54 protein-coding genes and 3 tRNA genes are annotated in these 57,671 nt (G+C 51.6%); 26 read left to right on the top strand and 31 right to left on the bottom strand.

Annotation, left to right across the window (positions count from 1 at the left end; translation table 11 throughout):
• Position 1: 1 nt before the first annotated feature.
• Positions 2-319, bottom strand: coding sequence for a DUF1992 domain-containing protein (locus tag PsAD26_RS03375; RefSeq protein ID WP_063309261.1), 318 nt, complete (start codon positions 317-319; stop codon positions 2-4).
• 115 nt (positions 320-434) lie between these two features.
• Between PsAD26_RS03375 and PsAD26_RS03370 the strand changes: the two genes are divergently transcribed.
• From PsAD26_RS03370 to PsAD26_RS03360, 3 genes are all read left to right on the top strand, one after another.
• Positions 435-887 (top strand): MarR family transcriptional regulator, encoded by a 453-nt coding sequence (locus tag PsAD26_RS03370; RefSeq protein ID WP_063309260.1) that lies wholly within the window; start codon positions 435-437, stop codon positions 885-887.
• 57 nt (positions 888-944) lie between these two features.
• The gene (hisC, locus tag PsAD26_RS03365; RefSeq protein WP_063309259.1) at positions 945-2,000 is read left to right on the top strand and encodes a histidinol-phosphate transaminase; all 1,056 of its coding nucleotides are present in this window, start codon (positions 945-947) and stop codon (positions 1,998-2,000) included.
• Between the two features lie 131 nt (positions 2,001-2,131).
• Positions 2,132-2,614: a helix-turn-helix domain-containing protein gene (locus tag PsAD26_RS03360; RefSeq protein WP_063309383.1), complete on the top strand. Its 483-nt coding sequence runs from the start codon at positions 2,132-2,134 to the stop codon at positions 2,612-2,614.
• Between the two features lie 6 nt (positions 2,615-2,620).
• Here PsAD26_RS03360 and PsAD26_RS03355 read toward each other — a convergent pair whose 3' ends face one another.
• Positions 2,621-3,310: a TetR family transcriptional regulator gene (locus tag PsAD26_RS03355; RefSeq protein WP_063309258.1), complete on the bottom strand. Its 690-nt coding sequence runs from the start codon at positions 3,308-3,310 to the stop codon at positions 2,621-2,623.
• 118 nt (positions 3,311-3,428) lie between these two features.
• Here PsAD26_RS03355 and PsAD26_RS03350 point away from each other — a divergent pair, with 118 nt between their 5' ends.
• Complete coding sequence (locus PsAD26_RS03350; RefSeq protein ID WP_063309257.1) at positions 3,429-4,343, top strand: oxidoreductase; 915 nt, start codon at positions 3,429-3,431, stop codon at positions 4,341-4,343.
• A gap of 97 nt (positions 4,344-4,440) precedes the next feature.
• Here the strand turns inward: PsAD26_RS03350 and PsAD26_RS30125 are convergent, their stop codons facing one another.
• From PsAD26_RS30125 to PsAD26_RS03335, 3 genes are all read right to left on the bottom strand, one after another.
• Entirely contained in the window at positions 4,441-4,806 is a 366-nt protein-coding gene (locus tag PsAD26_RS30125) for a hypothetical protein (protein WP_244278140.1), read from the bottom strand.
• Positions 4,807-5,243: 437 nt separating this feature from the next.
• Entirely contained in the window at positions 5,244-6,377 is a 1,134-nt protein-coding gene (queG, locus tag PsAD26_RS03340; RefSeq protein WP_063309255.1) for a tRNA epoxyqueuosine(34) reductase QueG, read from the bottom strand.
• Between the two features lie 20 nt (positions 6,378-6,397).
• Positions 6,398-7,090, bottom strand: a complete 693-nt coding sequence (locus PsAD26_RS03335) for a glutathione S-transferase family protein (RefSeq protein WP_063299459.1) — start codon at positions 7,088-7,090, stop codon at positions 6,398-6,400.
• A gap of 149 nt (positions 7,091-7,239) precedes the next feature.
• Here PsAD26_RS03335 and PsAD26_RS03330 point away from each other — a divergent pair, with 149 nt between their 5' ends.
• Complete coding sequence (locus PsAD26_RS03330) at positions 7,240-8,049, top strand: undecaprenyl-diphosphate phosphatase (protein ID WP_063309254.1); 810 nt, start codon at positions 7,240-7,242, stop codon at positions 8,047-8,049.
• Positions 8,050-8,097: 48 nt separating this feature from the next.
• Here PsAD26_RS03330 and PsAD26_RS03325 read toward each other — a convergent pair whose 3' ends face one another.
• Both PsAD26_RS03325 and PsAD26_RS03320 read right to left on the bottom strand, forming a co-directional pair.
• On the bottom strand, positions 8,098-9,285 hold the full coding sequence (locus tag PsAD26_RS03325; protein ID WP_063309253.1) for a hypothetical protein: 1,188 nt from the start codon (positions 9,283-9,285) through the stop codon (positions 8,098-8,100).
• Positions 9,286-9,536: 251 nt separating this feature from the next.
• Positions 9,537-10,523 (bottom strand): complex I NDUFA9 subunit family protein, encoded by a 987-nt coding sequence (locus PsAD26_RS03320; protein ID WP_084403557.1) that lies wholly within the window; start codon positions 10,521-10,523, stop codon positions 9,537-9,539.
• Positions 10,524-10,753: 230 nt separating this feature from the next.
• Here PsAD26_RS03320 and PsAD26_RS03315 point away from each other — a divergent pair.
• The 8 genes from PsAD26_RS03315 to ptsN all read left to right on the top strand — a co-directional run bounded on the left by PsAD26_RS03315 (position 10,754) and on the right by ptsN (position 16,833).
• Positions 10,754-10,840 (top strand) — tRNA-Leu (locus tag PsAD26_RS03315).
• 112 nt (positions 10,841-10,952) lie between these two features.
• Positions 10,953-11,573, top strand: a complete 621-nt coding sequence (locus tag PsAD26_RS03310; RefSeq protein ID WP_063309252.1) for a ribonuclease D — start codon at positions 10,953-10,955, stop codon at positions 11,571-11,573.
• A gap of 252 nt (positions 11,574-11,825) precedes the next feature.
• Positions 11,826-12,488 carry an LPS export ABC transporter periplasmic protein LptC gene (gene lptC, locus PsAD26_RS03305; protein WP_208985481.1) on the top strand — a complete coding sequence of 221 codons (663 nt, stop codon included), beginning with the start codon at positions 11,826-11,828 and terminating at the stop codon, positions 12,486-12,488.
• Positions 12,489-12,544: 56 nt separating this feature from the next.
• Positions 12,545-13,054, top strand: a complete 510-nt coding sequence (gene lptA, locus PsAD26_RS03300; RefSeq protein WP_208860021.1) for a lipopolysaccharide transport periplasmic protein LptA — start codon at positions 12,545-12,547, stop codon at positions 13,052-13,054.
• A gap of 70 nt (positions 13,055-13,124) precedes the next feature.
• Positions 13,125-13,868, top strand: coding sequence for an LPS export ABC transporter ATP-binding protein (lptB, locus tag PsAD26_RS03295; RefSeq protein WP_244271713.1), 744 nt, complete (start codon positions 13,125-13,127; stop codon positions 13,866-13,868).
• Positions 13,869-13,942: 74 nt separating this feature from the next.
• Positions 13,943-15,481, top strand: a complete 1,539-nt coding sequence (rpoN, locus tag PsAD26_RS03290; RefSeq protein WP_063309250.1) for an RNA polymerase factor sigma-54 — start codon at positions 13,943-13,945, stop codon at positions 15,479-15,481.
• A gap of 218 nt (positions 15,482-15,699) precedes the next feature.
• Positions 15,700-16,290 (top strand): ribosome-associated translation inhibitor RaiA, encoded by a 591-nt coding sequence (gene raiA / locus PsAD26_RS03285; protein ID WP_084403556.1) that lies wholly within the window; start codon positions 15,700-15,702, stop codon positions 16,288-16,290.
• A gap of 75 nt (positions 16,291-16,365) precedes the next feature.
• Complete coding sequence (ptsN, locus tag PsAD26_RS03280) at positions 16,366-16,833, top strand: PTS IIA-like nitrogen regulatory protein PtsN (protein ID WP_057462732.1); 468 nt, start codon at positions 16,366-16,368, stop codon at positions 16,831-16,833.
• A gap of 151 nt (positions 16,834-16,984) precedes the next feature.
• Here ptsN and PsAD26_RS03275 read toward each other — a convergent pair whose 3' ends face one another.
• Positions 16,985-17,245: a DUF1150 domain-containing protein gene (locus tag PsAD26_RS03275; RefSeq protein ID WP_008548441.1), complete on the bottom strand. Its 261-nt coding sequence runs from the start codon at positions 17,243-17,245 to the stop codon at positions 16,985-16,987.
• Positions 17,246-17,406: 161 nt separating this feature from the next.
• Complete coding sequence (locus PsAD26_RS03270; RefSeq protein ID WP_063294901.1) at positions 17,407-17,835, bottom strand: Hsp20 family protein; 429 nt, start codon at positions 17,833-17,835, stop codon at positions 17,407-17,409.
• A 353-nt stretch (positions 17,836-18,188) separates the two neighbouring features.
• Here PsAD26_RS03270 and PsAD26_RS03265 point away from each other — a divergent pair, with 353 nt between their 5' ends.
• The gene (locus tag PsAD26_RS03265; RefSeq protein ID WP_063309248.1) at positions 18,189-18,755 is read left to right on the top strand and encodes an MAPEG family protein; all 567 of its coding nucleotides are present in this window, start codon (positions 18,189-18,191) and stop codon (positions 18,753-18,755) included.
• 105 nt (positions 18,756-18,860) lie between these two features.
• Here the strand turns inward: PsAD26_RS03265 and hutX are convergent, their stop codons facing one another.
• The 8 genes from hutX to PsAD26_RS03220 form a co-directional block, all read right to left on the bottom strand.
• The gene (hutX, locus tag PsAD26_RS03260) at positions 18,861-19,355 is read right to left on the bottom strand and encodes a heme utilization cystosolic carrier protein HutX (RefSeq protein WP_063309247.1); all 495 of its coding nucleotides are present in this window, start codon (positions 19,353-19,355) and stop codon (positions 18,861-18,863) included.
• A complete protein-coding gene (gene hutW, locus PsAD26_RS03255) occupies positions 19,352-20,722 on the bottom strand; it encodes a heme anaerobic degradation radical SAM methyltransferase ChuW/HutW (protein WP_063309246.1) in 1,371 nt (456 codons plus the stop codon). Before hutW ends, hutX begins: the two co-directional genes overlap by 4 nt.
• Positions 20,723-20,920: 198 nt before the next feature.
• The gene (locus PsAD26_RS03250) at positions 20,921-22,024 is read right to left on the bottom strand and encodes a sn-glycerol-3-phosphate import ATP-binding protein UgpC (protein WP_063294897.1); all 1,104 of its coding nucleotides are present in this window, start codon (positions 22,022-22,024) and stop codon (positions 20,921-20,923) included.
• A 2-nt stretch (positions 22,025-22,026) separates the two neighbouring features.
• Complete coding sequence (gene ugpE / locus PsAD26_RS03245) at positions 22,027-22,869, bottom strand: sn-glycerol-3-phosphate ABC transporter permease UgpE (RefSeq protein ID WP_057462726.1); 843 nt, start codon at positions 22,867-22,869, stop codon at positions 22,027-22,029.
• Positions 22,870-22,879: 10 nt separating this feature from the next.
• A complete protein-coding gene (locus PsAD26_RS03240; RefSeq protein WP_057462725.1) occupies positions 22,880-23,761 on the bottom strand; it encodes an ABC transporter permease subunit in 882 nt (293 codons plus the stop codon).
• Positions 23,762-23,938: 177 nt separating this feature from the next.
• Positions 23,939-25,246, bottom strand: a complete 1,308-nt coding sequence (locus PsAD26_RS03235) for an extracellular solute-binding protein (protein WP_063304304.1) — start codon at positions 25,244-25,246, stop codon at positions 23,939-23,941.
• Between the two features lie 684 nt (positions 25,247-25,930).
• Entirely contained in the window at positions 25,931-26,419 is a 489-nt protein-coding gene (locus PsAD26_RS03225) for a fasciclin domain-containing protein (RefSeq protein WP_063309244.1), read from the bottom strand.
• A gap of 121 nt (positions 26,420-26,540) precedes the next feature.
• Positions 26,541-27,956 carry a deoxyribodipyrimidine photo-lyase gene (locus PsAD26_RS03220; RefSeq protein WP_063309243.1) on the bottom strand — a complete coding sequence of 472 codons (1,416 nt, stop codon included), beginning with the start codon at positions 27,954-27,956 and terminating at the stop codon, positions 26,541-26,543.
• Between the two features lie 143 nt (positions 27,957-28,099).
• Here PsAD26_RS03220 and PsAD26_RS03215 point away from each other — a divergent pair, with 143 nt between their 5' ends.
• Positions 28,100-28,627: a hypothetical protein gene (locus tag PsAD26_RS03215; protein WP_063309242.1), complete on the top strand. Its 528-nt coding sequence runs from the start codon at positions 28,100-28,102 to the stop codon at positions 28,625-28,627.
• A gap of 57 nt (positions 28,628-28,684) precedes the next feature.
• Here PsAD26_RS03215 and PsAD26_RS03210 read toward each other — a convergent pair.
• The 3 genes from PsAD26_RS03210 to PsAD26_RS03200 all read right to left on the bottom strand — a co-directional run bounded on the left by PsAD26_RS03210 (position 28,685) and on the right by PsAD26_RS03200 (position 29,450).
• Positions 28,685-28,760: transfer RNA gene (locus tag PsAD26_RS03210), tRNA-Ala, on the bottom strand.
• Positions 28,761-28,864: 104 nt separating this feature from the next.
• A tRNA-Ala gene (locus PsAD26_RS03205) sits at positions 28,865-28,940 on the bottom strand.
• A 132-nt stretch (positions 28,941-29,072) separates the two neighbouring features.
• A complete protein-coding gene (locus PsAD26_RS03200; protein ID WP_063299470.1) occupies positions 29,073-29,450 on the bottom strand; it encodes a TIGR02300 family protein in 378 nt (125 codons plus the stop codon).
• A 205-nt stretch (positions 29,451-29,655) separates the two neighbouring features.
• On the opposite strand from PsAD26_RS03200, the gene aroA reads away from it, so the two are divergent.
• The 3 genes from aroA to rpsA all read left to right on the top strand — a co-directional run bounded on the left by aroA (position 29,656) and on the right by rpsA (position 33,536).
• The gene (gene aroA, locus PsAD26_RS03195) at positions 29,656-31,011 is read left to right on the top strand and encodes a 3-phosphoshikimate 1-carboxyvinyltransferase (protein ID WP_063309381.1); all 1,356 of its coding nucleotides are present in this window, start codon (positions 29,656-29,658) and stop codon (positions 31,009-31,011) included.
• Positions 31,008-31,643 carry a (d)CMP kinase gene (gene cmk / locus PsAD26_RS03190; protein ID WP_063309241.1) on the top strand — a complete coding sequence of 212 codons (636 nt, stop codon included), beginning with the start codon at positions 31,008-31,010 and terminating at the stop codon, positions 31,641-31,643. The genes aroA and cmk overlap by 4 nt, the downstream gene beginning before the upstream one ends.
• 195 nt (positions 31,644-31,838) lie before the next feature.
• Entirely contained in the window at positions 31,839-33,536 is a 1,698-nt protein-coding gene (gene rpsA, locus PsAD26_RS03185; RefSeq protein ID WP_063286510.1) for a 30S ribosomal protein S1, read from the top strand.
• Positions 33,537-33,697: 161 nt separating this feature from the next.
• Here rpsA and PsAD26_RS03180 read toward each other — a convergent pair whose 3' ends face one another.
• Complete coding sequence (locus PsAD26_RS03180; protein WP_208985479.1) at positions 33,698-34,900, bottom strand: GNAT family N-acetyltransferase; 1,203 nt, start codon at positions 34,898-34,900, stop codon at positions 33,698-33,700.
• Between the two features lie 383 nt (positions 34,901-35,283).
• Here PsAD26_RS03180 and PsAD26_RS03175 point away from each other — a divergent pair, with 383 nt between their 5' ends.
• The 6 genes from PsAD26_RS03175 to PsAD26_RS03150 all read left to right on the top strand — a co-directional run bounded on the left by PsAD26_RS03175 (position 35,284) and on the right by PsAD26_RS03150 (position 40,065).
• A complete protein-coding gene (locus PsAD26_RS03175; protein WP_063309239.1) occupies positions 35,284-35,988 on the top strand; it encodes an SDR family oxidoreductase in 705 nt (234 codons plus the stop codon).
• Positions 35,989-36,856: 868 nt separating this feature from the next.
• Positions 36,857-37,168 (top strand): chorismate mutase, encoded by a 312-nt coding sequence (locus PsAD26_RS03170; RefSeq protein WP_063286507.1) that lies wholly within the window; start codon positions 36,857-36,859, stop codon positions 37,166-37,168.
• 222 nt (positions 37,169-37,390) lie between these two features.
• Entirely contained in the window at positions 37,391-38,398 is a 1,008-nt protein-coding gene (gene sppA, locus PsAD26_RS03165) for a signal peptide peptidase SppA (protein WP_057462716.1), read from the top strand.
• A complete protein-coding gene (locus tag PsAD26_RS03160; protein ID WP_057462715.1) occupies positions 38,391-38,693 on the top strand; it encodes an integration host factor subunit beta in 303 nt (100 codons plus the stop codon). Before sppA ends, PsAD26_RS03160 begins: the two co-directional genes overlap by 8 nt.
• A gap of 135 nt (positions 38,694-38,828) precedes the next feature.
• Entirely contained in the window at positions 38,829-39,059 is a 231-nt protein-coding gene (locus PsAD26_RS03155; RefSeq protein WP_063309238.1) for a LapA family protein, read from the top strand.
• A 43-nt stretch (positions 39,060-39,102) separates the two neighbouring features.
• Complete coding sequence (locus tag PsAD26_RS03150) at positions 39,103-40,065, top strand: ornithine cyclodeaminase family protein (protein ID WP_063309237.1); 963 nt, start codon at positions 39,103-39,105, stop codon at positions 40,063-40,065.
• Between the two features lie 9 nt (positions 40,066-40,074).
• On the opposite strand, the gene PsAD26_RS03145 is transcribed toward PsAD26_RS03150, so the two are convergent.
• From PsAD26_RS03145 to PsAD26_RS03115, 7 genes are all read right to left on the bottom strand, one after another.
• Positions 40,075-40,713: a trimeric intracellular cation channel family protein gene (locus PsAD26_RS03145; protein ID WP_063309236.1), complete on the bottom strand. Its 639-nt coding sequence runs from the start codon at positions 40,711-40,713 to the stop codon at positions 40,075-40,077.
• A 272-nt stretch (positions 40,714-40,985) separates the two neighbouring features.
• The gene (grpE, locus tag PsAD26_RS03140; protein ID WP_084403555.1) at positions 40,986-41,630 is read right to left on the bottom strand and encodes a nucleotide exchange factor GrpE; all 645 of its coding nucleotides are present in this window, start codon (positions 41,628-41,630) and stop codon (positions 40,986-40,988) included.
• Between the two features lie 197 nt (positions 41,631-41,827).
• Entirely contained in the window at positions 41,828-42,148 is a 321-nt protein-coding gene (gene trxA, locus PsAD26_RS03135; protein ID WP_063286502.1) for a thioredoxin, read from the bottom strand.
• Positions 42,149-42,260: 112 nt separating this feature from the next.
• Positions 42,261-45,731 carry a double-strand break repair helicase AddA gene (gene addA / locus PsAD26_RS03130; RefSeq protein ID WP_063309234.1) on the bottom strand — a complete coding sequence of 1,157 codons (3,471 nt, stop codon included), beginning with the start codon at positions 45,729-45,731 and terminating at the stop codon, positions 42,261-42,263.
• A complete protein-coding gene (gene addB / locus PsAD26_RS03125; RefSeq protein WP_063309233.1) occupies positions 45,731-48,853 on the bottom strand; it encodes a double-strand break repair protein AddB in 3,123 nt (1,040 codons plus the stop codon). Before addB ends, addA begins: the two co-directional genes overlap by 1 nt.
• A 97-nt stretch (positions 48,854-48,950) precedes the next feature.
• The gene (locus PsAD26_RS03120) at positions 48,951-49,640 is read right to left on the bottom strand and encodes a hypothetical protein (RefSeq protein ID WP_063306106.1); all 690 of its coding nucleotides are present in this window, start codon (positions 49,638-49,640) and stop codon (positions 48,951-48,953) included.
• A 156-nt stretch (positions 49,641-49,796) separates the two neighbouring features.
• Entirely contained in the window at positions 49,797-50,237 is a 441-nt protein-coding gene (locus PsAD26_RS03115) for a winged helix-turn-helix transcriptional regulator (RefSeq protein WP_208981637.1), read from the bottom strand.
• Between the two features lie 136 nt (positions 50,238-50,373).
• Here PsAD26_RS03115 and PsAD26_RS03110 point away from each other — a divergent pair, with 136 nt between their 5' ends.
• On the top strand, positions 50,374-50,751 hold the full coding sequence (locus PsAD26_RS03110) for a VOC family protein (protein WP_063294230.1): 378 nt from the start codon (positions 50,374-50,376) through the stop codon (positions 50,749-50,751).
• A 159-nt stretch (positions 50,752-50,910) separates the two neighbouring features.
• Positions 50,911-52,179 (top strand): glycosyltransferase, encoded by a 1,269-nt coding sequence (locus PsAD26_RS03105; RefSeq protein WP_206599987.1) that lies wholly within the window; start codon positions 50,911-50,913, stop codon positions 52,177-52,179.
• 175 nt (positions 52,180-52,354) lie between these two features.
• Here the strand turns inward: PsAD26_RS03105 and PsAD26_RS03100 are convergent, their stop codons facing one another.
• The 3 genes from PsAD26_RS03100 to PsAD26_RS03090 all read right to left on the bottom strand — a co-directional run bounded on the left by PsAD26_RS03100 (position 52,355) and on the right by PsAD26_RS03090 (position 57,400).
• On the bottom strand, positions 52,355-53,089 hold the full coding sequence (locus PsAD26_RS03100; RefSeq protein ID WP_063309380.1) for a nucleotidyltransferase family protein: 735 nt from the start codon (positions 53,087-53,089) through the stop codon (positions 52,355-52,357).
• Positions 53,090-53,120: 31 nt separating this feature from the next.
• Positions 53,121-54,632 (bottom strand): tRNA (adenosine(37)-N6)-threonylcarbamoyltransferase complex ATPase subunit type 1 TsaE, encoded by a 1,512-nt coding sequence (tsaE, locus tag PsAD26_RS03095; protein WP_063309231.1) that lies wholly within the window; start codon positions 54,630-54,632, stop codon positions 53,121-53,123.
• Between the two features lie 251 nt (positions 54,633-54,883).
• A complete protein-coding gene (locus PsAD26_RS03090; RefSeq protein WP_208985477.1) occupies positions 54,884-57,400 on the bottom strand; it encodes a PAS domain-containing sensor histidine kinase in 2,517 nt (838 codons plus the stop codon).
• Positions 57,401-57,671: the final 271 nt, after the last annotated feature.

Below are 57,671 nucleotides of genomic sequence, written 5' to 3'. Positions count from 1 at the left end.
CTCACGTGAAGAACTTTCTTCGAGCTTCTTGTTCAATAGCATGGCGGAGTTGCAGGTCCGCCAGTTTTGCCATTGCGGCTTTCCAGTCTGACGTACCTTCTGCTTTTTGAACAACAAGCCGCTGAGCATCTATCTCTTTCTTCAATTCAATCTCGCGCGGCACAGCCCCGGCATCAGCCATGATCCTCATGCCTGCAGCTGTATCAAGAGAACCGGGCGCACGTGCTGGCAGTGGTTTGCCCTCTCCCTCAAGATTGTCCAGTTGCCCTTCTGCTTGTGCTTTCAGTATCTGACGCTCTGCGAGATTTTTAAAACTCATGATCTGTACTCATTTTCCTTTGAGATCACCTGAAAATCTGTAGGCTAGGAATAAGACAGGATGCAAAATTTGTCAATTTTATTGACAATATAGGAAATTAAGTTAAATAATTCAAATGCTTAAAAAACCAGAAACCAAGCCTGAAATGCTCTATGCTGGCATACAGATGACCCGCCCGTTGCTCCGTACCATCAGCAATCGGGTTGAGGCGGATCTAGAAGGAACCGATCTTACTGTTGGTCAGCGTGCTGTGCTGGAAGCTGCGCTTGCTTTGGAGCAGGCAACAGCGCCGCAACTGACTGATTTTCTACAGCTGAAGCGCCAGTTTGTGGCCAAGGTCCTCAAAGAATTGCTCGACAAGGGGCAAGTGGAACAAGTGAGTAATCCGCGACACAAGCGGTCCGTGTTCTATTGTTTGACACCATCAGGCAAAGCGCTGATTAAAAAAGTTCGCAAGGCCGAGATGAAACGGATAGAAGAGTTCGCGAAGGTATTTTCCGAGGAAGAGGTGGAAACCTATTATCGCATGCAATGCGTGTTGAATGACGCGTTGTCCAAGCGCTCTTAGGCTCTACCGGTTTAAAGATGCACTCCTGATTGCGATGTGCTGAGATTGGATTGAGATATGAGCAGGTTCTGGAGCCCGATTGTCCAAAAACTGGAGCCCTATACACCGGGTGAACAGCCGAAGCATCAGACCTTTATCAAACTGAATACCAATGAGAACCCATGGGGTCCCTCTCCGCGTGCATTGGAAGCGATTGCTGCTGCCACAGGCGATGCGCTGCGGTTGTATCCTGACCCGTCAGCCTCTGATCTCAGAGCAGGCATTGCATCCTCTCTTCAGCTGACCTCTGATCATATCTTTGCAGGTAATGGCAGTGATGAGGTGCTGGCGCATGCGTTCCATGCCTTCTTCAGTGGGAAAGAACCGATTCTCTTCCCGGAGATCACCTACGCCTTCTACCCAACCTATTGTAAGCTTTACTCGATTGAGTATCGTCTGGCTTCTCTCGACAGTGACTTCTGTATCAATCCGAGTGACTTTTCCGATGCTTGTGGTGGTGTCGTCATCGCAAATCCGAATGCGCCAACCGGGCTCGCTATGCCACTTGAGAATATCGAGGCAATCCTCAAGGCAAATCCGGATGTCGTGGTTCTTGTCGATGAGGCTTACATCGATTTTGGCGGGCAAAGTGCAGTTCAGCTGGTGCCGGACTATGACAACCTTCTGGTGGTGCAGACCTTTTCGAAGTCACGCAGCCTTGCTGGAATGCGTGTCGGGTTTGCGGTAGGGCAGCCGCACTTGATTGAGGGATTGCACAGGGTCAAGGACAGCTTCAACTCCTACCCGCTCGACAGGCTTTCGCTTGCAGGCGCGCTTGCTGCCTGGGAGGACACGGAATGGTTTGAGAAGACCCGAGACCAGATTGTTGCTGATAGAGAGAAGCTTACCGAGAACCTCCAGACACTCGGCTTTACGGTGTTGCCATCTTCAACGAACTTCATTTTCGCCTCTCATGCCCATGTGCCGGCGGAGCGGATACATGCAGACTTGAGAGAGCACGGCATTCTGGTTCGGTACTTTAAGAAAGAACGGATCAACGATTGGCTGCGTATTTCTATTGGAACCACTGAAGAATGCACCGCATTGGTGAAGGTGCTTCGGACAACGCTCTGAATAAATTTTGTTGTTTTACAGGGCATTAGGTTGTGGTGACCTGCTCGTGTCGTGGTCATGTCGGCTGTTTGTCGTGGTGTTTTATTTAAGAAGCTTCCAGATTGCTCCTAGTTGAAGAACAGGATTTTTCCGTGATTGTCAGAAAATTACGCATTGAAAAAGGGCTCTCTCAGGAACAGCTCGCACACATGGCAGGTATCAGCACTCGGACGCTGCAGCGCATTGAACGTGGCGCGAATGCAAGCCCCGAAACCCTGAAATGCATTGCTTTTGCTCTGGACACGGATTTTGGTGATCTCAGGAAGGAACAGGACATGCCCTCAGCATCCAATGGAATTTTACCCGAGCTTTCCGGCAAGGAGCAGGAAGCCATGGAGTATGTGCGGGATATACGAAGCTTTTACATGAACCTCATCCAGTACGCCGTTGTGATCACAGCTTTGGCGGTACTAAATCTGCTCACTTCTCCGGGTTATCTCTGGTTTCTGTGGGTGGCTTTTGGGTTTGGCATCGGCCTCGTTGCTCATGGTTTGAGTGTGTTTGAGGTTATCAATCCATTTGGAGGTGATTGGGAGAAGCACCAGATCAAGAAACGGTTGAGGCAGCGGCAGTAGCCGCTGTTATTCCAACATAGGCTCCCAGTTCTGCTCTTTCGCCAGAATACCGAGCAGGCACAGTTCAATTGCACTGGCCAGCGTATCCTCAAAGTTTGTCTTCAAATGAGCCAGTTCAGGATGTTCTAGCGCTGCCAGTGCATGTTTGCGTTCTGCCTTCATCGGCCAAAGCCCTGCAACAATTGTGAAAACGTACTGAACCGCAGCAAGAGCCCCTGCCTCACTGATGTGCGGTAGGGCAGCGCCCAGTATCTTTGCCATCTGGTGGTGGCGCTGCAGGAACTGTAGTTTGGCTTCGACAATGCGCTGCGTTGAGAGGTTGTGCTCCAGAATTGGGGAAAGCTGACTGACCAACAAGCACAGGCGCGGATGCGCGAAGCAAACCTTGGCCCAGAGCTTAGCAATGCTTGTCAGGTCTTGCTTGCTTTTCGGCTCACTCAGAGACTTCTTGAAGTCAGCGATCATAAGATCTGCCTCCTCCTGAAGCAATGCGACCAGAATTTGCTCTCGGCTTTCATAATATCGATAGAGGCTGGATTTTGCGAGACCAACCTCTCGTGCCACAGCGGAAAGGCTCGTGTTTTCAACACCTTCTCTATCCATCAGAATACGCGTTGACGTCAGGATCGTCTTCTCTCGTTCAGCAAAATGTTCTGCTGTACGTGCACGCTGATAAGCTTTTGATTTTTCTTTCATATTCTTAATCACTCTTCCGCATGACACATAAACGACCGCTGGTCGTTTATTGACTCTCGCAAACTCTCCAAATAAACTACCGCTGTTCTGTTATTTTGACAATCTCAGGAGAGATACTTTGCAACAACAGCCAAATAATAAAAACAGTCAAGACCTCGCAGGCAAAACGGCTGTGGTTACGGGCGGCAACATCGGCCTTGGCTTTCAATCCACATTGGAACTGGCAAGGCGCGGTGCGCATGTAGTGATTGCTTGTAGGTCCATCGAAAAGGGTGAGACTGCGATCGCACGTGTCCGCCAGAAGGTCAGCTCAGCTTCTCTGGAGGTGCTCCCTCTTGATCTGACAGACCGGAAGAGCATTCACCGGTTTGCAAAGGCTTTCACTACAAAGCATCAGCAGTTGGATATTCTGCTGAACAACGCAGGTGTCGTAAACCTAGAGCAACGAATGCACACCAAAGAAGGTTGGGAAATGCATATGGCAACCAACCATCTGGGTCACTTTTTACTGACCGGATTATTGTTTGAAACACTTGTTGCGACGCCTAATGCTCGTGTCGCAACCGTTTCCAGCGGCGGTTACAGAGCAGCAAAACTGGATCTTGAAGATTTGCATTCAGAAAAGCGACCTTATTCTCGCTTGGGGTTCTACGGTAATAGTAAGCTCGCAAATCTACTCTTCATGTTTGCATTGCAACGGCGTTTTGAAGCGGCAGGCTCTTCAGCCAAATCAGTATCTGCGCACCCTGGCCTGACAGCAACGGAACGTCAGCAGTCCATCGGGATGGGAGGGTGGCTGTCTCGGTTTATGGCACGGCCGGTTGAGTTTGGATGTCGCCCACAATTAGCCGCGGCAACGGCTCCAGATATTGCGGAATGCGCCTTTCTGGGACCACGCTTCGGGTTATGGGGCAACCCGAGTCCTGTGAAGCTTTCTGGCCCAGCGGTGGATGCAGAGCTTCAGGAAAAACTCTGGGCACTCTCTGAGAAGCTCACTGAGTTTCAGTATGTGAAGGCAGGCAACACTGCCTGATTGACAAGGCGCCTCAAAAAGAGGTGCCCTGACATCACTCTGCTTCATTGGAGTACAAAGCGCTGATTAACACACATGAGATGAAGAGGTTGGATAATTAAAACTTGTAGCCAAGTGCTTCGATATCTGGTTTGTAAGCCTGTTCTATAATTCCAGCCAATTTGGGAGAAAACCAATCATGATAAGGCTGAGGTTTAGAGACAAACCCATTTAAACAGTGTGCCACTTCTCTGGGTAATGCCTTGATATCTTCCAAGAAACTCTCAAATCGCAGAACATGGGTCTTTACGCACTGATCAGACTTTACCCAATCTAACTGCTGGCGCGGCAAAGTCCCCTTTTCTTTCAGTCTTTGATACCTAATCCTTTCTTTCACATTGTAGTCAAATGAACAAAGGTAGCGCTGGCGCAGTATATTCAGATCCCCCAATAATGACGTATCGCGTTTCACCTCTTTACCCAACAGTCGATCCTTTACCCTACGACGCACTGCCGTCCGCACGAACTTATGCATTGAAACAGCCTGATCCCATGGATTGCGGACAACGCAAAATGCTTCATAGTCCTGTATCTCTCTTTCAAGAAAATTTTTATGGACCTGGAGTTTTCTGAGAGAGATATGCGTCGAACACCCAAAGTGCTCTACGCCTCCGAGCAAACCTTGGTTTTCTTTAAAGCGTTCTGTAATATAGCGACCTCCTGTTTTGGGTATATGTATAAAGAGGAGCTTGTGTTTATTCAGAAATATACAGGGCATCCACACCTACCAACCAATCTATTTAGGTGCAGAATAAATAAATTGACCTCGTGGCACAGCCTTCAAATTTCCCTTAAACTTTCAAAGGGACAATTAGTGCTGATTGTACGTACCTCTAGTGATTTGAGCTAAGTGCCACGACCTTACGAGGTGCCCTGTTCGCATTCAGCTTTGACCACATCACTTTGCTCATCCACCAACAATACTGACTTGTGCTTCTCGAAATCGGTGGTGGAGACAAGTTGGGCTAGGGCCCAGACTGCGGTGGCGCGGACGGTTTCGTCTTCGTCTCGCAGGTGGTTCAGTACATGGGGGATGAGCTTCTCTTCTGCGCTGTTGCCTGCTGCGATGAGGCAGTTGCGGATGAAGCGGTTGCGGCCAATCCGTTTTACCGGAGAACCGGAAAAGAACTTGCGGAAGGTTGGATCGTCCATTTGCAGCAGTTCTGCAAGGGCAGGTTCCATCAGGTCTTCGCGGGCTTGCAATTTGGCTTCGCTGGCAGACTGAGCAAACTTATTCCACGGGCAAACAGAGAGGCAGTCATCACAGCCATAGATGCGGTTGCCTATTGGCTTGCGGAATTCCAGTGGGATCGGACCATGGTGCTCGATGGTCAGATAAGAGATGCACCGGTTGGCATCCACTTGATACGGCGCTGGAAAGGCCTCAGTCGGGCAAACTGTGAGGCAGCGTTTGCAGTTGCCACAATGGTCGACTTCAGGCTCATCCAGCGGCAGATCCAAGGTTGAGAAGATCGCCCCAAGGAAGAACCAGGATCCAAGCTCTCTGGACACCAGATTGGAGTGTTTGCCTTGCCAGCCGAGCCCAGCGGAATGAGCCAGAGGTTTTTCCATTACCGGAGCTGTGTCCACAAACACCTTTACATCCCCACCTCCTTTGGAAACCAACAGGCTGGCCAGCTCTTTCATTTTGCCTTTGACAAGGTCGTGATAATCGCGGTTGCGGGCATAGACTGAAATGTGCGCTTTATCTGGCTTGTCGCGCATTTCCATCGGGTCGATGTCTGGCCCATAATTCATCGCCAGCATGACAACAGAGCGGGCTTCCGGCCACAACTCTAACGGACTTGAACGCCGGACTTCGGTTTCCGGCATCCATTCCATTGTGGCGTGATAACCCTGCTCAATGAAGTGATGCAGACGCTCTGGCGCAAGTGGGATTGCATCCGCTGTGGTGATGCGGATGTCATCGAACCCGACTGCACGTGCGCGTTTGATCAGGTCCGCCTTGACGCGTGCAGCTTGTTTCTCCGTCAACTGAGTGTCTGAATGAGGCTTTAGAAGTCCAGATCCGCGTAGGTCTTTGCCGCTGGCATGCCGAGCATTTTGTCCGCCAAAATTGGGCGGAAGCTCGGACGAGATTTCATCCGCGCGTACCAGCTCTTCACGTTTTCGTCCTCGGACCATGGAACTTCACCAAGATAGTCTGCACAGGAGAGAAGACTTGCTGCGGCCAGATCAGCGAATGTGAGCCGATCACCAGCCAGCCACTTACGTGTCGCAGCAAGGTATCCGATGTAGCGCAAGTGGTTCAGCATATTGACCCGTGCAATCCGAAGAATGCTTGAGTCTGGCTGTCCGCCACCCTGGCTATCCGGCATCTCCTGTTTGTAAATGCGTTCTTGCACGATGTAGCCAATAACCTCACCGAGGAATTTTTGCAAAAACCAAGAGACGAGACGACGCGTTTCTGCACGTGCTTCAGGGTGATCCGGCAACAGGCGGCTGTTAGGAATCGCATAGCCGCGAGTTTCGTCCAAGTATTCCATGATAACCATGGGCCCGCACACAGCAGGGCCATCATTTTCCTTCAGAACGGGAAGCGTTCCTGCTGGGTTCATCATGAGGAAGTCGTGACGACGTGCCCAAGGGTACTCCGTCTGACATTCAAACGGAATTCCATATTCTCCGAGCGCTAAGCGTGCGAAGCGCGATTCAGGAGAGAAAGGATGATGATAGAGCTTGAGCATTGTTCTGATTTATGAGCAAACCTGTAACCAAAAGGTTGCTATAGAAACGTAATTTGTCTCAAAAGAGTCTTGAGACGGTAAACCATACGAAAACACGGGGACAACCTCACCAATGACATCTGGGGAAAATTCGTGGAGACCATCGTTTAATGACAACTGAAAGTATCGTCGGCGCATTGCTGCTCGGCATCATTGAAGGCCTGACTGAATTCATCCCAGTTTCCTCCACAGGGCATCTGCTGCTGATCGGGCATTTTATCGGGTTTAAAAGTGAAGGTCGCGCCTTTGAGGTGATGATCCAGCTTGGAGCTATTGCAGCTATCCTGACCGTCTATTTCACACGGCTCACAAGAATTGCAGTTGCACTGCCAACAAGTGCAAAAGCTCGGCATTTCACACTAGGCGTTCTGCTTGCTTTTCTGCCTGCTGCAGCGATTGGCGCGCTGGCCTACGATTTCATCAAAGCGGTTTTGTTTGAAACTCCCGCTCTGGTCTGCGTAACGCTGATTTTCGGTGGCATCATCATGCTGCTGGTTGATAAAATGCCTTTGCAAGCACGCTATACCAACGTGGAAGACTACCCACTTTCGCTTTACATCAAGATTGGCTTTGCACAGTGCATGGCTATGATCCCCGGCGTATCTCGTAGTGGCACTACTATTGTCGCTTCCTTGCTGATGGGCACGGACAAGCGGTCTGCAGCGGAGTTTTCATTCTTCCTCGCAATGCCAACCATGGTTGGTGCGTTTGTTTTTGACTTTCTGAAGAACAAGGATGCCTTGGGGCAGGATGACTGGACCCTGATTATCATCGGGCTCGTCTCTTCCTTCATTGCCGGTTTCTTCGTTGTGCGCAGCTTGTTGGATTATGTTTCCAGGCACGGCTTCGCGTTGTTCGGCTGGTGGCGCATCATTGTAGGCGGGCTTGGACTGTTGGGTCTCATCCTCACTCAGAGCTAACCGCAGCTACAAATCATCTTCAAAGCGTCGCAAACATGCGGCGCTTTTTTATTTCAGGTCAGAAGCCGGGGTATGTTTGAAGCTGTACCCATTGTTCAACCATTCCTGAAACCTGTTCTGGGTGTCGGGATCGCTGAGCTCGTAATGAGTAACCAGTCCAGATTTTGGAATGTCCTGATCTTTACGCAGCAGGGCCATGTCCAGTGTTTGACAGTTGGTGTGATAAAGCTCGACGGATCCTTTGTCTGTCTTTTGAAGATAGGCGGTATGAGAGATGTGGCCCGTTTTATCATCAACAAAATTGAGAACGCCGGACTCTTCAACTTTGGTGTGGTCGAACTCTTTTTCGACTGTTGCGGGAGATACGCCCATCAACTCAGGATATCCTTCCGGGTAGCCATTTACCTTGTTCTCCCCCATCAGGCTCGATCGCAAAAACTCTGGCAGGTTGCCCTCTATGACACCAACTTTCATTGCCGCGTTGTAGCAAACCTGCGGGCGCCAGCTTTCTTTCTTTTTGTCATAGTCAGCAGTGATGCTACCCTGAAGCTTTTCATCACCCATACGTTTGCTTTCAGGCTTGCTTGCTTCCGCTGAATCCAGCCAGTCCATCTCTTTACGGAGCTTTTGAAGGGCTTTGTTGCCTGACTTCAACGCCTTGTTGACATCATCAATGTTGCGGGCCTGAACGCATGCTTCTGCGTGGGAGAGCTCCTTGTTTACATCCTCACAAGCTGATGTGAACTTGCTAAGCTTTTTGGCATTGGCCTTACTGAAATAAGCACGCTTCACAAACTCGGCATTACGGTTTGCATGCTCGTTGTATTCTTCTCGTAGACCGCCAACTTCATCTGATAGTTCAGAAAGCGTTCTTTCTGCATCATGAATAAGTTCTGAGTGTTCCGAAACGCACGTTTGCAAGAAAGAGATGGAAGAGATAACAGCTTTCTCATTCTTGTCATGGATCGCAGCCAGAGCCGCTTTGAGAGTTGATTGAGTTGCTTTATCACATTTTTTGAAAGGTGAGCTCAATGCCTTGTAATTTCTCAGAATATCACTTTTGGCGTTCAGTTCAGAAATAGAATGCTCTAGCTGAGAAAAGTCTGCAGGCAAGGCGGCTTCAGCTGATGCTTCGCCTGCCTCTGCGCCTTCTGCACCACCTGCATCGATACGCAGGAGTTTAAACATATCCTCTGTCCATTGATGCTCTTCTGGGGTCAAGTCGGTCAGCGGCATGGTTTCATTCCAGTTTTGAAGGCTCTACTGCTAAGGAAACTACGTATTATCGAACAATATGCGCTAGTCTGATGAAGGTGGGACGGCTTTTAGAGCTGGTGGTGAACATATGCTTATGCAGCATCCGTGAGCTTAGATTAAAATTGAATAAGCCACTCCATTGAGGTTTCTACTGAGCACTTCACAGTCGTTTCAGGCATTAAAAAACCCCGCTGGAAGCGGGGCTTTGTGTCTTGGCATATACTTGATTACTATGACTTCGAGGGCCTTTTCGCGTCGTACTGTCCATGCGGGCGGAACTTATCAAGATACGTCGGCAGAATTGCTTCCATGGAATGCGGCTCGATGCCGAGTCCCTCAAACGTGCGCTTTTCCGACTGCGCTTCCTTGCTCACCACATTATCACTCTTCAGCAGATTAACCTGATCGACTGTCAACATTGGCTTTGGCAGCATCTGCATGAACTTTGCCTGAATACGGGCGATCAGGAACGGCAAAGTAACCAGCATGCGTTTGCGGTGGATCACTTGCATCATTAACTGCAAACATTCTTTGAAGGTCGCAACCTGAGGTCCGCCCAGCTCGTAAATCTTGCCAGCTTCAGCCTTGCTTTCGATGGCATTTGCAATAGCGAGCGCAACATCACCCACGTAAACAGGCTGGAACTTAGTGTGACCGCCGCCGATCAGAGGCAACATTGGAAAGAGCTGCGCCATGCTGCCGAAGCGGTTGAAGAAGTCATCTTCTGGACCGAAAACGATGGAAGGACGAAAGATGACTGCATCTGGCATTGCATCCAAAACGGCTTTTTCACCAGCTGCTTTTGTTCTTGCATAAACAGCCGGGCTGTTTTCGTCTGCACCAATTGCAGAAATATGTATCAGTTTCTCAATGCCCTGCTCTTTACAGACCTCAGCTACAGTTGCCGGGCCTTTTGCCTGGACACTGTCAAACTTCTGAGCGCCACTCTCATAGAGTATACCCACAAGGTTGATGACTGCGCAGGCACCTTCTACAGCGCGCTCGACAGATTTTTTGTTTCGCACACTCGCAGCAACAGGCATGATCTGCCCCACAGCCCCCAGCGGCTGCAAATGCTCTGCCAGATCAGGATGACGCACAGCGGCGCGGACGCTGTATCCGCGCTCTGCTAATATCCTGATGACGTGACGACCAATAAATCCTGACCCGCCAAAAACGGTTATAAGTTTCCCGTTAAGCGCTTGCGCCATTTTCATCCACCTTTGCCAAAATTTTGCAGGTACGCGTATTAGCGCGCATAACCCTCAAAAAAGCTATAATTCATGGGATGTTAATACGCTCAAGGATTTGGGATGTGAAGGCACTCTGTGGAGAAATTAAAACTCTTTGCAAATGTGCGATTGACAATCTTAGCCCGGATCACTAGAACCCAGCCTCACAGAGCGGCGCTGCCAAGCAGCAACCCTCTGAAAGAAAAAGATGATATGCCCAGATGGCGGAATTGGTAGACGCGCTAGCTTCAGGTGCTAGTGCCCGAAAGGGCGTGGAGGTTCGAGTCCTCTTCTGGGCACCATCTTTTCTTCACAAAGCTCTCCCTAAAAATTACAGAGTAACTTGACCGTTTGGTGTAGAAGAGACAAAACACGTCTCATGTACCAAATCGCGCTTATTCTTCGAGAGCAACAATGACAATCAGATATCACAAGAACGATCTTCCAGACCTTTCCAACTATGCTTCAGCTGAGGCCGTTGCAGTAGACTCTGAAACTCTAGGTCTGAATCCGCACCGGGATCGGTTGTGCGTTGTGCAGCTTTCCTCCGGCGACGGCTCTGCTGACGTGGTGCAGATTGAACGCGGCCAGTTGGTTGCTCCTAATTTGCAAGCGCTGTTTGAAGACGAAAGCAAGCCAAAGATTTTTCACTTTGCCCGCTTTGATGTTGCCATATTGAAAGAGTATCTGGACATTTCCGTTTCTCCGGTCTGGTGCACAAAAATCGCTTCCAAGCTCGTGCGCACTTACACAGATCGCCACGGACTGAAAGATCTTTGCCGCGAGTTGATAGGTGTTGACCTTTCCAAGCAGCAGCAGAGCTCTGATTGGGCTGCTGAAAAGCTGACCGATGCACAGTTGGCCTATGCTGCATCAGATGTTTTGCACCTTCATAAGCTTAAAGAACGCCTTGAATTTATGCTGGAACGTGAAGAGCGCACTGAGATTGCACAGAAGTGCTTTGAATTTCTGCCAACACGCGCGCAGCTTGACCTTGCAGGATGGCCTGAGAACGATATTTTCGCACATTCTTAAGCGAAACTCGAGTTTTCTACCAGTATTTGCGGTTTAATGGGCTTCAGCATTTGTAATTTGTTGAAGCCCCCCCATTTAGGCAGCTAGTGTGTACTTACCGCTTCCTTTCGGGTTCTTACCTGAAAATTTGCGTATCAACGGAAGCGGTTTGTGCCTGTAAGATACTGGTTACTCCTTGAGAGTGAGACCGGAAAATGGCAACCGGACAGCGGTCCCCATCTGTATCGCGTCCAGAATGTTCCAGGACTATGAATGACAACAATGGAAAACATGCCCAAAGAGTTTGCGAGTGAAGCGCAAACACGGCTTGAAAAAGCGCGCAAATCAGCGCGTCGACATTCCATTCTCGTTCGCATTCTCCGATTTGCTCTTCCTGCTGGCGGATTACTGATCGCCGCTGGTGTGATTGGCATGATCGTTTTCCAGAACATTCTTGCTGGCTTGAGCATCGGAGACATCAGTCTGACAACCGAAGGACTGGTCATGTCCAACCCACATCTGTCGGGAAATGATGGTGATCGTTCATACAACGTTCAGGCGGATCGGGCTATTCAGCGTATCACAAACCCGCAAGTGATTGATTTAGAGAATATTGTGGCCGAAATCACAATAGCTCCCGGGGAAACTGTTAGTATCACCTCTCGAAATGGGACGTTTGATACAGAGATGGAAACCCTGAATCTCACTAATGGGACTACGGTTGCGTACAGCAAAGGTTATTCCGCAGAATTTGAGTATCTCGATATCGATATGAAGACAGGTACAATCCAGACCAACGATACAGTTGATGTCATGTCAGATGGTGGCTATATCGATGCTGGATCTATGGAATTTGATCAGAAAAACAATGTTTTGAATTTTCGCCGGGGCGTCAAAATGAAGCTTCTGCCCTGGGCACTGGAGAACGGTCAATGATTAACCGGATGAGAATATTCTCTCTATCTTGTCTTATGGCATTCGGGCTGGCTGGAATGGCCCACGCACAAACGTTCTCCGATTCATTTGCCGGATTTGGTTCTAACAATAAAGAACCTATTGAGATTGAAGCGACTAACCTTCAGGTTCGTGACAAAGACAAAAGCGCTATCTTCAGTGGCAACGTTGTTGTTACCCAAGGTGAAACCAAGCTGGAAACCCAGCGGTTGATCGTGTTTTATGCAGGCTCCATGGCCAATGGCACAGCGGATGGCCAAGCCGTCCAACAGTCCATTTCCCGTCTTGAAGCAAAAGGTAAGGTTCTGATTTCCTCTAAGGATCAGGTCGCAACCGGTGACGATGCCAGTTTTGATATGGACAAACAGGTTGTTGTGATGACCGGCAAGCGCGTTGTTCTCAGCCAGGGACCGAACGTGATTGTTGGCAAGCGCCTTGTGATCAACCTGGAGACAGGCAAAGCAAATCTGGATTCCAGCGAAACTGGCGGTAACACTGGTCGTGTGCGGATGCTTTTGCAGCCGAACAGCCTTGAAAATAAGAACTAAAGCAAAATAGGCCACGCTCTTGAGTGCACACCCAATTGATCCTCAGATCCCAACGCACCAGCCAGAAGGCATCAAGTACGCTGACCCATCAGAGGCGGTGCTGGAAGTTGATGGCATCGGCAAGAGTTACGGACGTCGTCAGGTTGTCAAACATGTCAGCTTGAATGTACGCCGTGGCGAAGCTGTGGGGCTGCTGGGTCCAAACGGAGCTGGTAAAACAACCTGCTTTTACATGATCACCGGTCTTATTCGTCCGGACCATGGTTCAATTCGTCTCGACAACTTCGATATGACACAGCTGCCAATGTATCGCCGCGCGCGTTTGGGTGTTGGCTATCTGCCGCAGGAAGCCTCGATTTTCCGTGGGCTTTCTGTTGAAGACAACATTCGTGCTGTGCTGGAAGTGGTGGAGCCGAACAAGAAGCGCCGTGAAGAAGATCTCGACTCGCTCCTGACCGAGTTTGGTGTCACGCACCTGCGTAAATCGCCAAGTATCGCACTCAGTGGTGGTGAGCGCCGCCGTGTGGAGATTGCTCGGGCTTTGGCAACTCGCCCGTCCTTTATGCTGCTTGATGAGCCGTTTGCGGGTATTGACCCGATCGCGGTGGGCGACATTCAGCAGCTCGTACGTCATTTGACCCAGCGTGGAATCGGCGTGCTGATTACAGACCACAACGTTCGCGAAACGCTTGGACTGATTGACCGCGCTTATATTATCGCGGCAGGTGAAGTTCTAACCGAAGGCAAGCCACATCAGATCGTTGCCGATCCAGATGTAAGGCGTTTGTATCTCGGGGAACAGTTCACTCTTTGATTTCCAACCTATGCCGAATTGCGTAGAAGAGTGTTGCAGGCTAGCTTGCAGCACTTGGAGGACGAAACAACTCTATGGCAATCGGTCCAAAATTAGAATTCAGGCAAAGCCAACAGCTTGTCATGACGCCGCAATTGATGCAGGCGATCAAGCTGTTGCAGCTGTCGAATGTGGACCTGATTGCCCATGTTAATAGTGAGTTGGAAAGCAATCCTTTTCTAGAGCGAGACGATAGCCCTGATGGTGCTGGACCAGCTGTAGAAACTTCTCACTCTGAAAATACTCCAGAAGCTGACAGTAGTCCTGCAGAGATGCAGGAAGGGGATTGGCTCAATAACGAGTTGGAGACAACTCCGGAAGCAATTTCGAGCAATCTGGATTCTGAACTCTCCAATGTTTTTCCTGATGATAATGGCGAGCACCAATCGGTTGATCCAGTTCAGCAGAAGGCGGATAACTGGCAGGCACCAAGCCACAGCACCTCATCAGGAGCCTCAGACTACAACCTTGAAGCGTTTGTCGCCGCAGAAATCTCCTTGAGTGAACACCTTCAAGAACAACTCGGTTTTGTGCTTACAAATCCTGCCGATGTTCTGGTCGCTCATCAACTCATCGATTGTATTGATGAAAATGGCTATCTGCGCATTGATGGCGCCGAGATGTCTGAACGCCTCGGAGTTTCAGGGCAAGACCTGGAGCGGGTTATTCTTACTTTGCAGGGGCTTGATCCGGTTGGTGTGTTTGCACGTGATTTGTCTGAGTGCCTAAAACTGCAACTCAAAGAGAAAGACCGCTACGACCCTGCCATGCAGGCGCTGGTCGAGAATATTGAGTTGCTGGCCTTACATGACCTCGTAAAGCTCAAACGTATTTGCAAAGTGGATGATGAAGACCTCAAGGACATGATCCTTGAGATCAAGGAGCTTAATCCGAAGCCTGGCGCTGCTTTCAATACGGAAATTACGCAACCGATTGTGCCAGATGCGTTTGTTCGGCCTGCTTCAGATGGTGGCTGGACCGTTGAGCTCAACACAGAGAGCCTGCCAAAGGTTTTGGTTAGCCAGAGCTACTATTCAGAGATTTCTCAGGGCTCTAAGAACGATAAGGAACTGGCTTACTTCACCGATAGTCTGCAGACCGCAAACTGGCTGGTCAAAAGCCTTGATCAGCGGGCGCGGACAATCCTGAAGGTGTCCTCTGAAATTGTTCGTCAACAAGACGGTTTTCTCACTTATGGTGTCCAGCATCTTCGACCAATGAACCTGCGCGTTGTGGCAGACGCCATTGGCATGCATGAATCCACCGTCAGTCGTGTGACATCCAATAAATATATCGCCACACCACGCGGTATTTTCGAGCTGAAATACTTTTTTTCTGCTGCAATCGCCTCTTCTGAGGGCGGTGAATCGCACTCAGCGGAATCAGTACGCTATCGGGTAAAGCAACTTATTGACGCTGAAGATCCGAAGAAGATTCTTTCAGATGACGCTCTTGTGAAAATTTTGAAAGACGACGGTGTGGATATAGCGCGACGAACTGTAGCTAAGTATCGGGAAGCATTAAAGATTCCGAGCTCAGTTCAGCGTCGGAGAGAAAAGAAAAGCCTGACCTAACCCACTGATATTTCTCATGGTTTCAATGAGACATAATAGGGTCTCGATCGGTTAATAACCTCTATAGGATGTTTTTCTGTTCTCATAGATTTTTCTAAGAACTCGAAAACAGTAGCACTTTAAACTTAGCTGGTCCAAACTACATGTGTTGAAGGGTTCTTTGCTCTTTGGCTGAAGAACCTGTCAGCGAATAAGTCGACACAACATAAGAGGTTCCCATGACAATTAGAATTTCGGGGAGGAACGTGGACATTGGTGACGCAACCAGGACACACGTTGAAGACCGGATTTCCGATGCACTGGATAAATATTTCCCAGGAGCATACACGGGTCATGTGACAATCGCTCGCGAAGGCTCAGGCTTCCGATCCGACTGCACAGTCCACCTCAGCACGGGAGTCGTGCTTCAGGTTTCAGGCGACAGTCAGGATCCGCGACAAAGTTTCGACAAAGCAGCCGAACGCATTGAGAAAAGGCTAAGGCGCTACAACAGAAAGTTAAACGACCACCACACAAATGGCCTCCCTGCAGAGTGGGAAACGTACGGTGCAACATCGTATGTTCTTGCTGATCCTGAGCAGGAAGAAGAGGTACCCGCCGACTACAACCCACTTGTGGTTGCAGAAACCGAAGCGAAAGTGAAAACACTGACTGTCGGAATGGCAGTTATGGAGCTAGATTTAAGTGAAGCTCCCGTTGTAGTGTTCCGCAACGCTGGTAATGGTGAGGTAAATGTCGTATTCCGTCGTCACGATGGAAACGTTGGCTGGATTGATCCAAATCTTGCTAACGGGGCTGCTCCTAACTGATAATCATGGTCATCGCGACCCTGTACAAAGCCGGTTTTTACCGGCTTTGTATTTTGCATGGACACGGATCAAGGAATGGATCTGAACGAACTTCTTCGTCCTGAGGCTGTCATTGCCAACCTCAAGGCAAACAGCAAGAAACAAGCCCTGCAGGAACTTGCAGAACGGGCCTCTGAGATTTGCGGAGAAACTGAGCGCGATATCTTTGATACGCTGCTGCAACGCGAACGTCTCGGCTCTACAGGTGTCGGAAACGGCATTGCAATTCCGCATGGAAAAATCGTGGACCTTGACGGGTTGCACGGCCTGTTTGCGCGTCTGGACAAACCGATTGAGTTCGACAGCTTGGATGACCAGCCTGTTGATCTGATCTTTGTTTTACTCGCGCCAGAAGGCGCTGGGGCGGACCACTTGAAAGCTCTGGCACGCGTTGCCCGGCTTCTGAGGGATTCTGATGTTGCTAGCAAGCTGCGCGCAACAACAGACGCTGCTGCAATCTATTCTATTCTGACCCACCCACAGGCTTCGCCTAACGCAGCCTGAGGCACGTCAGCTCAAAAATAAAAAAGCCTGGATCGGACGCATTCCGATCCAGGCTTTTTCTTTGCCTAATTCACTGGGTTCGAAGAGCATTTCTATGCCTTGAAATGCTAATCTTCTCTTTCACTCGCTCTTGGAGTTTCCAAGAATTGGTTTAATGGACGCTCAGAGCTTCCAGATCGTTCTCAATTGCGTTTGCAATTGCTGCGTTGCGTGTGTCAGTCAGAACCAGCGGAGTTCCGTCAGCCGCCAAAAGAGCCCATGCAGGGAGGTCTGCATCCTGCAGCTCCGCATCAGGGAACATCTTCTTCAGGTCATTTGGAGAAACGCGCCTAACATAGGCGACTTCACCAGCTCCGAGTTCTTCAAAATTTTCGTACGGGTCGTCGGCCAGCACAGAAGGGGCGCGTGTCATCGCCTTCTCCTTGAGAGTTGTTAGAGCAGGCCGCGTATGTTCACGCTTCAAACTCTAAGTCTTTATTGTCGCGCGCATCCTTTCCCGAAAACCGGGTTTCCGTTTTCCGGAGATACGCTTCAATATTCAGATCAGCGCGAAGAAAGGATTGCTCCTTAAATTCAGTCCCCCGCCGAGATTTCAATCCGGCGAACGATACGCTCTGGCTCAGGACGAGCAAGATCAATAGACAACAGACCATCTCGCAGGTCTGCCCCTAAAATCTCAATGCCTTCGGCCAACACAAATGCGCGTTGGAACTGTCGTGCAGCTATACCCCTGTGTAGGTATTGGCGAGTTTTGTCTTCTTGTTGGCGACCACGGATTACCAGTTGGCTTTCCTCAACAGAAACATCTAGTTGGTCGCGTGTGAAGCCAGCAACCGCAAGCGTGATGCGGATGACTTCACCTTTTTCTTCGGTGGCGGCGAGGCGTTCAATATTGTAGGGCGGGTAGCCATCATTGGCTGCCTTGCTCACCCTATCCAATACGCGCTCAATATCATCGAACCCCAACATAAATGGGCTCGAAAACGCAGATACTCGCGTCATAATCCAAGTCCTTCTTCAAGCGACCCAGCTCCAGACCCTCATTAGGCATCCGGTGTGAGGGCATCTCGCCCTCGGTCTTTCCTCTGGAATATGGCGGTTAGCGGCGAAGGTTTCAAGTTAACTTAATGATACTCAATTAATTCTCCCGGATCGCAGCGGTATTCTCAGGCCCTAAGACAAGCTTGGGTGGTAACCCCGCAGGAATTTCAACAGTGCAGCTTTGAGCCTTTAGTCTGTTGGGTCGTTCGGCTTCCTTCCTCTGCTGCCATGTCGGGAATGACGGGTTTACCTTCCCCTTAAGAAATCGTAGCGTTTGCCTTTGGAGAGGCTTGCTTCAAGGAGGAGTGAAAGGAATGGATATTGCTGAGATAGATAATTCACGAGCTGCTTTGATGGTGAAGGCCTACCCATTCGTACTGATTGCTATCAGCCTGCTCATTAATCTGTTCGTCTTCGGCATTAAACCACTTATCGTCGCCCTTCCCTCTCCAGAAGCAATCGACGCCTTGATCATTGCTGCGGTTCTATTTCTTGGCAATCACACCTGGCTGATGACTGTCACAGAGCTGACGCGCGCCAAGTATGACCTGGCAACAACGCCGGAAGAATGGGAGCAGAAAGGTGGACGTCCGTCTTCCATTGCTCAGGATGCACGTGATGCGTTGGAACGTCGTCACAATGCTCACCGCAACACCACCGAGAACATGGTCTACTTTGCGCTGTTAGGAACTGTTGTGGCTGTCGTTTCACCTGTGGCTCTTATGGTGCAGGTTTGGGTGGTTGGGTTTGCCGTTGCCCGGCTTGGTTACACTTACAGTTATCTGTCAGCCCGAACCGGCCTACGAGGCGTGTTTATGAGCCTGAGCTTGCTCAGTCTTTACGGGATGGCCAGCTACCTTGTTATGGCAATGTTTGCTTAATCCTCGTCGTACAAACAGAAAAGCCGGGGCAATGCCCCGACTTCTGCTTTTCACAGGTCACCGGGAGCGAAAACGGTAGCCTGTGATTTTTGATGTCTCACAGCCTCACCAGCTCGCGAGTGCATCAAATTTTTCAAGCTGATCCTGCTTAATCTGGCCTTCATCATCGCGGCCAAGGAAGATTTTCAGGTAGCTGTTGCCATCTGCATTCAGGAAATTGATGGACACAGCCAACTTGGAGAAAAATGGGCGCTTCAAGAAGATGATGGAATGGCACGCATCTGCCTTGATGTGGCCGGAGAAGCCGCCTTCTGTCTGCTTGAGGTTATAGAAGCCGCGTGCATAGCTACCTTCTGGGAACGGACCTTTCACTTCAAAGATCATGTCTCCGGTATTTGCAATGCTCGTAACATTGCCCCAAGCAGGGATGGCTTTGATCACTTCGTCAAAGCGTTCGCCTGAATGTTCACGCCACATTTCTTCTGGCAAGCAACGGATTGTGTCAGCCATTGAAAGATTATGGTCCTTAGCAATGCTCTCCAGAATTCCTGCTGGATTTTCTGCAAGCTTCTGTTTCAGCTCTGTGATTTGTGCGTTCATGCTGCCTCTTCTTGATAGGTTTTGGTTTCTGGCTGCAAGCTTGCGGAGTGCAGCTTAAATGCAGCCTTGAGATAAGTGAGAAGGGTTTGGTGCCAAAAGCGCCCTGCTGTGGTGAGGGAGATGATCTCCTCACCTGCGATTAAGCCGGTACGCTGCCAATTGCTCAAAAGTGGATCTATAGAGTTGCGAAAGCCGCCAGCGCCAGGTTCGGTACGCTCCAAACGCCCTAAGTCGAGGCGCATCTCTTCTATTCCAGCAGCCAGGAAATTGAGGGGAGAAGACAATGGGTCGGTCCTGTGCAAACGCGACAATGGCTTCTCCCCCTCCTCCAGGCACCGCATGTAGTCCACGATTCCTCCATGGATGCCGTAGGAATATCCGTTGATGTTGCCGCCCGCTCCCGAGCCGAATGCAAGGCAGTCCGCGCCGGACTTGATCAATGTGTTGTAAAGATTGCGCTCGCGGGTCTGTCGGCCCCAATGACTGGAAGAGATCTGTTTCCAACCTTGGCGGTGCATGTACTCTAAACCCTCACCGTACATGGCTCCCTGTTGCGGCAAGGGCGCTGCTGGGTCGCAGGCCCCCTTATCAATCGCTTTTGAGAGAGGACTGCCAGGAAAGACTGCGAGTGTGTATAGATCAACGCCGTCCAAACCCAAATCGACAACAGTTCGCAAGTCATCGCGCCAAACCTCTTCGGTTTGATAAGGCAGGCCTAGTATCAGGTCACAGACGATTGCTGCACGGTTGCGGTCTCTCAGGCCTTCAAAAAAGCGGATTGCTTCTGATCCGCTCGCCTTACGGCCCTGTCGCTTGCGGACTTTGGTGTTGAAGGACTGAACTCCGGTTGAAAAGCGGTTTGCACCCGCATCCAGACAGGCATCTATCTTGTCATCATCAAAGTGGAAGATGCGCCCCTCAACTGTAATCTCACAATCGGCTGAGAGAGGATAAAGCTCTCGGATACGACGGATCACTCTTGCGAGGTCTTTCGCATGTAGGGCTGTCGGAGTGCCTCCACCGAAATAAACGGCGTTGATTGGTGAACTTTGAGAAGCTTGGGAAGATGCCTCCAACTCAAGTTCCTTGATTAAGGCATCAGCATATGGGGCTGAGTGTTCTTCATGCCATTTGTTACGGTAGAACCCGCAGAACAGACAGTGATTGGCGCAAAACGGGACATGCAAATACATGACGGCCATGCCTAACCGTTTAGATTGCTGAATTTCCTGCCAAACAAGCTGGTGTTCTTCTTCCAACACAGCCTCACCAGCAGAGCCGGGCATATGCGCGCCTCGTCGCTGAAACGCGTAACGGAGAGGATCATCTGTTTCCTGAGCAAAGAACTGTTCCAGCGCTGCTTTCATCGGTCAACCTGCATTATGAAATTGGTTGGCTCGCAGTGCGCTGGCTAAATATGAGTATTTACATCAAGTTTTGTTTTTGAGAAGAGAAGTTCGCTCACGTGCGATAAAATGGCACAGGTTTTCGACTGCATCTATGTGTACCACACGAAAAAGGCCCAGCGGATGCCGGGCCTTTTGACAATTATATCTGAGCAGCGTTTAAGCTGTTTCGAGTGCGCCTTCCAGCTCGATACGTTTGCCGGATTTGGTGTCAAACGTATGCAGCTTTTCTGGCTTTGCTGTCACTTTCAGGATCTGGCCTGGTTCGAAGTGCAGCTTACCAGGAGCACGAACAACAACGTCAACACTGCCTTCACCGATGGTGCCGTGAACGTAGCTCTCAGCGCCCACAGGCTCAACAACATGCACAGTCAGTGCAGTATGCAGTCCGGTGTCGAACTTCTCACTCAGTTCTTCAATGACCAGATCTTCCGGACGAACGCCGAGGATCAGGTCAGACAGGTCTGTGTTCAGCTTCACGTCAACGTTTGCCCCATTGTCGAGTTTCCACTCATTGCCGCTCTTTGCCAGAGGCAGCAGGTTCATCGCAGGAGAGCCGATGAAGGTCGCAACGAATGTAGACGCTGGCTTTTCGTAAACATCAATCGGAGAGCCGATCTGCTCGACAACACCGCCGCTGAGAACGACCAGGCGATCTGCCAGTGTCATTGCTTCCAGCTGGTCGTGGGTCACGTACAGGCTAGTGGTGCCGAGTTCTTTCTGAAGCTTCTTGATCTCCATGCGCATCTGCACACGCAGCTTTGCATCAAGGTTGGACAGAGGCTCATCGAACAGGAACGCGGCAGGTTCGCGAACAATCGCGCGACCCATTGCAACACGCTGGCGCTGACCACCGGAAAGCTGACGTGGCCTACGATCAAGGAAATCTCCGATCTCCAGAATTTCAGCCGCTTTGCGAACGCGCTTTTCGATCTCATCCTTAGGGATGCTGCGGTTTTTCAGGCCATACGCGAGGTTACCGTAAACGGTCATGTGCGGATAGAGCGCATAGTTCTGGAACACCATTGCGATGTCACGATCAGCGGGCTCTACATTGTTGACCAGGCGGTCCCCGATGAACAGCTCACCATCTGTGATGGTTTCCAGACCTGCCACCATGCGCAGCAGAGTGGACTTACCGCAACCAGAAGGGCCGACGAGAACAATGAACTCACCATCCTTAATGTCGATGGAGATGCCTTTTACCGCTTCTACGTTGCCTGCGTAGATTTTGCGAAGGGTATTAAGTTGAATGCCTGCCATTTTTATTTCTCGCTTTCCACGAGCCCTTTAACAAACCAAGACTGGAAGATCACCACGATGAGAACAGGTGGAAGCATTGCAAGTACTGCAAGCGCCATTGCCTGGTTCGTATCCGGGATCTGCGCACCAATCCACACCTGCAGAATCTGCTTCATACCACGCACCAGCGTGAAGAGGCTTTCATCTGTGGTGATGAGTGTTGGCCAGAGGTATTGGTTCCAACCAAACACGAACATGATGATGAAGATTGCAGCAATCATGGTCTTGGAGAGTGGAACAAGAATGTCGATGAAGAACTTCAGCGGTCCTGCACCATCGATACGCGCAGCTTCAACCAGCTCATCCGGAACGGACTTAAAGAACTGGCGGAAGTAGAAAGTGCCTGTTGCAGACGCAATCAATGGGATGATCAGGCCTGAATAGGTGTTCGCCATACCGAGGCCCTGCACAATCTCGTAGGAAGGCAGAATGCGCACTTCCAGAGGTAGCAGCAGGGTGGAGAAGATGATCCAGAAGAAGAACGTTCCAAGCGGGAAACGGAAATACACGATTGCGTAAGCCGCCAGCATGGAAATGATGATCTTACCGAAGGCAAAGCCGAGGCCGAGAACCAAAGAGTTCCACAGCATGGTCAGACCAGTCACGGACTTGGTGAAACCGCCTGCTTCAGTCAACACCTGCTTATAAGTGTCAACGAAATGGCCGCCTGGAGAGAGTTGAAGGCCATCTTTGTAAATGGACACCGCATCATGACTGGAGGTCATGAGTGCGTAGACTACTGGCACCAGCATAAAGAGGGCGCCGAGAACGAGGATCACGTGATCCCAAAACTGTGAGCGTTTCATCTATCCCTCCTTAACTGTAGTGCACGCGACGTTCGATCATGCGGAACTGAACCACAGTGAGAGCGAACACGAGTATCATCAAGATCACAGACTGTGCTGAGGACCCACCAAGGTCGTTTCCGCGGAAGCCATCGAGGAACACCTTGTAAACGAGTGTTACAGGGTTGTTGCCTGGCTCACCCTTAAGCACCAGATCGATAATACCGAATGTATCAAAGAGCGCGTAAGTGATGTTGATGATCAGCAGGAAGAAGCTGGTTGGAGCCAGCAGTGGGAAAGTCACAGTCCAGAAGCGACGTGAAGAAGATCTACAATCAACCGCAGCTGCTTCCTGAACGGATTTTGGAACACTCTGGAGGCCAGAGAGGAAGAAAATGAAGTTGATCGGAATTTGCTTCCAAACCGCAATCACGGTCATAGCAAATGCAGTATCAAAATAGTTCACACCGATCTGCATGTTCCAGCCGAGGGCGTGGGCAAGATCGTTGAGTGGGCCAATGTGCTGGTCAAACAGCATCACGCCTACAAGGCCTGCGACGGGAGGGGCGATCGCATAAACCCACATGAGCAGAGTGCGGTATGTGGAGGCGCCTTTGATAACGTTATCTGCTTTGACTGCCAGCAAAAGAGCAATGCTGAGAGAAAAGAATGTCACCGCAGCTGAGAAGATCAGCGTGAACCATGCGGTTCTGCTGTATTCGCTCGCGGAAACAACGTCTTTAAAGTTATCTAGGCCAACAAAGGTGGAGCCGAAGCCAAACGGGTCTTCAAGATAGAAAGACGCCCTGATTGCTTCAGCGGCTGGCCACAGAAAGAAGACGCCAACAATGGCCAACTGCGGAAGCAGCAGCATGTATGGCATCAATGGATGTGAGAATTGAACTCGTTTCATGGACTGGCCTGGTCGCTGTTTTCGTTGTGGTGGCCGGTTGCTTAGCAAGCCTGACCGCTTGTTCAGAAAAGCTCACTGCGCTCTTTGACGCATGGGAACATTCTATTTCCAAAACAACCTGAGACCGGAGACACTTAAAAGCGTCTCCGGTCTTAGCGAAAGTCTCAATGCTAAGTCTTAGTTAGACGTCTTAGCAAAGCGAGCCAGAAGCTTATTAGCTTCGTCTTCGATGGTCTGGAATGCATCGTCTACGGATTTATCACCGGAGAAGATTTTACCGTATTCACGGTTCATCACGTCACGCACCTGAACGTAGAAGCCCATGCGGTAACCTTTGGTATTGTCACCACCCGGCAGTGTCAGCTGTTTGATGCCAACTTCCGCAGCTGGTACGCGGTCGTAGTAACCATCCTTAGTTGCCAGCTCATATGCAGCGTTGGTGATTGGCACATAACCAGTTTCCTGGTGCCAGTAGTACTGCATGTCTGCGGAAGTCAGGAAGGAGTAGAAGTTCGCTACACAGTCGTTTTCTGCTTTTGGCTTACCGGACATTGCGAAGAGTGCAGCGCCACCGATGAAGGTGTTGGTGCCTGTTTCGCTAACAGAAGCCCAATGAGGCAGGTAGGTTGCGGAGAATTTGAAGTCTGTGGATTTGGTCAGGCCACCGAAGGAACCTGAAGAACCGAGCCACATTGCAGCGGAACCGTCCTGGAATACCTTCTGGTTGTCACCCCAGCCAGTGCCGTAATAACCGAACAGCTCAGCGTCGAGCCAGCCCTTAACCTTTGTGAAGTGCATTTTGATCGCATCGTTGTTCACAAGGATCTTGGTGCCTTTAGCGCCGTCGTAACCGTTGTTGTTGGTTGCGAATGGCAGGTTGTGGCGGGACATGAAGTTTTCGGTGAAGATCCATGGCAGGTGTGACTGTGCCAAAGGAATATAACCAGCAGCTTTCAGCTTAGGAGCGATCGCTTCGAACTCTTCCCAAGTCTTAGGAGCTTCAACGCCTGCTTTCGCCAGTGCTTCTACGTTGTAGTAGAGGATTGGGGTAGAGGAGTTGAACGGCATACCGATCATTTTGCCAGCTGCGTCAGCGTAGAAGTAACGAACACCAGCAATGTAATCTTCGATGTTGAATTCAACACCAGCGTCTTTCAGAAGGTCTTCAGCTGGAACAACTGCGCCTTTTGCACCGATGATGGTAGCGGAACCTGCATCAAATACCTGAAGAATGTTTGGCTGTTCGCCAGCACGGAATGCCGCAATACCAGCAGTCAAGGTTTCTTCGTAGTTACCTTTATAGACTGGGGTCAGCTGACACGCGTCCTGAGACGCATTGTATTTGGTGGAGATTTCGTTGACAACTTCACCCAGACGGCCGCCCATTGCGTGCCACCAGTTGATTTCTGTCGCAGCGAAAGATGCTGTTGAAGACATTGCGAGTGCTGCAAAGGTTGCGACACCAGTTGCTTTACGAAGAGTCATTTTTGTTGCCCCCAGTGGGAAAGTTGAAAAAATCTAACATGCGAAGCGGAGTTAACACCTGATCCATCGCAGTGACGATCCATCCCCTACGCCTCATCTGCGATATCACTTAGGTGTTTCACACTAGGATGACAGTTTCTTGAAGTTTCGATGAATTGCAATTGGATCTTCGTTTTTTTTCATAATTATCATGAGATTGTCATGTTTCGAAAAAGCGAAACCGATCTGAGGCAACTGTTTTTTATGCAACATTTTCTGCCATTCAGCATGGGTGAAGTGTCTAAAATTGGAAGTTTCGTTTCGAAAAAATTCGATACGAAAGATTTCGAATGTTGAGCATTATGCAAAGATTTGTCGGCTAATCACTTGATATAAAGGAGAAATACCTAGACGGCGAATAAAATCTATTTTTGCACCTTGCACGTTTCTGCGGATGAGCTGTCTTAATGTTTTAAGGCGCAGTTTTTCGAATGCGAAAGGCACTCCAACTTATCCACAGGCGCACTGTGTGCAACTCGCCGAATGCAACTTCTAATGCAAAAGTTTGCATACTCGAAAAGATGAAATGTATTCGTTTCAATCAAATAGAGTCATCTAATCGGGTTTTGTGACAGCACTGAGGGCGCGAAACTTATGCTCCACGCCCTCAAGTTGAACTCCTTCAAACTGAAGATATGCCCCAGACTAGTTGGAGGGGATCAACACTGCATCGACCACATGGATTATTCCGTTATCTGCAGGAATATCGGCGCTGATCACGTTCGCCTTATCGACTGTCACACCTGACGATGTTTTTGAGACGGAAAGTGTCTTGTCTCCAGTGCCTTTGATTGTCTTTACATGGATTGTCCGACCTGGCAGGTCAGTGGACGCGAGCTTTCGTGGCAGAACGTGATAGCTTAAGACCGCGATCAATTGATCCTTATTCTCAGGCTTCAGCAACATTTCTACTGTTCCATCCGGAAGAGCAGCAAACGCTTCATCGGTTGGAGCAAAGACAGTCAGGTTTTCACCGTCCGCTAACGTGCCGTCTAAACCAGCGGCCTGAGCTACAGCGATAAGGGTGTTAAACTGCCCTGCCCCTTGAGCTACCTCTACAATAGTTCCAGCATTAGCACTTACTGATCCAGCAAGAACAAGCGAGCTTACAAAAGATATCATAGATAAACGCATAGAACCCTCCACTTCCCAGAGATGTAAATCGGGGAATTACATAAGTTTTGGCTGCGACATCCTGCCGCGCACAAGTTCTTATACTGACCGGGATTGAAGGCAGATCACTCTGATCTGAATTTTATTTTGTTTCCTCGAATGCACGCAATGCTTCATCTCGTGATTTTTTGAGATCAACGATTGGCAGCGGATACGTTTTTCCCAGCACAACACCTGCATCCTGTAGGATGTCTTTAGGAGCTTCCCATGGTTTGTAGAGATATTTGTCCGGCAATTCTTTGAGTTCCGGGAGAAAACAGCGGGTGTAATCGCCATGGCCATCAAACTTCTCGCCCTGTAGGACGGGATTGAAGATACGGAAATATGGGGCTGCATCAGCTCCACAGCCAGCAATCCATTGCCAGCTTGCACAGTTGTTGGCGAGGTCTGCATCCACCAGGCAATCCCAAAACCATGCTTCGCCTGAGCGCCAATCCAGCAGCAGATTCTTTACAAGGAACGAGCCAACGACCATCCGCAGGCGGTTATGCATATAACCAGTTTGCCACAACTCCCGCATACCTGCATCGACAATCGGAATGCCTGTCTGCCCCTTTTGCCAAGCCAGCAAACGTTGATCATCAGAGACCCACGGAAAGCTGTCGAATTTGGTGTTGAGATTGATTTGAGGAAGCGTTGGGTTATGGAACAACAGGGAGTAAGAGAATTCGCGCCAGCCCAACTCACTCCGAAAATGGTCAATGTCGCGTGTCTCTTCGTACATGTTGAGCGCCGACCAGATTTGGTTGGGTGAAATCTCACCAAAGTGCAAGTGCGGAGAAAGTCGCGAAGTGTGCGTGAGAGCGGGAAAGTTTCGGCCTTCCTTGTAATTGGAGATACCGTTGTCGAGAAACGCATAAAGCCTGTTTTGCGCCGCTTTCTCTCCGTGCCTCCAACAATTGCTTACTTGCGCTGACCATGGACGGTTGTCGATCAGTTTCAGCTCATCAACAGACAGAGCGCCATTGGCAGTCACTTTATGCAGTTGCATTGACTTAGGAACAGGCAAGGGCTTACGTGGCTCGGAAGCCTGCAGACAGCCCTTGCGATAAAACGGGGTGAAGACCTTATAAGGGTCGCCATCTGGCTTCGACACCTGCCATGGTTCCCACAGGAGCGAGCCGTTGAAGCTCTTTGCAGTTATACTGGCGTCTTCCAGCTCTGACTTCAAATGGGCATCATGCTCAATGCGCCATGGTTCATAGCATCTGTTCCAGAAGACACCCGTCCCTCCTGTCTCCTGAAGAAGGTTTTTGATGACCACAGCCGGGTCACCCCGCATTATCAACAGCTGCCCTTTCAAGCTTTTATTGAGTGCTTTTAAAGAATGGTACAGCCAGTTCTGCGCCGCCCCGCCATGTTCGCGCGCGCCTTTTTCACCGTCATTCAGGATGTAGAGTGGAATAACCGCGCCCGCCTCGCAAGCTGCAGTCAGGGCAGGATTATCGCTCAAACGAAGATCTTGACGGAACCAATGGATAACGACGGGTGCAGTCATCGACAGCCTCTGCTCAAAATAAACAGTTACGGCAGATGTATAGCAATTTCCTTGCGTATCAATGGCAATAGAGCTTCAATTCTCACAGTGTCCAAAACATCAGTATCGCTGAAGTTGGCAGTAATCTAACGGAGGAGTTTGAGGTGGACTTGAAGCAAGAGATCGAGCAATGGGATGGTAAAAGCAAACAGGCTATCCTAGCGACTTTCAATCACCACCATGAAAGCGCTGGTTTTCTTAGTGCTTTGACAAGCTTGCTTTCTCACAAAAGCACAGAGCGCGGATCCAGTTGGTTGCTCAAACACCATTTTGACAACGACGGGCCCCCTCTAACCAAAGCACATGAAACTGAGATCCGAGCTTCCCTCCCCCAGCTAGATCACTGGGAGGCAAAGCTCCATATTCTTCAGATCTTACCTCACCTGTCTATTCCAACCGTTGGAGAAGAGACACTTGAGGCCTTTCTCAACGAGGGCATCAAAGCGAAGAAAAATCTTGTGCGTGCATGGAGTTATTACGGATTGGCTCTGTTTGCTGCACAGTTCCCCCAAAAGCGTGACGGCATAGCCATTCTACTGAAAGAACGGTCAGAAGCAGAAACAGGAGGCTCAGTGCGCGTGCGGATACACAAAGCTTTGCGGATGCTGGAGACTATAGAACCAGCTCAGTGACATTGATAAACTATTGTATTTGTTGGGAAATGTCAGACACTTTTGGCAAAATGTCTTTGGTGGAGCCTAGGAGGATCGAACTCCTGACCTCTTCGCTGCCAGCGAAGCGCTCTCCCAGCTGAGCTAAGGCCCCATACCATGCAGCATTTAAAACGGGCTTGGGTTGCCCTGCTGCGTAGTCTTTAAGGAAGGTATACATTTCTCGCGAAATGCCAGACACTTTTGGCAAAATGTCTTTGGTGGAGCCTAGGAGGATCGAACTCCTGACCTCTTCGCTGCCAGCGAAGCGCTCTCCCAGCTGAGCTAAGGCCCCATCATTTCTTCCTTAGGCACTGAAACTTCAATGAAGTTCGTGTGCCGATGGAGGCGGAACATAGATGGGCCGCCCCCACATTTCAAGAGAATACTCTCTTAACAGCCTGCAGTTTCACAAACTGTGGAAATTTTAGACTTCGTCGTCGTCGCGAGCCACAACGATGCCTGGTACGGAAGAGTCTTCGTCATCTTCATCGTCCAGGAATACATCGGAGTCATCACCACTGATGTCATCGCTGATATTTTCATCTTCCAGCTCAGGAATGTCTTCACCAGATGCTTCAGCGTCTGCTTCTTCCAGAGAAACCAGTTCTGCATCGTCTTTGACCAATGCTTCCTTAGCTTCTTCTTTCTGAACAGCTTTTACAGCCTTGGCTGTTTTTGCTGTCATGCCCAGATCAAACATGTCGCCACACTTAGGACAGATGATCGGGTCACGTTTCAAATCGTAGTATTTAGCGCCACACGCCGCGCACAAGCGCTTGGTTCCGAGTTCCGGTCTTGCCACGGTTCTCACCTTTGTTTGTATCTCGTTGACGGCCCCCTTAGCCTCAGGTTGGCCATCATGTCAAAGATAAATCTTAGAAATCTACCCGAAGTCGTACATTCACTGCTTAAATTTCGCAATAGTTCAATGCGCCCTAGGGTGACTGTCTTTTTCTTCCGTGTTAGGAGGAACTAGTTTTTTCAGTCTCGCAACCCCGGAAATGAACATGTCCCATAATTCGTCACCGCAAATTGTGACCGCTCACAGCGGCTCTCCGCTAAACGGTCAAATCAAAGTTCCAGGTGACAAGTCTATCTCCCATCGTTCTCTGATGTTTGGCGCCTTGGCGCTTGGCAAAACTACCATCTCTGGCCTTCTCGAATCAGAAGATGTGATTGGCACTGCAAATGCAATGAATGCCGTTGGTGCCAAGTGTGTTCGTCAGGAAGATGATACATGGACGGTTGAAGGTATTGGACTGGGTAGTCTCCTGGAGCCGGAAGCTCCAATTGACTTTGGAAACGCGGGTACAGGCGTACGTCTGGCAATGGGTATTTTTGCGAGCCACCCGATTGCCGTCACCATGACTGGCGATGCCTCGTTGTCTGGACGCCCAATGGACCGCGTCCTTAACCCGTTGCGTGAGATGGGTGTTCAGGTTGTTGCACGTAACGGCGACCGCCTGCCAGCTTCTATCCGCGGTAGCGACACTCCAATTCCAATCACCTATCGCGTGCCAATGGCATCTGCGCAGGTGAAATCCGCAGTGCTGCTGGCTGGTTTGAATACTGCTGGTACAACAACTGTTATCGAACCTGTTGCGACACGTGACCATACCGAGAAGATGCTGGTTGGTTTCGGCGCGGACCTGAAGGTTGAGGTGAACGAGAGCGGTGAGCGTATCATTACGCTGCAAGGCCAGCCGCAGCTACAGCCTCAGGACATTACGGTTCCTGGCGATCCATCTTCAGCTGCCTTCCCAATTGTTGCTGCTCTGATCACACCGGGTTCTGATGTCACCGTTGAAGGTGTGCTTTTGAATGAGCATCGCATTGGACTTATTACTAGTCTGCTTGAAATGGGCGCTGACATTACCATCTCGAATGAACGGGAAAGCGGCGGAGAAAAGATTGGCGACATTTGCGCCAAGTATTCACGATTAAAGGGTATTACGGTTCCAGCGGACCGAGCACCTTCCATGATTGATGAATATCCAATTCTTTCTGTTGCTGCTGCTTTTGCTCAAGGTGACACTGTCATGCTTGGTCTTGAAGAACTGCGTGTCAAAGAGTCAGACCGTCTGGCTGCTGTTGCACGTGGTTTGGAAGCAAACGGTATTCCGTGCGTTGAAAAACAGGACAGTCTGACTGTTACTGGTGGGGCAAACAATATTGGCGGTGGCACTGTTACAACACATCTGGATCACCGGATCGCAATGAGCTTCCTTATTCTGGGGCTCGCTGCACACAAACCGGTTCAGGTCGATGATGCAGCGCCAATCGCGACAAGCTTCCCAACCTTCCTCTCCATGTTTGGTGAGCTGGGTGGCAAGCTTGAAAATAAAAATGAGGAAGCTGCATGATTATTGCTCTGGATGGACCAGCGGCATCTGGCAAGGGAACGCTCGCACGCCAGCTCGCTGCGCATTTTGGACTCCGCCATCTGGATACTGGTTTGACGTATCGTGCTGTCGCCGCTGCGCTGCTTGCGCGCGGCCTGCCACTTGGTGATGAAAACGTTGCAATCTCTGTCGCCCAGAACCTTGATCTGGGGAATCTGGATCGCAATCAGCTCTCTTCCCACGAAATTGGTGAGGCAGCCTCTCGCATTGCGGTTCTTTCTGGCTTGCGCGAGGAACTGGTGAGCCTTCAGCGTGCATTTGCTGAGCAAGAGCCAGGTGCCGTTTTGGATGGCCGTGATATCGGGACTGTTGTGTGCCCGGACGCGACCGCGAAACTGTTCATTACGGCCTCTCCGACCGCCCGTGCAAAGCGCCGAACAGACGAGTTGAACGGCAAGGGAATTCCAGCAGATTTTAATGAAATCCTAGTGGATCTGGAGCGTCGCGACGAGCGCGATAGCACCAGAAAAGACTCTCCATTAAAACCCGCTGAAAATGCACACTTGCTTGATACGACAGAAATGGATATAGACTCCGCATTTCGTGCGGCTGTGGATATCGTCGAACGCGCCCGGAATTCAGCTGTTTCATAACAGCCTTCGGAGTTCGCGTTTGTTATATCAAGCGACTGTAACGATACCGAATTTGGACAAGAGTGACCGCTTTCGCCGGCCCACTTACTTGTAAGTGGTTGTTTTTCAACGCGAGTTGAAAACCGGAAGCCCTTGTCCTTTAGTGTTAACACAAACCCGCCGGCGAGCGCCATTCTTATGGCATCAGGAGATTTTATGGAAAATCAAAACTTTGCTGCTGAAGATTTTGCAGCTCTGTTGGAAGAATCCTTTGCGACTTCCGACCTTTTTGAAGGCACCGTTGTAAAAGGCATCGTTGTTGCTATCGAAAAAGACCTCGCAGTCATCGACGTAGGTCTTAAGGTTGAAGGTCGCGTTCCTATGAAGGAATTCGGCGCTAAAGGCCGTGACGGCGAAATGGCCGTTGGCGATGAAGTAGAAGTTTACCTTGAGCGCGTTGAAAACGCGATGGGTGAAGCTGTTCTGTCCCGCGACAAAGCACGCCGCGAAGAAAGCTGGGTTCGCCTTGAAGTTGCTTTCGAAGCTGGTGAAAAAGTTACTGGTCAGATCTTCAACCAGGTTAAAGGTGGCTTCACCGTTGATCTGGACGGCGCAGTAGCATTCCTGCCACGCTCTCAGGTAGACATCCGTCCAGTACGCGACGTTACTCCTCTGATGCACACTCCACAGCCTTTCCAGATCTTGAAAATGGACAAGCGCCGTGGTAACATCGTTGTATCCCGTCGTACTGTTCTGGAAGAAACACGCGCTGAACAGCGTTCTGAACTCGTTCAGAGCCTGGAAGAAGGTCAGACCGTTGAGGGTGTTGTTAAGAACATCACCGACTACGGTGCATTCGTTGACCTTGGTGGCATCGATGGCCTCCTGCACGTTACCGACATTGCATGGCGTCGTATCAACCACCCAAGCGAAGTTCTGACAATCGGTCAGACCGTGAAGGTGCAGATCGTTCGTGTGAACCAGGAAACACACCGCATCAGCCTCGGCATGAAGCAGCTGGAAACCGATCCATGGGATGGCATCGAAGCCAAATACCCACTGGATTCCAAGTTCTCCGGTCGTGTTACCAACATCACCGACTACGGTGCATTCGTAGAACTGGAGCCAGGCATCGAAGGCCTGATCCACGTCTCCGAAATGTCCTGGACCAAAAAGAACGTACACCCAGGCAAAATCGTTTCTACTTCCCAGGAAGTTGAAGTGGTTATCCTTGAAGTGGACGCTTCCAAACGCCGTATTTCCCTGGGCCTCAAGCAGACTCTGCAGAACCCATGGGATGCATTCGCACAGCAGTACCCACTTAACGCCACCGTAGAAGGTGAAGTTAAGAACAAGACCGAATTCGGTCTGTTCATCGGTCTTGAAGGCGATGTTGACGGCATGGTTCACCTGTCCGATCTGGACTGGAACCGTCCGGGCGAGCAGGTCATCGAAGAGTACAAGAAGGGCGACGTTGTTAAAGCAGTCGTTCTTGACGTTGACGTTGAGAAAGAGCGTATCTCTCTCGGCATCAAACAGCTCGACGCTGATCCGTTTGAATCCGCTGGCGATGTTGTTCGTAAGGGCGCAATCGTTAAGTGTGAAGTGACTGAAATCAAAGACGGTGGTCTCGACGTTAAACTCGTAGACGGCGACCTCTCTGCATTCATCCGTCGCGCTGACTTGTCCCGTGAACGTGGTGAGCAGGATCCTACCCGCTTCAACGTTGGCGATGTGATCGAAGCTCGTATCACTCAGTTCGACAAGAAGACCCGCCGCGTTGGTGTATCCATCAAGGCACTTGAAATCGCTGAAGAAAAAGAAGCGGTTGCACAGTACGGTTCTTCTGACGCTTCCTCTTCTCTCGGCGACATCCTCGCTGCAGCTATGAAGAAGCAGAACGACGACGAATAAGATCTAGCAATAGATTTTGCGAGAAAGCCCGCTCAAATGAGCGGGCTTTTTTGTTGCGTTGATGAGTGCGTTCATTTGCGTTGTTTCGCATTCTTTTGCGCGCTTATGTTTGAAAAGAGCTTTGGAACGTCCTGTTTCAGGGAGTTCTCCTCTCGGCAGAGTTAGCCCCTGATCTTCTTCAGGGAGCTCATCAGGAGTGCTCTCGGACCTTTTGGCATTGCGAGTACGATGCGCTTTGCTAAGGGCCGCAGGTTCTTGAGCCAGAGGCTGGCATAGAGCTGACCTTTGAAGGAGAGCGGGCTGACGGCATCAAAGACGCTGGCGACCTGTGAGGTCCATGTCATCTTGTAGCGCGAGGCTGGTTTCAGGAAATCGATCTTATCGATCCCAAGCGCAAAACACGCCTCGATGACGTCCATCTGGTGAAGTTTACCGGGACTGGATTGTTCGTAGTCCGGATTCCAATCGGCCATGTAAGCGGAATAGCAGCCTTCGAACAGGAAACCCCATTCGGTAGAGATTGGCAGATCACCATGCTTCAGCTCGAAAGCGATGAGTTCGCAGCCTTTGGCCGTGCCGTTGCTTAATGAGAGAAGGACGTTCTGCAAGCCATCACCTTCCAGAGCGCGTGATGAGTAGCCCATGGCTTCTACCCAGTTTTCACGCCCGTTTAAGGTTCGTAGAAGCAGGGTTTCAAGTTCCGGGTCTTCCTGCCGGACAACGCGATGTGTCAGGCCTGCGGATTTGTGCAGGCGATTGCGTTGATTGCGAATGGTTTTGCGGGAGCGGGCAGAGATGGACTTCAGATAGTCCTCAAAGCTATTCCACTGGTTCAGATCCAGCCATGGAGCGCCATCAGCCTCTCCGACCTCGGTAAAATGAGTGCTGGCGTACTCATAGAGTGCACCGCCCTCTCTGATCTGGCGGAGGTGGATGACATCTGCACCAGCCTTTTGAAGGTGTGGCTTCAGGTAATCCAATACGGCAGCAGGGTTATAGCCGGGTGTCAGCAGCATCTCTGAGTACTGCTGAAAAGGCTCTCCTAAACCAGTCAGCGCTTTCAGGGACTTTTGCTTTTCAATGCGCAGCGGCAGAACCGCGATCAGGCTTTGCTGGTCGTAGACAGCGAAGATTTTAGCTGATTGGACCGATGCAGGATTTTCAAGCATCGCCATGGTCCAGGCATAGCTTTGAAAGACCGGATTGCCTTTGGAAGCCTGCTCCAGCTGGTGCCATTGCTGCTGCAGTTCAGCTACCTCAACAGCAGACTGCAACACGCGCACAGACGGGTTTTGAAGTGCTTTTGTTGCAGAGCTCTGCTGCACAGAGGCGAGCTCGTTTGATGTGATAACATCTGCCTGCAACAAACTTCTCCCTTATCAATGCATAAAATGGCTTTAACTAAAGCAGTTTGCGTATCTTTGTCCGAAAATCGGCGTCTACTTTTCGGCGATATGCTTGAAATGACTGAATCTCGTGGCTCTCGCCCTAGAGCACGTTGCGTTCATTCGCACTCACACACCGTGCTCTAACTCCTGATATTTATACATAGTTATTTTCAACCAGTTAAAAGTAGAAGTATTTTATAGAAATCTGAGCATTTGAATTTCTCACATTTCTGTCAGGGACCTCAGTTCTAGAAATATTGTCTCCTCAGCATGGTTTCTCTCAGGGTGATGACAAATCGTCACTTGATTTATTGCCCAGCAGAAAATGGAATAGTCCTAATTTAATTCAGGAGGGTTTCATGAGTGATTTGAAAGTTGCGCTGATTGTTGCTGGTGGCAGTGGTATGGGTGCTGCTGCTGCACGTAAGCTGGCAGAGGACGGTTATAAAGTCGCCATCCTCTCTTCCTCTGGCAAAGGCGAGAAGCTGGCTGAGGAACTTGGTAGTGTCGGTGTGACTGGCTCCAACCTTGAAACTGCGGATCTCCAGCGTCTTGTTGATATTGCGATGGACAAGTGGGGCCGTATTGATACGGTTGTCAGCAGTGCTGGCCATGGGCCTAAAGGGCCGGTCCTTGAGCTCACCGATGAAGATTGGGCGAAAGGGATGGACTTCTATCTCATGAACGTGGTGCGTATCACCCGCATCGTTACCCCAATCATGGAAGCTCAGGGCAAAGGCAGCTTCGTCAATATTTCCACCTATGCCTTATTTGAACCTGAGGAGCTTTTCCCGACTTCCGGCGTGTTCAGAGCTGGCCTTGCTGCTTTTACCAAGTTGTTCGCAGACAAGTATGCTTCCTCAAACATTCGCATGAACAACGTGCTGCCGGGCTTTATTGACAGCTTGCCAGAGAAAGAAGAACGCCGCGATCGCATTCCAATGGGACGTTATGGCACCTCGCAGGAAGTGGCTGATCTGATTGCTTTTCTTGCCGGAGACACCTCCAGCTACATGACCGGACAAAATATCCGAATTGATGGCGGAATTACGCGCTCAATATAGGCTGGACAATTTTGCGAAGGCATCTGTCGCAATTTGCGGGATGCCATTCTCTCTCGATTAATCGGAGAGATCTTAAACCTATACGATCAGAAAGGGGCGGAGACGCCCCTTTTTTAACGCCACAACTCCTCCTCACCAGAAAGAAACAAAGCAGATTGTGTGATATGGAGCATTTACATGTGCTCAATTTTAATTAATGTGAATATTAATTCACTTTAATCAAAATAAACATAATAGATAAGCAATAGTAAATTGATGATAAGTTTTGATAACAACCTTTAATTTGCTATACACCACCTAAGATAGAGTCGTTTTTTGAAATTTTCTATTTCTGATTTCTATTTATCTTCAAGTAACATCTGTATATTACTTTACATGGCGAGCAAGAGAGTATCCCATTCTCTCAAACTCCACTGTGCTGTTTGTCTTGAAACATCGTTGAGGCCAATAACAAAAATAAGGTCCGGCAGCTTCAAGACTTCGGAATGCCCTAGCGGTCCGCCCGAAACCGCAGGGCTAACTGGAAACCCGTTTTACGCCGTCCTTGCAGCAATCGGCTTTGGGTTTCCAACAGCGCGCGGTGAACTATGCCCCTAGTTCTCGCGTCAAGAATTAAGATCACTGAACCTATCGGTTTTCAGAGCAATCGATAAAACAGTGGCCCAAAAAAGACGAAAAGTCCAACTGGCCCCATGGCCATACAGATCCCGTTCCGTTCTCAGCTCCCCCCCACCTCCTGATGAACGGAACGGATTTTTTATGCGATAAACATATGCTAGTTGCGACCATGCATTTATTTCGGGTATGACATTTCAAAAGGTGGCACTCCCCAGCCACGTCATTCAATCCGATAGGCAGCAAAAAACTAATGAAGAACTCTGCTAGCGAATGTCACGATATGACTCAGATCCGCGCAGAAATTGATCGTCTGGATTCCGAGCTGATTTCCCTGTTTGCAGAGCGCTGGACTTACATCACACGCGCCGCTGAAATCAAAAAACCAATTGGCCTGTCTGCCCGCATTGAAAGCCGGGTAGAGGAAGTTGCCAGCAACGTAAAAGCCCATGCCCGCGCGCATGGCCTGAATGCGCAGACCTATGAGACCATGTGGCGCGCACTGATGGAAAGTGCGATTGCGCACGAAGAAGACCTTATGGAAGCAGAGGAAAACGCAAAATAACATAGTATCGCCATTTTCTCTGGCATCTTAGTCGACTAGCATTACAACCAGAAATTTTCGGAGAATTAAGAGCCTACTTCCCCAAATTAACCGTTTGGCAGGGACAAAGCTTAATTTATGGTCGTGTTTTTACCGTCTGCAGAGAAAGAACACTTGGCTTATTCAAAAGCTTAGGTATTGTTTCCCTATAGTCGCTTAAATGAGTTTGACCGGGAAGACCCCATGAGTCTAGACAGTGACGTTCTTATTGATCGCAGACGCCTGAGACGTAAAGTTTCGTTCTGGCGCGTCGTTAGTTTTTTAGCACTTGCAGCTTTGCTGTTGTGGGGAGGCGCTGAGGCAACTGGCCTTGGTGAGCTTGCCCGTTCTGAAAAGCATATTGCTCGCATCGAAATCAACGGACCGATCACCTATGATCGCCGCCAGTTGGAGATGCTTGAAGCAATCGCAAAAGATGACACCGTGCAAGGCGTCATCGTCTCCATTAATTCTCCCGGTGGCACCACTTCCGGTGGTGAAGCGCTTTACAATGCGCTGCGCAAGATTGCTGAGAAGAAGCCTTTGACAGCGTCCATCACGACGCTTGGCGCTTCGGCTGCTTATCTTTCCGCAATTGCCAGTGATCACCTTGTTGCTCAATACACCTCTTTGACCGGATCTATCGGTGTTCTCTTCCAGTATGGCAATGCAAAAGGGTTGCTCGAGAAGATTGGCGTTGAAATGGATGCGATTAAAAGCGCACCATTGAAAGCTGAGCCAAACTTTTATGAGCCAGCCACGCCTGAAGTGAAGGAAACTTTGCAGGAGCTGATTGACGATACCTATATGTGGTTCGTTGGACTTGTTGCAGAACGCAGAGGCCTTTCTAAAGAGCGTGCACTTCAGCTGGCGAACGGTCAGGTTTATACCGGACACCAGGCAAAAGACCTTGAACTGATCGATGAGATTGGTGGCGAGCAGGCCGCGCATCAGTGGCTTATTGACGAAAAAGGACTTTCCAGTGATTTGGAAATAATCGACTGGAAACCAGAATCAGACGAGCGGTCACTCCCGTTCCCTGCAAATTTATTAGGCTTTTTGGGTAGTGAGAACCAGAATTTGGTCATCTCACTTCTCAAAACAGCAAAAAGTGTCGTAGATTCAAGCCTACCGCTTGACGGTCTCGTGTCTGTTTGGCAGGCTCCGGATGCGGCAACAGTCTCAGCACTTGGGGGGGCAAAGCATGATTAAATCGGAATTAGTACAGACTATTGCGGAGCGTAATCCGCATCTCTATCAACGCGATGTAGAGAATATCGTAAACGCCATTCTTGATGAAGTTACTGAAGCGCTGATGCGCGGTGACCGCGTCGAGCTGCGTGGCTTTGGTGCGTTCTCAGTGAAGAACCGCCCGGCACGCGTTGGACGCAATCCAAGAACTGGCCAAAAAGTTGAAGTTGGCGAAAAGTTCGTTCCGTTCTTCAAAACCGGCAAAGAAATGCGCGAACGACTGAACGACGGTACGGATCACGGCGAAGACGACTGATCCTGGAGTAGTAAATTGGCTCGTTTCCTTCGGAATTTGCTGCTTATACCTATAGCAGCTCTACTTGTAGTCCTTGCGGTTGCGAACCGGCATTCCACGCTGATTTCGCTTAACCCCTTTAACCCAGAGGATCCGATGTTGACGTTCAACATCCCGGTTTTCTGGTTGCTGTTTGGCGCTGTTGGACTGGGCGTGATGCTTGGCGGAGTGGCGACCTGGATGCGACAAGGACGGTTCCGTAAAGAGGCTCGTGTTCAAAAACGAGAAGCGAACCAACTTAAACATGAAGCGGATTCACTGCGTAAGGTGGCACAGGGTGACATTGCACCCGGCCTGCCTGCACCAGACCATAAAAAAGCAGCCTAACCGCTTTATTACTCTGCCCTGACGTTTAACACGGGGATTGCGAATGCGGATCATCACAGCTCAGGACATTGAGAGGGTGATGAGCTTTCGCGATCTTCTTGAGACGCTGAGACGTGCATTTCGTGTTGGTGTGGTGGCCCCTTCCCCGCACACACAAAGAATTGCACGTCCAACTGGCCTTGATGACGGCTCTCTCACCATCTCTTCTGCATGGCATGACTTTGCGGCTCAAAATACTATTGAGCGCGGGTTTATTGGCACGCGTCTGGAGAGTTATCTTCCCACATCACTGGAGCATGACGCACCTGCTGTTGCTGGTGTGTATCTTTTGCAGTCTGGCAAAACGGGGACGCCACTTGCGCTTCTGGATGGCAAAGCGCTGGTCAACTGGCGCACAGCCGCAACATCGGCGTTGGCCTCCTCGTATCTTTCGCGCGAAGACTCTTCCCGTTTGCTGATGGTGGGTGCTGGAAACCTTGCACCTTATCTGATTGATGCGCATGCTTCTGTTCGCCCTATCAAGGAGGTTCTGGTCTGGAACCGAAGCCCTGCCGCTGCTCAGCAGTTGGTGGAGCATATGCAGGGGCAACCCTTTAAGGTTTCAGCGACAGCGGATTTGGGCGGTGCAGTCAGAGGCGCGGATATTGTGTGCTGTGCGACGAGTACAAATACGCCGATCATTCAAGGGGAATGGCTACAAGAGGGAACGCATCTGGATCTGGTTGGCTCCATGCATGCTGATCAGCGTGAGTGCGATGATACCGTCATTTCTCAGGCACGGTTGTTTCTGGACAGCTATGACAACACTCCAACAACCGCCGGGGATCTCAAAGAGCCCCTCGCGGATGGCGTTTTGAGCCTGCAGGACATTGCTTCTGATCTGGCGGAGTTGTGTCAGGGAGATCGGGCAGGACGGCGCTTTTACGAGCAAATCACGCTTTTTAAATCAACGGGCACTGCTCTGGCAGACCTTGCAGTTGCCGGACACGTTTATCTGCGTGTTTAGCCGAGGGACTTAGTCCAACTCATCCATATCGTTCTTCTTTGGGGGCGTATAGCTTGGTAGATACCAGTCTCTTGCGATTGCACCACCACGTAAAATCATAGCTGCAGCAAAGCCCAAAGCAGCAGCGAGGTTGCTTTCTCCCGTTGCCATGAGCGTAGAGGTGTACGTGATCGCACCAGCAAGCGCAGCCGCAAGGTAGATCTCTCTTTGCAGCAATGCAGATGGCTGGCCAGCGATGATATCGCGCAGGATTCCACCAAATGTTGCCGTAGCAACACCCATGAGGACAGCAACCGCGGCAGTATCACCCAGTGAAATCGCTTTTGCAGCGCCCATTACCGAATAGGACGCGACACCAATCGCATCGAGCCAACGCAACGGGCGGCCCCATGCTTCGACCTTATGGGCGATGAACCACATGGCAATTGAGACGGCCACACAGACATACAGGTAGCTCTCGTCTTCGATCCAGAAGACCGGCACATCAAGCAGGGTGTCCCGCAGGGTGCCGCCACCGATACCTGTCAAAGAGCAAAAGAACAGAAAAGCGATAAAATCCTGACGCAGACGTGCAGCGACCAGCCCACCAGTCACAGCGAATACGGCCACGCCAAAAAAGTCCAGGTACTGCCAGATCTCAGAATGCATCTACGTCATGCCCGCAAAGTCATTGAATTCAAGTCTGCTGGTATTAGACAGCCATCTTAAAAAATCAACCGGAGAACTACACTACTTCATTTGTGAGATTTAAATAGCCTTAGATCCTGTGAAGCGTTTGGGGACAGCGCCGAGAAGTTCAACTCAGCCCTGCGTTTCTTGCAGAGCTTCGGGCAACATCGCAACAAAAAACGGAGACCAAATGCTGGCCTCCGTTTTGGAATTCTTTTGAGAAGCCCTCATTTGTGTGAGGGCTTTCTTTTTTAGGCTTCTTTGTCGATTGTGGAGCCTGGCTCTGCTGCTTTGTCGGCAACTGGAGCGATTTTTGGGCCGCCTTTGGACACGCCAACCATTGCAGGGCGCAGGACGCGCTCGCCGATGACGTAGCCAGCCTGAACAACCTGAACAACAGTGTTGTTTGGAACTTCTGTGTTCGGCACTTCAAACATCGCCTGATGGAAATGCGGGTTGAACTTATCGCCTTCAGGTGAAAGACGCTTCACACCGTGCTTTTCCAGATGGTTGAGCATTTCGCGCTCTACCATTTCAACGCCTTCAACCAGTGCCTTCAGGTTTTCGTCGTTTTCACGTGCGTCATCTGGCAATGCTTCGATTGCGCGGCCAAGGTTGTCATTGACCACCAGCATGTCACGCGCGAAGCCTGCGACTGCGTAGGCTTTAGCGTCTTTGACTTCTTTTTCAGTCCGACGGCGCAGGTTTTCCATTTCTGCCATGGTGCGCAGAGCGCGGTCCTTCAGGGCAGCGTTTTCTTCTCTCAGCGCCTCGATTGGATCTACTTCCGCAGCAACTTCTGCCTGCTCGGCTCCATTCGCAGTTTCGTCAACCACAGCTTCCGGATTTACCTGCTCTTCTGCCTGCGGAGTTTTATTTTGATCGCTCATCGTCATCCCGTCTCTTAAAACTTGCTCTCCGTTACAAAGAGCAAAGCACTGCAGGGCTGCCCAAAGGCGCCCGTACAAAAAACCTAGTCGGTCCTTATTTAGTCGTTGTTTGCCAAAAACAAAAGACCTCCGGCCACTTCCGTGACCGGAGATCCTCAGAATGCCCGATTTTACTCAGCATTTCGTTGCAGATACCCTCAAAATTAAGAGTACTGCTTGATCCAATCAGCAATTTTGCCCTTAGGCTGTGCGCCTACGAGGGTCGCAGCTGGCTGACCATCCTTGAACAGGATCATGGTTGGGATAGAACGAACGCCGTAATTCATTGCGCTCTGCTGGTTGCTGTCGATATCCAACTTAGCAACTTTGACCTGACCAGCCATTTCCTCAGAGATTTCTTCCAGGGACGGCGCAATCATTTTACAAGGACCACACCAGGTCGCCCAAAAATCTACGAGAACAGGGGTCGAGCTCTGAAGTACTTCAGCTTCGAAGTTACCGTCTTCAACATTCACAGTGGCCATTTTTGCCTCTTTTCATAGTGCAGGTTGAGTCGCCCCAACTGAGCAAACTCTGTTGCCCTGAAAGTAAGAACGCAAGTGCCGAGCGTCAAGCGAACGAATTCTCAACATTCGACTAGAATTTAAAAGATTTCATCAGTTCCACTGGTATTTCTACCAAATGAGGACCTGACGTATAGAGGAGCAGCGCTCTTATTCTCCGATCAGGATAAAGCTCAGAAAGCAATTTTCTATAAACAGCCAGCTGCGCAACATACGTTTCGGAGACATCGTGCACGCTCCTTGGAACGTAGGCATTTGTCTTGAAGTCGAGAATGATCACTTCTTTGTCATTGACCAGCAAACGGTCAATCAGACCGAAGATTTCAACCGGCTTGCCATCCTCACCCGTGAGCATGCCCTGTATTGGAACTTCGGCCCTGCCATTGGCGCTGAACAGTTCTGCAAACTCTGGGTTGCCCAGCGTACCCAACACATCATCCAGCAGACGTTCCTTGTTGTCCGCAAAGCGCTCCGGCAGGGAACTGGCAAGGAACCTTTCGGCAGATACCACGCGTTGTTCTTCGGACAGATCAGGCAGAAACTCCAGCAGGCGGTGAACAATGCGACCACGGACCAGCGGCCAGTCTTCTGGTTGGCGGGCTGCTTCCAGAGCATCTTTCGGGTCTTGTTGCTCGATGTTCTCTTTTGCTTCCATCTCCTCAAAGGCGGCAGATGGTTTTACGCGGCGGATACGCTCAGGCGTGCTGACGTTTGTTGAGACCCAGTCCGGCATAACAGCTTGTTTCCGGCTCTCAATCTTCTCAGATTGCGGCAGGATCGGTTCTGGCTTTTCTATGCCATTCTTGGTCCAGATCCACGCTGACACTTCGCCGTTGGCATCTGTCTGTTCGCGGGCTTCCTCAATCAAACCGTTGCGGGTGAGTGTGTACCAGCATTCATCATGCGGGCCACGCTTGGGTGACCAGCCACACACGACAAGACGATCCTTGGCACGGGTAAGAGCTACATAGAGCAGACGGCGATATTCTTCTTTCTGCTCTTCTGCCAGCAGTTCCAGCGCTTCTTCATGCCATTCAGTGCGCTGTGCTTTGTTGGGCAGCCAGACGAGAGCAGGTGCAGCCTGCGTATCCCCTGCCCGCTGTTTTTCAACCATCACCGGCGCATGCAGGCTGGAGACGGGCGCGTTGCAGCCGTCAGCGAGAATAACGTAGGGCGCTTCCAATCCCTTGGAGCCGTGGACTGTCATGATGCGGACCATGCCTTTGGCGGCGTTGAGCTCGCGTTTGATCTCAGTTGGCGCTTCGGCCAGCCACGCAAGGAAGCCTTCCATGCCGGGGGTGCCGCTCTTTTCATAGGTAAGCGTCAATGAAAGGAACTCATCAAGCACGTCATCCACTTCCGTACCAAGACGCTCACGGAACTTCTGGCGGTAGCCGTCGGTTCCCATGATCTTGGCGAAAAATTCGAAAGGTGGAACAAAGTCGGCGCGGTCACGCCAGACAACCAGCTGCTTGCGAATTTCCTGCCACTTCTCGCTGTTTTCAGACTTTCTCAGCAGCTCATGCCAGAGAGTCCCCGGTCTTGGAACACCCGGTGTTTCGTGGGCGATCTCAAAGAGGTCATCATCCAGCAAACCAAAGAGCGGGCTTTTGAGAACGCAGGCGAGAGAGAGGTCATCTTCCGGCAGCAGAATAAAGCGGCCCAGCGCGACAAGGTCTTTGACGGCGATGTGATCCGTCAGGACAAGACGGTCAGACCCCGCTGCGGGTACATCCAGACGTTTGAGCTCGCGGTTGAGCGCTTCCACAAACTGACCGCGTTTACGGACCAGTACCAAAACATCACCCGGGCCTGCGATTTTGCGTTGGTCCCAGTCCTTGATCTGCTCTGCAATGCGGGTGGCGAGGCGCAACATCGGGTTGCCTGTGCCGATTGCATCAATGGGCTGGGTCCAATCGTCTGGTTCCAGCGTTTCAACGGCCTCTTCCAGTGGCCAGATCTCAACACGTCCCGGATCGTTGTGACGAATGGCTTCGTGCACAGGCGCAACATTGTCCTGTGACAGGCCTTTGTAGGTTTCCGGTGTGTCAAACACCTTATCGACCGCACCCAGCACATCTGGTGTGGAGCGGAAGGAGAGGTTGAGCTCGATGCCTTCGAAGTTTTTCTTCGCTTCCTCTGCTCTGCGGGCGAAGAACTTGCGCATTTCGGCAAAGTAAGCTGGCACAGCCCCTTGGAAGGAGTAGATAGATTGCTTCTCATCCCCCACCGCAAAGATGGTGCGGACTTTCTCTCGTGCACTGTCACCAGCGAAGAATTCTTCTGCCAGAGCGCGGATCACCTCCCACTGGCGCGGGCTGGTGTCCTGTGCTTCATCAACAAGGATATGGTCGAGGCCTTGGTCCAGTTTGTACTGCACCCATTGGGCGGCTTCAGCTCGAGACAGGAGCTGCGCAGATTTTACCACCAGATCTTCGAAGTCGAGGTAGCCGCGACGGAGTTTTTCCGTCTCGTAATAACGCAAAACCGCATCGGAGAGGGTGAGGATCGCTTTTGTACCAGAAACCGTTATGACGGCATTCAGGTGCTGCAGAGCCTCCAACACACGCATTTGCTCGGCGAACAAGCGCTCAACAACTTCCGGAAAGGCTGTTTGGACCTTCTTCGTGGCGAGAGACTTGCGTGGGCTAAGGGTTCCGGTGAGGAAGATCTTCAACCATGCGATACGCCAGGCTTCATCGCTTTTGAGCGTGATGGCCTGATCCAGAGCAGCGGCACGGTCTTGATCTGTCTTGGAGCCGACGCGTAAGGCTTCTGCAAACGCTTTTACTTCGTCGTCACTGAGAGAAGAATTCCGTCGCAACGCAGATGCAAAGCCAGATATATCATCAGCCGGCATGACGGAGAAATCAGCATATAGCGCAGAAACAGCGCTTTCCAGGTCCCCATAAGGGGCGACCCAGCGATAGAATGCATCGCGGCGACTGATCAACTCAGACAGAGCTTTCTCAACGCCTGAATCCGGTAATAGCTCGATAAGCTGGGACAGAGCTGACCCGATGTCGGAGTCCGGCTCAATCTCTGCACTGTGCAGAACGCTGGCGCGGGCCTCATTGAGCAGCTCTTCCGCAAGGCGGTCATCCAGTACGGAGAAGTGGCCTGCAACATTCGCTTCCAGCGGGAACTGGTGCAGCAGCGCTTCACAGAACGCGTGGATGGTCTGGATCTTCAGACCGCCCGGCGTTTCCAGTGCTTTGGCGAAGAGGCGGCGGGCGTTTGCCAGCTGTTTTGTTGACGTCGGTCGGCCTTCGATGTCCTCGATCTCGACGGCAAGCTCTGCATCACTTAGCTGCGTCCACTTGGCGAGGGAGTCAAATACGCGGGTTGCCATCTCCGCCGCTGCTGCCTTTGTGAAGGTCAGGCAGAGGATGCGGGATGGGTCGGTGCCGGACAGCAACAAGCGGACAACGCGTCGGGCAAGCACGAATGTTTTGCCGGAGCCTGCGTTTGCACTCACCCATGCGGAATTTTCAGGGTGCGCTGCGCGTTGCTGGCTGTCGAGGGTTTTTGCCGGAATATCCATTATGCATCCTCCCCGTCTTCTCCAAGGGACCATTCCTGCACGCGAGCAAGATGGTCATAGGAGGCGGCCCATTCCCTTTCCTTCAGCACACGTGCTCTTGAGAGATAGCCTTTCCTCGGGTTCTCATAGGCGGCGACGAGCTGTTCCAAGCGTTTCCATGCTTCTTCTGCCAGCTCTTCGGCAGTGCTTTCCTTTGGTACACGACTTTCCAGTTTCACGGCATCGCTGCCACCTTTAAGCTGGATGTAAAGCATGTCGGAGATGGGCATGTCGTGGGGCAAATCCTCAAAGCCCTTACGGCGGATCATAGCGACTTCCAGTGGCAGCTGTGGCGAGAGCAGCGCTTCGACCTGTTTGGCGGAGGGCGGCTGGCCGGTTTTGTAGTCCACCACGCGCAAGCTGTTGTCTTTCATCTGGTCGATGCGGTCTGCACGGCCTGTGAGCGTAAAGTTGCGCTCCGGGCGCTGCATTTCCACTTTGCCGTACTCCTCAAGGAAACGGTCATAAATCTTCGGTGCGACTTCACCTTCGTACGCAACAAACTCCTCTGCGATGCGCTCAAAGCGCGGCCACCACAGAGCGCGGATGGCAGGGAAGGCATCCAGTGGGCGGAACAGTCGGCCACCTTCAGTTTTTAGTGCTCGAACTGCCTTGTCGTCGAATGGCCCATCCCAATCCTCAAGGAAGTTTGCGAGCGCATCGTGGATGATGTTGCCTTTGTCGGCAGCGCCCGGTTCGCCGCCGATTGGGTCAACTTCATCCAGCTTCAGGACGTTTTTGGCGTAGATGAGGTACGGATCGCGGATCAGGTTTTCGATGGCGGTCACGGAGAGCTGGACTGGACGCGCTTCCACTGGCGGTTTTGGCTCAGGGCGCTTGGCTGGGCGGACTGGCGTTTCTGAACGGTCAAGCACGAGAGCCAGCTCGGTGTAGCGTTTGCCTTTGGCGCGCATTTGCTGCTCCACGCTTTGGCCTGCCAACGTGACAATGCGCTGAAGCCAGCGGGAGGCCACGGTTGGGGACCCATCCACACGCTCAGAGCGGGAAAGCACCACTTCCGGCGCACCGAGGTTCCAGAGGAAATCGTGGGCGGAAGTGCCTATTTTACGCTCTGGCGGGTCGAGACCGATCTGGCCTTTCATGGGGCGGTTGAGCCATGGATCGTTCCGTGTGCGCTGCGGCCATGTGCCTTCGTTCAGTCCGCCGAGGACAACGAGGTCGTAACGCTGGAGGCGGGCTTCCATGGGGCCGAGCAGATGGATGCGGGGATCGGCAGGTGTGCGGGAGCGGACGGCCCCACCGGTGATGAGAGCGCCGAACACGCCGGGCCATTCATTGGCAGGCACGCAGAGGCCAACAGCATCAGCTTCCAGCAAGGACGTCAGAGTTTCCGCAAGCGCCTTACCGTTTTCGCCACTGAACAGTTCTTCCGTGGAGCCGTTTTCATCAGCCCCAAGCAGCAGGACTGCATCCACATGGGTTTTGATGATGTCTTCGACCGGGATCTCATTTGGGTTTTGCAGCAGGGCTTCCAGAGGGCCGAGGGCTTGCTCCAGACGGTCCAGCAGGGTGTTGATGGCGTTCCAATCTTCTTCCACCAGCTTGCGCCAGCGGGAAACAGGTCGGTCCGCCTTTTCCATGGCCAGATCATGAGCTGCGGCCACCGCTTCACGCAGACCACTGAGGCCCGGTCTTGGATGCGGGCCGCGCAGGACACCGCGCTCCAATGCGCGGGCAGCGGAGCGGACTTCTTTGGCCTTCATACCAAGGAAGGCGAGCGGGTGTTTGAGGAGTGCCAGTAGGTTGACGGGATCGAGGCCTTGCAGGGCGAGCTTTGCGGTGAGGATGGCAAGCACCATGGGCGGTGTTTGCTCCAGCGGGCGACCAGCGGTGTCATCCACGATGATGCCCCAGCGTGTCAGCTCTGATGCTACGCGTCGGGCCAGCGTTCTGTCTGGTGAGATCAGCGCGGTTGTTTTGCCTGCTTCCACCGCTTCACGCAGCAGCAGGGCGATGGAGAGTGCTTCTTCGGATTCGTTTCGCGCTGTGATCAGCTGCGTACCTGCGAAGGCGGTCTCTCTGTGCTCTGCCAGCTGGGAGGTGAAGAAGTTCTGCCACTCTTCCGTTGTTTCTGCCGGACGGAGTGCTTCGTTGACGATCTCACAGCGCAGGCGCAGTGCCTCGCTTTGCGGTGCACCCAGTTGCGTGACGTCTTCTCGCTTTATGCCCAGCACCAAGAGCAGTTGGCGGAGGCTGTATTGGGGATGACCGGGAACGCGTTGTGGTTCTGTTGGGCTGCCAAGTGCCTGCCAACTTTCGGCATCCATGCCCATGTCGAGTGCAGGAAGGACAAGGGCTCCGTTCTCCAGGCTCAGCACGGCTTTCATCAGCTCGGCGGTGGCTGGGAAGGAACCGGTTGCACCAGCTACAATTACCGGACCGCGTGGCGGTGTTGTGCGCAGGCGGGCGGCTTCTGCGCGGATGAGGGCTGAGCGACGCTCCTTCGGGTCCATCATGCCGATGGCTTTGAGGTGCTCGGGCCACAGGTCGGTGACGATCTTCAGGAACTCGAGCGTGATCTTCCAGTATTCGGCGTGGTCGTCAGGGACAAGACTGCCCAGTTCTGCCCAGCTGGCTTCCTCAGTCTGCACTTCATCCATAAGCGTGAGCAGGTTGCCCGCGAGCCATGCAGCATCAGCGGAGGACGCTGGAACGCGGGCAGGATCATCTTCTTTGAGCTGAAGGATCTGGCGGCGGAGTTGACCTTTCCATGCCCAGACGAGGCGGGTCATGGCCAGTTTACGTTCCATGGTGGACATTGCGGGTGGCAGCGCCTCGCCGTCTCCATGACCTTTCAGGATATGCTCTTCCTCGTCCACATCACCAAGTGGCAGGATCTTTGGCAGCAAGGCGGCTTTAGAGCCTAAAGCTCTGCGCAGGACATCTGGCAGAGTTCTGGCAGCACGGCGGGTTGGCACGTAGATGGTGACGTCAGCCAGCGCCAGCGGGTTATCGTCCGCCTGAAATCCGGGGATCAACTGCCCAGAGAGCAACGCTTCCACAGTTGCCTGCAGAAATGGCGTGGATGGGGAAACGCTGAAAATATTTGGGGTGGCCGCCACCGGAGCCTCCTGAACAGAACCGAATGCTCCTTTTTAGTTCAGTTTTCAGCGGATCACACAGCAAAAAGCACGGCGCGGTTTTATATCCCCGCGAGTTTCATGGTGAAGCTGGTTTCTTATGCGCAAAGTAAACCAAGAAGCCGTACCAAATCACGAAAATAGGTGTTGCTATTATGGACAGAGTGCTGATTGCAATCATGATGAAATAGGCGGCATCATTCGATGTCTCATCACGTAACCCACCCATGACCTCGAATACAGCGTGCTCCAGATTGAGGGCAACAAGCGCTGTCACAATCAATGTTAAAGGCAGAACGGTTGCCACGAAAACAGCTCTGCCACTAAGTTTGGCAACTCTTTGCAAAAAGACTGCCAGTAATGCGACTCGCCAGCTTGCGACAACAGCAAGAAATAGCATGTTCGCAACTTTCGCATTTCCTAGCGACATAAAGCGCTCAACAGGAATGGAGTAAAGAGCGGCAGGGAGTGAGGTAAGGCTGATGAATAGAAGGATATTTTTATAGCTGAAGTTCTTAGGTTTCAAAGGCTGCGCTATAGCCCAAACCAGACCAGCCAAGACATAGATATACAAAACCGAGCCTAAGCCTGCATATTGCCACAGCTCTGCGGAGGGATGATCCCAATAACGACCGATGCCCACCAACCAGGTGACGAGCAAGCCCCAAGCTAAGTAGGCTGAATAAGACCTGCCCAGTGGCGGCTTGATTGGGCGGAACAGAAGAAAATTAATCTGATCCTTTAATATTGCGCTGAAAATTGGTTGCATACGCGTCTCTACGAGAAATCCATTCAACTAAATCACTTGGTGGCCCTTGTGTGAGGGCTTGTAATTTATTCATGTTGCAATGACACATCGCCAATACGCAACTGCAGGAATGCGTTTTGTGTCCCTGTATTTTCAGGGGCCAATCCCACGCCTCACTCACGCCCGCAGGTCAATTGCGTGGTTGATTTGGATGCCGGTGTTTGCAGCACAGTAGGTGGGGAATGGTTGGCGCTCGGACATGTTGATGTCGCGTTTGATCCATTCCCGCTCTTCCAGCCGAACCAGCGAGGCTGACAATGCGCGGTCGGTGATTGTCGTCAGGTCTGATCTTATTCCCGAGAAGCGCTGGGGGGTAGCAGTGAGTGCCAGAATGGGAACCGTCCAGCTTTTGCGCAGTAAGGCAAATTCCTTTTCATCGGGAACTGCGGCCACGATCCTGCTGGCGATTTCGGCGGCTTTGACACCTTTTGGGGTCAAGCGGAACTCCGGGCGGAGTGGGTGGCCGTGGCCCGGGTTCCTCTCCAAGAGTTTGAGCTGGGTGAGATGCTCAAGACTGGCCGCGAATGACGTGCGGCCAGCACCAGATGCGGCCAGCAACGGAGCCTGCCTGCCGGGAACCCCTGAATGTAACAGGGCCAGAATGTTTAGAGACCAAGCCCGAGAAGTGAGCTTGACAAGTGTCGCAATGTCCATAAAGTATAGTTACTTTATTTTTTCACAAAAGGAAAGTTTGATGTCCTTAGTTTCTTTGGAAAATACGATTACCCTCGCCATTTCTGTTCGTGACCGTCATGTGAGCGCTGAATGGTACAGCTCCATGCTCGGCTTTGAGCTGATCCATCACATTGATGAGGCTGGCTGGAGTGAGATGAAGACAAAAACGGCTGGCGTCACACTTGGGCTGGGTGAGCAGACCAAGCCTACCCCCGGCAATACCGTTCCTGTTTTTGGCATTGGTGATATTGAGAGTGCGCGCGGCGCTTTGGAAGCTGCGGGCGTGAAGTTTGACGGTGCGACCGAAACCATCGAGGGCATGGTGAGCACAGCCACGTTTTACGACCCAGACGGCAACGCGATGATGTTGGCACAGGACCTGACTGTGCCTGCGTGATATCAGCGTCCATTACATACTCACCTCAATGAGAAGCTGAAGAAACCAGTGCCTCATTGAGGTGAGCGTAAGCTTTACAAGGCGGGGCTTAGCCTGATGGCATTGCACTGAAAGCGGTCTATACTCTGCCGGATGTTGCAGCCTGCTAAGATTCTCATTTTGACCTACGGCTCTCGCGGAGATGTGGAGCCCTTTATCGCTTTGGCCTGCGGGCTTACAGCTCGTGGTCACACGGTTACGCTCAGCAGTGCTGAAAAGTATTGGGACTGGGTCAAGAGTTTCGGTCTGGCGTTTGAACCACTTTCGAACGACACGATTGATCTGATGACCACTCCTGACGGGATTGCAGCGCTGGAGGGATCATCCGGGCTCATAAAGAGAGTTGCAGCAGGTACACGACTGGCGAAGAAATCCGGACGGCTGAACGATGGACTCAACCGTGATGCGTGGCGGGCCGCCCAAGCCGTTCAGCCCGATCTTATAATCTTCCACCCCAAAGTGATGGCTGCGCCTCATATTGCAGAAGCATTGGACATTCCGGCTGTGATGGGGTTGTTGCAGCCGATGATCGTTCCAACAAACGAGTTCCCTGTGGCGGGGATGCCCCGCTTGCCTATACCGGGCTACAACAAGCTGGGGTACGCACTCGTCAAACTCTCTTATTCGGCTTTTCGTAAATCGGTCAATCAATTGCGAACCAAGGCTCTGAAACTGACAGCAATCCAGCATCGCAATGAGGTTCTGTTTCCCCGTGGGGCTCTACCAATCAAGACGCTTCATGCGATCAGCTCGTGGGTTGTTCCCCGGCCAAAGGACTGGCCGGATGCGGCGGTTATGAGCGGTTACTGGAGTTTGAAGTCTGACGGGGACTATGAACCACCAGCAAGTCTGCGTAGTTTCCTCGAGCGTGGACCCCCACCCGTTTACATTGGGTTTGGCAGTATGACGGTTGAGGACCCCAAAGCGTTGCAAGAGGTTCTTGTTGAGGCCCTGCGAAAGGCAAATGTTCGCGGTGTCCTCTCAACTGGCTGGGCTGGGTTTGATGCCATTGAGAGCGACGATATCCTGAGTGTTTCTGATGTTCCACATGAGTGGCTGTTTCCGAAGATGGCAGCTGTTGTACACCATGGCGGCATGGGAACCACTGCCCAAGGGTTTCGTGCAGGCGTGCCTTGCGTTTTGTGCCCCTTCTTCGGCGATCAGCCTTACTGGGCTCAAAAGAGTGTTGCTCTTGGCGTTGGCGCTCCGCCTGTGCCTCGCAAGGCCCTAACCGCAGACAAGTTGGCACACTCCATTCACCTTGCAGTCAATGACGCCTCACTGAAGAAAAACGCGAGTGACCTAGCCTTGCACCTGCAAAGCGAAGACGGCGTAGGAACAGCAGTGGCAGAGATTGAAGCGTGTCTTGCTGGAGTGAGTAGCAAGTGAGGATGTTGGCTGGTCCTGCCTGCGTGCGCGTTGGCGGGATGGAGGTCCGCTATGTGGTGCCATGAGTGCTGGTGTTTGTGAAAGTCACCAAAATGCATTGAGTATTGCTACTTCAGTCTTGGGAGGAGGTGGGTTGAGGCGGCCCGCTGGGGTGCGGGCCTGTCCTGTTTTTAGATTAGTTTGTGCTGTTGGCGATGGCGCGTTCGGCGTCATCGAGGCCTTGAGGCGTTCCAACGTGCAGCCAAAGGCCATCGCCTTCGACACCGAAGAGGCGTCCATTCTCAATTGCTTTGTCGAACAGCAGGTTGAGGGAGAATGGGCCTTCCGGCGTATCCTTGAACAGCCGTGGATGGATCATCGCGGTACCGGAATAGATGAAAGGTGCCACCGAGCGTTCATCGCGGCGTTCCAGCTTGCCTTCATCGTCCATCAGGAAGTCGCCTTTGCCGTCATAACCAACCGCATTGACGGCTGGTGCGAGCAGCATCAGCATATCCATCTGATTGTCATCCCAGGTTTCTACGAGGAGATCCAGATTCGGCTTTACCCCTTCCAGCCAGAAGCTGTCGGAGTTTTTCAGGATGAACGGATCGGAGCCTAGAATTGGCAGAGCTTTTTTAATGCCGCCACCGGTATCCAAAAGCTCTTCGCGTTCATCTGAGATCTTGACATCCAAGCCTTCAAACCTGCGAGCATGGGCCTCTACAAGGTCTGCAAGGTAGTGCACGTTGACAACGCAGGTTTCGAGGCCAGCATCCTTCAAACGTGTTGCTGCGCGCGCGAACATCGACTTACCGTCCACCTCGATGAGAGGTTTTGGGGTTGTCGCCGTCAGGGGCCGCATACGTTTACCCAGCCCCGCGGACAAAACCATTGCCGATTTAGGGTGGAAGGAAATTTCTTTAGGCATCTCGTTGTCTCTGTTGTTTTGTTCTCTTGTTTCAGTCGTCACTTTGGCTCGTCTCATTTGACGAGAGTATGACAGTGAACATGGGTTTGAGTTTAACTTCCCCTAATTGTGCAAAGCACTGCCGCACGTAATTGCGGATGCGAGGAAGCATCTCCATGTATTTAGGTTTTCCGAGCTGCTTATCAAGACGTACAAACGCGCCAAGGATTTTGGCATTGCGCTGCAACGCCAACACAGCAACAGCATTCCGAAACGCCATTTCATCAAAAATGGGTTTATGTTTTCTTGCCAAGCCGCAATATCTCTGCAGCAAATGCTCCTGCAGGTCGGCTGGCATGTCCACGCGTGCATCGTACACGAGCGAGGCAACATCATAGGCCGCGGGGCCCATCATTGCATCTTGGTAGTCAATAAGACCCAGCTTATTGAGGCCTGATGCTTCTGGCAACCACATGATATTCGGGCTGTGGTAATCTCGTAAAAGCAGTGTCGGTTCGCTCTGGAGGACGGGCTCCAGCAGCTCTCGCCACGCTTCAACGTAGTCGCGGCCTTGCTGTTCGGTTGCTGGTGCTCCACTGGCGTAAGGCAGATACCATTGGAGGTAGAGGTCTGCTTCCGTGATCAGCACTTCGAAATCGCAAGGCTTCAGCTGATGCGGTTTGCCATCCGCCTGCAGCTCTGTTTGCCAGTTGCAGCTGTGGAGCCGGGCAATATCATCAATGGCCAGCTCGTAGCGCTCTTTGACCGCCTCACCGTTTTCGGTGATGATTTGGTCGCAGAAATCCTCCAGCAGCGCCAGTCCGTTCTCCGGATCGGCAACCAGACGTTTTGGTACGCGGAACCCGTGCGCAGCTAAGGCGTTGCCGACGGCGAAGAAGGCAGTGACGTCCTTGGCGCGATGTACGGTTTCGCCATAGGTTTTGCCAGTGGGCAGAAGCGGCTCTGGCCCAGTTGGTGGACTATCCATAAAGACGACTGTCTCACCGTTTTTGTGAAGACGAAAATAGGTGCGCATGGAGGCATCGCCCTGCACATGCTCGCGCTCTGCATCAATCCAGCCTGATTTCTTTAGCAGTGCGCGGCGGGCCGCGAGACGATCAAGGCGATTTTGCCAGCTTTCGGAGTTGGCTGTGAGAATGATTTCACGCGTATCTGGCTCGGTGCCTTCTGTCAACTTCAGGTCCAGCGCTTCTGGCCAGTAGGAGGGATCTCCCATCTCTGGCCATTCAATCAGCGCGACGCCGGTTTCCAGATATTCGTCGAGCCCGAGCTCTTCCAACTCCTCCGGCTCTTCAATGCGGTAGAGGTCGAGATGGGCGACAGACATTCTCGGCAGGTCGTAGGTTTGAACGAGCGTAAAGGTGGGACTTGGGACTTCCAGATGAGGATCAGCTGCAAGATGGCGAAGCAGTGCTCTGCTCAAGGTGGATTTGCCCGTGCCCAGATCTCCGGAAAGAGCAAGTACGTCTCCTTCTTTCAGCAGCTCAGCCAAATCCGCAGCAAAGAGCTCAGTTGCTCTCTGATTGTCGAGAAGTACCTTCATACAATTCGCCTCAAGAGCAGCTGCACCTATTCACGATCGCGCAGAATGCTCTAGTCTTTACTTTCCAAGCGTATCCTCAAAGTAAAGTCTGAACTTACTTACCCAGGATACGCACCAACCTATTAGAGCGCTTCGCGTTCATTTACAGATAGACGACGCGCTCAGAATTCTTCAAGAGTAAGCACTTGCCAAAACCAGCAAGGGAACTCAAGCCCCAGAGGCATTTATCTGACCGAAAACTGAAGGATGAGTTATTCCGCCGCTTCCAGCGAATGGATATGTGGCTCAAGCGGGAAGGTGCAATCCACTGTGGTGCCCTGCCCTTCGGCGGAAGAAATATCGACTGTACCGCCGTGTAGCTCGACAAAGCTCTTCACGATAGAGAGGCCAAGGCCAACGCCCTGACGGTTTCCACCTGCACCTCGGCCTACAAAGCGCGAGAAGACCTGATCCAGCATCTCCTGAGGGATGCCTGCACCATGATCCTTGATGCGGAAGCGGATTTCGTTTTCATCACGCTGGCAGCTGATGTCTACCAAGCCGCCTTTGTCGGAGTAGCTGATTGCGTTGGAGAGCAGGTTGAAGAGAACCTGACGCAGGCGTCGTTCATCTGCTTTGAGATGCCCGATGCCCTCCGGCATGTGAGTGCGGAGCGTGATGTCTGATTCAACCAGACGATCTTTCAGGCCTTCGACAGCCTCAGATACCGTCTGCGCAACATCGACCTCGGAGATTTCGAGTTCCATGATACCGGCATCGACGGTTGCCAGATCAAGGATGTCGTTGATGATGTGCAGCAGAGCAGACGAGGAGGACAGGATGTAGTCGGTGTACTCTTCCTGCTTCGGAGACAGATCGCCGAACTTGGCATCGCCCAACAGCTGCGCGAAGCCGATGATGGTGGTCAGCGGAGAACGCAGCTCGTAAGAGACGTGCTGAATGAAGGCGTTCTTGAGCTGATCAGCTTCCTGCAGCGCATCATTGGTTGCATGGAGGGCACGCTCCACGTTGACCGTATCGGTGACGTTCACGAAGGTGAGCAGCGTTCCGCCATCTGGCAGCGGTACGGTGACATAGTCGATGACGGACCCATCGATGCGCTCCATGCGACCAGAGACGCTGGTGCGGTTGTCAGACAAGCCTGTTACGCCACGGGCAAGCTCTTGCCAACGGTCGGACTCGCCCATCAGCTCCTTGCAGGTGTCCAGCAGGTCATTGACGTGCGGGTCTGCTTCGAGGAACTCCTGAGACAGGCCCCAGACCTCGGCGAAGGCCGGGTTAGACAGGCGCATACGTCCGTTGGAGCCGAACACGGCGACAGCTTCTGTCAGGTGGTCGAGCGTTTCTCGCTGTACCCGGGTGAGTGCGTTGAAGCGGCTTTCCAGATCTAGCTGCTCGGTCACGTTCTCATAGAAGTACGTCACACCACCTTGCGGATGCGGGCTGGCGATCACGCGGAGAGTACGCCCATCTGGTAAATGCCACCAATACGCCTGTGCATCCAAGGCATGGTAGCATTCCAGATGTTTGTTTCTCCAACCACGATAGTCAGCCTGCTCTGGCAGTTTACGAGCTGCGCGCAGGGCGTCGAGCAGCTCGCCTTCTTCCGGCTTGGTCTCCAGGAAGCTCTGATCGATATCCCATAGGGAGCGATAGGCTGCATTGTAGAACTGGAGACGATGATCAGCGCCAAATACGGCCACAGGTGTTTGAAGCTGATCGAGCGTGCGCGTATGGGACTCAAGTGTGCGGCGAAGCTGTCCCTGTACACGTTCAAGCTCGGAAATATCCTGAGCAAGGCCGGCATTACCATGCTCAGAATTCACGTCAGTCAACTCAAAGACGCGCCGTTCGCCTGCTGCCACAACAGGCATTGGCGAATGATAGACACCGTCGGTCTGACGCATCATGTTGAGTTTGTTGCGGCCTTTGGCTTCCAGCAGCTCAACCTGCTCCTCAACCACAGTACGGGTGCTTTCGGCCTCGACAGCATCCACATAAGCTGAGTTGACCCAGACGAGCTGGCCATGATTGTCGCGCTGCCATGCAGGCCCCGGCAGTGCATCCAACAGGCTATGAAGCGAGGAGATCTGCTCACGCAGTTCCTTGTTTTGCTCAGCAAGGCGGGCGCTGAGCTGACGGTCTCCGGTCAAGTCACGCAGGCGCAGGACTGCCAGTCCACCTGCTGTATGGCCGGATGCTTCCAGATAGACCCCGTCGGTCGTCGTTAAGGTTAACCGGAAGACTTCACCGTGGCCGCGCAAATGCTCCAGAAAAGCGCGCAGGGCCTCGGCGGATTTGACGTCCAACCACGTCTCGAACTCGACCAGCTGTGAAAGACCGCCTGCGAGTTCCAGATTTTCCGGCAGATGTCCGGCAACACCGGGATGTTTGGCCTCACCATCCCAGACTAAAAGGAGACTGTCTTCTGTTTCCAGCAAGCTTTCGAGGCGGTCAATGCGCGCCATCGCATCGGCTCGGTCCTGACGCAGTTGCAGGATGGACAATGAGTCATTCCTGCGGATGCGGACAAGCACGACGGAGGCTGCGACTGCGTACAAGGCGATGCCGGCCGTTGCCGCGACCCAGACAACCTTGAAGGCGTCAACAGAACTACCTGAAAGAGCTGGCAGAATATCCATAGCCTGAGAGAAACCAGCAGCACCCAGGAGAGCAAACACAGCAACGCCCATCAGGTTCAGAACGAGCCTAAACCTTCTACGCCACAGCACGTTAACACGCGCGTGTTTATGCCAGGATGCTGGCATGTTGTGCCCCTTTCTTCGCCGCCTCAGATTCGTGTCACACGCCGCATTGGTGTCACGAATCGCGAATAAGTCGCTCAACTGCCTAACTTAACGACTGATTCGACAATCAACATAACCTGATTGATTTTTGGGAAGAAGAGGATCTTTACAAAAAGTAAACAAATCCTGTGGGCGAAATAATCATCCACCACAATTTGTAGTAAGCCCAACAAGCGCACCCCCAATATATTGAAAGTGTGCTTATTGGGCCTAGTAGAATTCATGGAGCTGT

This window comes from Pseudovibrio sp. Ad26, assembly GCF_001623285.1.
Taxonomy (GTDB): domain Bacteria; phylum Pseudomonadota; class Alphaproteobacteria; order Rhizobiales; family Stappiaceae; genus Pseudovibrio; species Pseudovibrio ascidiaceicola.
Note: the sequence above shows the minus strand (reverse complement) of the source record. Positions and strands in the feature narration are given on the sequence as shown.

Coding starts and splice junctions, on each gene's coding strand:
- PsAD26_RS03375 (WP_063309261.1), bottom strand. CDS start 319: ATGAGTTTTAAAAATCTCGCAGAGCGTCAGATACTGAAAGCACAAGCA.
- PsAD26_RS03370 (WP_063309260.1), top strand. CDS start 435: ATGCTTAAAAAACCAGAAACCAAGCCTGAAATGCTCTATGCTGGCATA.
- hisC (WP_063309259.1), top strand. CDS start 945: ATGAGCAGGTTCTGGAGCCCGATTGTCCAAAAACTGGAGCCCTATACA.
- PsAD26_RS03355 (WP_063309258.1), bottom strand. CDS start 3,310: ATGAAAGAAAAATCAAAAGCTTATCAGCGTGCACGTACAGCAGAACAT.
- PsAD26_RS03335 (WP_063299459.1), bottom strand. CDS start 7,090: ATGCTCAAGCTCTATCATCATCCTTTCTCTCCTGAATCGCGCTTCGCA.
- PsAD26_RS03330 (WP_063309254.1), top strand. CDS start 7,240: ATGACAACTGAAAGTATCGTCGGCGCATTGCTGCTCGGCATCATTGAA.
- PsAD26_RS03325 (WP_063309253.1), bottom strand. CDS start 9,285: ATGCCGCTGACCGACTTGACCCCAGAAGAGCATCAATGGACAGAGGAT.
- PsAD26_RS03320 (WP_084403557.1), bottom strand. CDS start 10,523: ATGAAAATGGCGCAAGCGCTTAACGGGAAACTTATAACCGTTTTTGGC.
- PsAD26_RS03310 (WP_063309252.1), top strand. CDS start 10,953: ATGACAATCAGATATCACAAGAACGATCTTCCAGACCTTTCCAACTAT.
- lptC (WP_208985481.1), top strand. CDS start 11,826: ATGACAACAATGGAAAACATGCCCAAAGAGTTTGCGAGTGAAGCGCAA.
- lptA (WP_208860021.1), top strand. CDS start 12,545: ATGGCCCACGCACAAACGTTCTCCGATTCATTTGCCGGATTTGGTTCT.
- rpoN (WP_063309250.1), top strand. CDS start 13,943: ATGGCAATCGGTCCAAAATTAGAATTCAGGCAAAGCCAACAGCTTGTC.
- raiA (WP_084403556.1), top strand. CDS start 15,700: ATGACAATTAGAATTTCGGGGAGGAACGTGGACATTGGTGACGCAACC.
- ptsN (WP_057462732.1), top strand. CDS start 16,366: ATGGATCTGAACGAACTTCTTCGTCCTGAGGCTGTCATTGCCAACCTC.
- PsAD26_RS03275 (WP_008548441.1), bottom strand. CDS start 17,245: ATGACACGCGCCCCTTCTGTGCTGGCCGACGACCCGTACGAAAATTTT.
- PsAD26_RS03270 (WP_063294901.1), bottom strand. CDS start 17,835: ATGACGCGAGTATCTGCGTTTTCGAGCCCATTTATGTTGGGGTTCGAT.
- PsAD26_RS03265 (WP_063309248.1), top strand. CDS start 18,189: ATGGATATTGCTGAGATAGATAATTCACGAGCTGCTTTGATGGTGAAG.
- hutX (WP_063309247.1), bottom strand. CDS start 19,355: ATGAACGCACAAATCACAGAGCTGAAACAGAAGCTTGCAGAAAATCCA.
- hutW (WP_063309246.1), bottom strand. CDS start 20,722: ATGAAAGCAGCGCTGGAACAGTTCTTTGCTCAGGAAACAGATGATCCT.
- PsAD26_RS03250 (WP_063294897.1), bottom strand. CDS start 22,024: ATGGCAGGCATTCAACTTAATACCCTTCGCAAAATCTACGCAGGCAAC.
- ugpE (WP_057462726.1), bottom strand. CDS start 22,869: ATGAAACGCTCACAGTTTTGGGATCACGTGATCCTCGTTCTCGGCGCC.
- PsAD26_RS03240 (WP_057462725.1), bottom strand. CDS start 23,761: ATGAAACGAGTTCAATTCTCACATCCATTGATGCCATACATGCTGCTG.
- PsAD26_RS03235 (WP_063304304.1), bottom strand. CDS start 25,246: ATGACTCTTCGTAAAGCAACTGGTGTCGCAACCTTTGCAGCACTCGCA.
- PsAD26_RS03225 (WP_063309244.1), bottom strand. CDS start 26,419: ATGCGTTTATCTATGATATCTTTTGTAAGCTCGCTTGTTCTTGCTGGA.
- PsAD26_RS03220 (WP_063309243.1), bottom strand. CDS start 27,956: ATGACTGCACCCGTCGTTATCCATTGGTTCCGTCAAGATCTTCGTTTG.
- aroA (WP_063309381.1), top strand. CDS start 29,656: ATGTCCCATAATTCGTCACCGCAAATTGTGACCGCTCACAGCGGCTCT.
- cmk (WP_063309241.1), top strand. CDS start 31,008: ATGATTATTGCTCTGGATGGACCAGCGGCATCTGGCAAGGGAACGCTC.
- rpsA (WP_063286510.1), top strand. CDS start 31,839: ATGGAAAATCAAAACTTTGCTGCTGAAGATTTTGCAGCTCTGTTGGAA.
- PsAD26_RS03175 (WP_063309239.1), top strand. CDS start 35,284: ATGAGTGATTTGAAAGTTGCGCTGATTGTTGCTGGTGGCAGTGGTATG.
- PsAD26_RS03170 (WP_063286507.1), top strand. CDS start 36,857: ATGAAGAACTCTGCTAGCGAATGTCACGATATGACTCAGATCCGCGCA.
- sppA (WP_057462716.1), top strand. CDS start 37,391: ATGAGTCTAGACAGTGACGTTCTTATTGATCGCAGACGCCTGAGACGT.
- PsAD26_RS03160 (WP_057462715.1), top strand. CDS start 38,391: ATGATTAAATCGGAATTAGTACAGACTATTGCGGAGCGTAATCCGCAT.
- PsAD26_RS03155 (WP_063309238.1), top strand. CDS start 38,829: ATGTTGACGTTCAACATCCCGGTTTTCTGGTTGCTGTTTGGCGCTGTT.
- PsAD26_RS03150 (WP_063309237.1), top strand. CDS start 39,103: ATGCGGATCATCACAGCTCAGGACATTGAGAGGGTGATGAGCTTTCGC.
- PsAD26_RS03145 (WP_063309236.1), bottom strand. CDS start 40,713: ATGCATTCTGAGATCTGGCAGTACCTGGACTTTTTTGGCGTGGCCGTA.
- grpE (WP_084403555.1), bottom strand. CDS start 41,630: ATGACGATGAGCGATCAAAATAAAACTCCGCAGGCAGAAGAGCAGGTA.
- trxA (WP_063286502.1), bottom strand. CDS start 42,148: ATGGCCACTGTGAATGTTGAAGACGGTAACTTCGAAGCTGAAGTACTT.
- addA (WP_063309234.1), bottom strand. CDS start 45,731: ATGGATATTCCGGCAAAAACCCTCGACAGCCAGCAACGCGCAGCGCAC.
- PsAD26_RS03120 (WP_063306106.1), bottom strand. CDS start 49,640: ATGCAACCAATTTTCAGCGCAATATTAAAGGATCAGATTAATTTTCTT.
- PsAD26_RS03110 (WP_063294230.1), top strand. CDS start 50,374: ATGTCCTTAGTTTCTTTGGAAAATACGATTACCCTCGCCATTTCTGTT.
- PsAD26_RS03100 (WP_063309380.1), bottom strand. CDS start 53,089: ATGCCTAAAGAAATTTCCTTCCACCCTAAATCGGCAATGGTTTTGTCC.
- tsaE (WP_063309231.1), bottom strand. CDS start 54,632: ATGAAGGTACTTCTCGACAATCAGAGAGCAACTGAGCTCTTTGCTGCG.
- PsAD26_RS03090 (WP_208985477.1), bottom strand. CDS start 57,400: ATGCCAGCATCCTGGCATAAACACGCGCGTGTTAACGTGCTGTGGCGT.